General features: G+C 63.6%; 50 protein-coding genes and 1 pseudogene (2 of these 51 only partly in view). 26 read left to right on the plus strand and 25 right to left on the minus strand.

Going from position 1 to position 55,561, the window contains the following annotated elements; all coding sequences use genetic code 11:
• The 3 genes and pseudogenes from DJ563_RS21535 to coaBC all read right to left on the minus strand — a co-directional run.
• A pseudogene (locus tag DJ563_RS21535) lies at nt 1–274 on the minus strand (phosphomannomutase/phosphoglucomutase) (its annotated part extends 1,100 nt beyond the left edge of the window); the annotation flags it as partial.
• Between the two features lie 135 nt (nt 275–409).
• On the minus strand, nt 410–865 hold the full coding sequence (dut, locus tag DJ563_RS21540; protein ID WP_027592160.1) for a dUTP diphosphatase: 456 nt from the start codon (nt 863–865) through the stop codon (nt 410–412).
• Between the two features lie 5 nt (nt 866–870).
• Nucleotides 871–2,082: a bifunctional phosphopantothenoylcysteine decarboxylase/phosphopantothenate--cysteine ligase CoaBC gene (gene coaBC, locus DJ563_RS21545; protein ID WP_033702301.1), complete on the minus strand. Its 1,212-nt coding sequence runs from the start codon at nt 2,080–2,082 to the stop codon at nt 871–873.
• A 127-nt stretch (nt 2,083–2,209) separates the two neighbouring features.
• Between coaBC and radC the strand changes: the two genes are divergently transcribed.
• On the plus strand, nt 2,210–2,890 hold the full coding sequence (radC, locus tag DJ563_RS21550; protein ID WP_033702300.1) for a RadC family protein: 681 nt from the start codon (nt 2,210–2,212) through the stop codon (nt 2,888–2,890).
• A 115-nt stretch (nt 2,891–3,005) separates the two neighbouring features.
• Here radC and DJ563_RS21555 read toward each other — a convergent pair whose 3' ends face one another.
• The gene (locus DJ563_RS21555) at nt 3,006–4,595 is read right to left on the minus strand and encodes an ABC transporter substrate-binding protein (protein WP_434518309.1); all 1,590 of its coding nucleotides are present in this window, start codon (nt 4,593–4,595) and stop codon (nt 3,006–3,008) included.
• 360 nt (nt 4,596–4,955) lie between these two features.
• Between DJ563_RS21555 and rpmB the strand changes: the two genes are divergently transcribed.
• Both rpmB and rpmG read left to right on the plus strand, forming a co-directional pair.
• Nucleotides 4,956–5,192: a 50S ribosomal protein L28 gene (rpmB, locus tag DJ563_RS21560; protein ID WP_003253504.1), complete on the plus strand. Its 237-nt coding sequence runs from the start codon at nt 4,956–4,958 to the stop codon at nt 5,190–5,192.
• Nucleotides 5,193–5,203: 11 nt separating this feature from the next.
• Nucleotides 5,204–5,359, plus strand: a complete 156-nt coding sequence (gene rpmG / locus DJ563_RS21565; protein ID WP_003253507.1) for a 50S ribosomal protein L33 — start codon at nt 5,204–5,206, stop codon at nt 5,357–5,359.
• A 73-nt stretch (nt 5,360–5,432) separates the two neighbouring features.
• On the opposite strand, the gene DJ563_RS21570 is transcribed toward rpmG, so the two are convergent.
• Nucleotides 5,433–5,792, minus strand: a complete 360-nt coding sequence (locus DJ563_RS21570; RefSeq protein WP_434518310.1) for a cupin domain-containing protein — start codon at nt 5,790–5,792, stop codon at nt 5,433–5,435.
• A gap of 196 nt (nt 5,793–5,988) precedes the next feature.
• Between DJ563_RS21570 and DJ563_RS21575 the strand changes: the two genes are divergently transcribed.
• Entirely contained in the window at nt 5,989–7,482 is a 1,494-nt protein-coding gene (locus DJ563_RS21575; RefSeq protein WP_033702292.1) for an aldehyde dehydrogenase, read from the plus strand.
• A gap of 142 nt (nt 7,483–7,624) precedes the next feature.
• Nucleotides 7,625–8,764 (plus strand): MFS transporter, encoded by a 1,140-nt coding sequence (locus DJ563_RS21580; protein WP_274100331.1) that lies wholly within the window; start codon nt 7,625–7,627, stop codon nt 8,762–8,764.
• Nucleotides 8,765–8,839: 75 nt separating this feature from the next.
• On the opposite strand, the gene DJ563_RS21585 is transcribed toward DJ563_RS21580, so the two are convergent.
• A complete protein-coding gene (locus tag DJ563_RS21585; RefSeq protein ID WP_274100332.1) occupies nt 8,840–10,393 on the minus strand; it encodes a phospholipase D family protein in 1,554 nt (517 codons plus the stop codon).
• A gap of 60 nt (nt 10,394–10,453) precedes the next feature.
• The gene (locus DJ563_RS21590) at nt 10,454–11,884 is read right to left on the minus strand and encodes a PLP-dependent aminotransferase family protein (protein ID WP_162525053.1); all 1,431 of its coding nucleotides are present in this window, start codon (nt 11,882–11,884) and stop codon (nt 10,454–10,456) included.
• 178 nt (nt 11,885–12,062) lie between these two features.
• Here DJ563_RS21590 and DJ563_RS21595 point away from each other — a divergent pair, with 178 nt between their 5' ends.
• Nucleotides 12,063–12,293: a DUF1127 domain-containing protein gene (locus DJ563_RS21595; protein WP_434518311.1), complete on the plus strand. Its 231-nt coding sequence runs from the start codon at nt 12,063–12,065 to the stop codon at nt 12,291–12,293.
• A gap of 92 nt (nt 12,294–12,385) precedes the next feature.
• On the opposite strand, the gene DJ563_RS21600 is transcribed toward DJ563_RS21595, so the two are convergent.
• Complete coding sequence (locus DJ563_RS21600; protein WP_274099362.1) at nt 12,386–13,678, minus strand: NAD(P)/FAD-dependent oxidoreductase; 1,293 nt, start codon at nt 13,676–13,678, stop codon at nt 12,386–12,388.
• A gap of 162 nt (nt 13,679–13,840) precedes the next feature.
• On the opposite strand from DJ563_RS21600, the gene DJ563_RS21605 reads away from it, so the two are divergent.
• Nucleotides 13,841–14,194 (plus strand): YkgJ family cysteine cluster protein, encoded by a 354-nt coding sequence (locus tag DJ563_RS21605; protein ID WP_434518312.1) that lies wholly within the window; start codon nt 13,841–13,843, stop codon nt 14,192–14,194.
• A 2-nt stretch (nt 14,195–14,196) separates the two neighbouring features.
• Here DJ563_RS21605 and dadR read toward each other — a convergent pair whose 3' ends face one another.
• Complete coding sequence (gene dadR, locus DJ563_RS21610) at nt 14,197–14,685, minus strand: transcriptional regulator DadR (protein WP_003258963.1); 489 nt, start codon at nt 14,683–14,685, stop codon at nt 14,197–14,199.
• A 155-nt stretch (nt 14,686–14,840) separates the two neighbouring features.
• Here dadR and dadA point away from each other — a divergent pair, with 155 nt between their 5' ends.
• From dadA to DJ563_RS21635, 5 genes are all read left to right on the plus strand, one after another.
• A complete protein-coding gene (gene dadA, locus DJ563_RS21615) occupies nt 14,841–16,142 on the plus strand; it encodes a D-amino acid dehydrogenase (RefSeq protein WP_033702277.1) in 1,302 nt (433 codons plus the stop codon).
• A gap of 88 nt (nt 16,143–16,230) precedes the next feature.
• A complete protein-coding gene (gene alr / locus DJ563_RS21620; RefSeq protein WP_186663730.1) occupies nt 16,231–17,304 on the plus strand; it encodes an alanine racemase in 1,074 nt (357 codons plus the stop codon).
• Between the two features lie 124 nt (nt 17,305–17,428).
• Nucleotides 17,429–17,977, plus strand: coding sequence for a cupin domain-containing protein (locus DJ563_RS21625; RefSeq protein WP_033702273.1), 549 nt, complete (start codon nt 17,429–17,431; stop codon nt 17,975–17,977).
• A gap of 154 nt (nt 17,978–18,131) precedes the next feature.
• Nucleotides 18,132–18,536, plus strand: coding sequence for a c-type cytochrome (locus tag DJ563_RS21630; RefSeq protein ID WP_047582592.1), 405 nt, complete (start codon nt 18,132–18,134; stop codon nt 18,534–18,536).
• A gap of 127 nt (nt 18,537–18,663) precedes the next feature.
• Complete coding sequence (locus DJ563_RS21635; protein WP_434518313.1) at nt 18,664–20,523, plus strand: acetyl-CoA hydrolase/transferase C-terminal domain-containing protein; 1,860 nt, start codon at nt 18,664–18,666, stop codon at nt 20,521–20,523.
• A 94-nt stretch (nt 20,524–20,617) separates the two neighbouring features.
• Here DJ563_RS21635 and DJ563_RS21640 read toward each other — a convergent pair whose 3' ends face one another.
• Nucleotides 20,618–21,190 carry a xanthine phosphoribosyltransferase gene (locus tag DJ563_RS21640; RefSeq protein WP_033702269.1) on the minus strand — a complete coding sequence of 191 codons (573 nt, stop codon included), beginning with the start codon at nt 21,188–21,190 and terminating at the stop codon, nt 20,618–20,620.
• A 65-nt stretch (nt 21,191–21,255) separates the two neighbouring features.
• Complete coding sequence (gene rep / locus DJ563_RS21645; RefSeq protein ID WP_434518314.1) at nt 21,256–23,265, minus strand: DNA helicase Rep; 2,010 nt, start codon at nt 23,263–23,265, stop codon at nt 21,256–21,258.
• Nucleotides 23,266–23,550: 285 nt separating this feature from the next.
• Here rep and DJ563_RS21650 point away from each other — a divergent pair, with 285 nt between their 5' ends.
• Nucleotides 23,551–25,215: a putative bifunctional diguanylate cyclase/phosphodiesterase gene (locus DJ563_RS21650; RefSeq protein WP_274099358.1), complete on the plus strand. Its 1,665-nt coding sequence runs from the start codon at nt 23,551–23,553 to the stop codon at nt 25,213–25,215.
• A 34-nt stretch (nt 25,216–25,249) separates the two neighbouring features.
• Here the strand turns inward: DJ563_RS21650 and DJ563_RS21655 are convergent, their stop codons facing one another.
• The gene (locus DJ563_RS21655; protein ID WP_274099357.1) at nt 25,250–26,638 is read right to left on the minus strand and encodes a NorM family multidrug efflux MATE transporter; all 1,389 of its coding nucleotides are present in this window, start codon (nt 26,636–26,638) and stop codon (nt 25,250–25,252) included.
• A 157-nt stretch (nt 26,639–26,795) separates the two neighbouring features.
• Between DJ563_RS21655 and DJ563_RS21660 the strand changes: the two genes are divergently transcribed.
• On the plus strand, nt 26,796–27,749 hold the full coding sequence (locus DJ563_RS21660; RefSeq protein ID WP_434518315.1) for a LysR substrate-binding domain-containing protein: 954 nt from the start codon (nt 26,796–26,798) through the stop codon (nt 27,747–27,749).
• Nucleotides 27,750–27,752: 3 nt separating this feature from the next.
• Here the strand turns inward: DJ563_RS21660 and hglS are convergent, their stop codons facing one another.
• Both hglS and DJ563_RS21670 read right to left on the minus strand, forming a co-directional pair.
• Nucleotides 27,753–29,147, minus strand: coding sequence for a 2-oxoadipate dioxygenase/decarboxylase HglS (gene hglS / locus DJ563_RS21665; RefSeq protein WP_434518316.1), 1,395 nt, complete (start codon nt 29,145–29,147; stop codon nt 27,753–27,755).
• A gap of 130 nt (nt 29,148–29,277) precedes the next feature.
• Nucleotides 29,278–30,168, minus strand: coding sequence for a LysR family transcriptional regulator (locus DJ563_RS21670; RefSeq protein ID WP_274099354.1), 891 nt, complete (start codon nt 30,166–30,168; stop codon nt 29,278–29,280).
• Nucleotides 30,169–30,303: 135 nt separating this feature from the next.
• On the opposite strand from DJ563_RS21670, the gene amaB reads away from it, so the two are divergent.
• A complete protein-coding gene (amaB, locus tag DJ563_RS21675) occupies nt 30,304–31,794 on the plus strand; it encodes an L-piperidine-6-carboxylate dehydrogenase (protein ID WP_274099353.1) in 1,491 nt (496 codons plus the stop codon).
• Nucleotides 31,795–31,964: 170 nt separating this feature from the next.
• Complete coding sequence (gene amaA / locus DJ563_RS21680; protein WP_274099352.1) at nt 31,965–33,251, plus strand: L-pipecolate oxidase; 1,287 nt, start codon at nt 31,965–31,967, stop codon at nt 33,249–33,251.
• Nucleotides 33,252–33,408: 157 nt separating this feature from the next.
• Here the strand turns inward: amaA and DJ563_RS21685 are convergent, their stop codons facing one another.
• The gene (locus tag DJ563_RS21685; RefSeq protein ID WP_274099699.1) at nt 33,409–34,836 is read right to left on the minus strand and encodes a mechanosensitive ion channel family protein; all 1,428 of its coding nucleotides are present in this window, start codon (nt 34,834–34,836) and stop codon (nt 33,409–33,411) included.
• A gap of 266 nt (nt 34,837–35,102) precedes the next feature.
• Nucleotides 35,103–35,663, minus strand: a complete 561-nt coding sequence (locus DJ563_RS21690; protein ID WP_047582057.1) for a PBECR2 nuclease fold domain-containing protein — start codon at nt 35,661–35,663, stop codon at nt 35,103–35,105.
• A 352-nt stretch (nt 35,664–36,015) separates the two neighbouring features.
• Between DJ563_RS21690 and ycaC the strand changes: the two genes are divergently transcribed.
• The 4 genes from ycaC to DJ563_RS21710 all read left to right on the plus strand — a co-directional run bounded on the left by ycaC (nt 36,016) and on the right by DJ563_RS21710 (nt 40,338).
• Nucleotides 36,016–36,645 carry an isochorismate family cysteine hydrolase YcaC gene (ycaC, locus tag DJ563_RS21695; protein ID WP_033702251.1) on the plus strand — a complete coding sequence of 210 codons (630 nt, stop codon included), beginning with the start codon at nt 36,016–36,018 and terminating at the stop codon, nt 36,643–36,645.
• Nucleotides 36,646–36,763: 118 nt separating this feature from the next.
• Entirely contained in the window at nt 36,764–37,330 is a 567-nt protein-coding gene (locus DJ563_RS21700) for an antibiotic biosynthesis monooxygenase (protein WP_274099697.1), read from the plus strand.
• A 46-nt stretch (nt 37,331–37,376) separates the two neighbouring features.
• Nucleotides 37,377–38,195: an alpha/beta fold hydrolase gene (locus tag DJ563_RS21705; RefSeq protein ID WP_047582060.1), complete on the plus strand. Its 819-nt coding sequence runs from the start codon at nt 37,377–37,379 to the stop codon at nt 38,193–38,195.
• 301 nt (nt 38,196–38,496) lie between these two features.
• Nucleotides 38,497–40,338, plus strand: coding sequence for an amidohydrolase (locus DJ563_RS21710; protein WP_274099700.1), 1,842 nt, complete (start codon nt 38,497–38,499; stop codon nt 40,336–40,338).
• A gap of 107 nt (nt 40,339–40,445) precedes the next feature.
• Here DJ563_RS21710 and DJ563_RS21715 read toward each other — a convergent pair whose 3' ends face one another.
• Nucleotides 40,446–41,357: a LysR substrate-binding domain-containing protein gene (locus DJ563_RS21715; RefSeq protein WP_033702243.1), complete on the minus strand. Its 912-nt coding sequence runs from the start codon at nt 41,355–41,357 to the stop codon at nt 40,446–40,448.
• Nucleotides 41,358–41,624: 267 nt separating this feature from the next.
• On the opposite strand from DJ563_RS21715, the gene DJ563_RS21720 reads away from it, so the two are divergent.
• On the plus strand, nt 41,625–41,903 hold the full coding sequence (locus tag DJ563_RS21720) for a type II toxin-antitoxin system RelE/ParE family toxin (RefSeq protein ID WP_186657549.1): 279 nt from the start codon (nt 41,625–41,627) through the stop codon (nt 41,901–41,903).
• 13 nt (nt 41,904–41,916) lie between these two features.
• Entirely contained in the window at nt 41,917–42,201 is a 285-nt protein-coding gene (locus DJ563_RS21725; protein WP_186657551.1) for a HigA family addiction module antitoxin, read from the plus strand.
• Nucleotides 42,202–42,204: 3 nt separating this feature from the next.
• On the opposite strand, the gene DJ563_RS21730 is transcribed toward DJ563_RS21725, so the two are convergent.
• Together DJ563_RS21730 and DJ563_RS21735 are read right to left on the minus strand one after the other, a co-directional pair.
• Nucleotides 42,205–43,992, minus strand: a complete 1,788-nt coding sequence (locus DJ563_RS21730) for a monovalent cation:proton antiporter-2 (CPA2) family protein (RefSeq protein ID WP_434518317.1) — start codon at nt 43,990–43,992, stop codon at nt 42,205–42,207.
• A 158-nt stretch (nt 43,993–44,150) separates the two neighbouring features.
• Nucleotides 44,151–45,638, minus strand: coding sequence for a YifB family Mg chelatase-like AAA ATPase (locus DJ563_RS21735; protein ID WP_274099695.1), 1,488 nt, complete (start codon nt 45,636–45,638; stop codon nt 44,151–44,153).
• Nucleotides 45,639–45,893: 255 nt separating this feature from the next.
• On the opposite strand from DJ563_RS21735, the gene DJ563_RS21740 reads away from it, so the two are divergent.
• The gene (locus DJ563_RS21740; RefSeq protein WP_434518318.1) at nt 45,894–47,921 is read left to right on the plus strand and encodes a DUF4034 domain-containing protein; all 2,028 of its coding nucleotides are present in this window, start codon (nt 45,894–45,896) and stop codon (nt 47,919–47,921) included.
• A 3-nt stretch (nt 47,922–47,924) separates the two neighbouring features.
• On the opposite strand, the gene DJ563_RS21745 is transcribed toward DJ563_RS21740, so the two are convergent.
• Nucleotides 47,925–48,185, minus strand: a complete 261-nt coding sequence (locus DJ563_RS21745) for an accessory factor UbiK family protein (RefSeq protein ID WP_274099693.1) — start codon at nt 48,183–48,185, stop codon at nt 47,925–47,927.
• 384 nt (nt 48,186–48,569) lie between these two features.
• On the opposite strand from DJ563_RS21745, the gene glnK reads away from it, so the two are divergent.
• The 3 genes from glnK to sutA all read left to right on the plus strand — a co-directional run bounded on the left by glnK (nt 48,570) and on the right by sutA (nt 51,046).
• On the plus strand, nt 48,570–48,908 hold the full coding sequence (gene glnK / locus DJ563_RS21750) for a P-II family nitrogen regulator (protein WP_002555808.1): 339 nt from the start codon (nt 48,570–48,572) through the stop codon (nt 48,906–48,908).
• Nucleotides 48,909–48,955: 47 nt separating this feature from the next.
• On the plus strand, nt 48,956–50,287 hold the full coding sequence (locus DJ563_RS21755; protein WP_033702228.1) for an ammonium transporter: 1,332 nt from the start codon (nt 48,956–48,958) through the stop codon (nt 50,285–50,287).
• A gap of 432 nt (nt 50,288–50,719) precedes the next feature.
• Nucleotides 50,720–51,046 (plus strand): transcriptional regulator SutA, encoded by a 327-nt coding sequence (gene sutA, locus DJ563_RS21760; RefSeq protein ID WP_033702226.1) that lies wholly within the window; start codon nt 50,720–50,722, stop codon nt 51,044–51,046.
• A 248-nt stretch (nt 51,047–51,294) separates the two neighbouring features.
• Here sutA and DJ563_RS21765 read toward each other — a convergent pair whose 3' ends face one another.
• The 5 genes in view from DJ563_RS21765 to lysA are tightly spaced (at most 13 nt apart) and all read right to left on the minus strand, a layout consistent with a single transcriptional unit that may run on beyond the window.
• Complete coding sequence (locus tag DJ563_RS21765) at nt 51,295–51,990, minus strand: HAD family hydrolase (RefSeq protein ID WP_274097812.1); 696 nt, start codon at nt 51,988–51,990, stop codon at nt 51,295–51,297.
• Nucleotides 51,987–52,886 carry a tyrosine recombinase XerC gene (gene xerC / locus DJ563_RS21770; protein ID WP_033702222.1) on the minus strand — a complete coding sequence of 300 codons (900 nt, stop codon included), beginning with the start codon at nt 52,884–52,886 and terminating at the stop codon, nt 51,987–51,989. The genes DJ563_RS21765 and xerC overlap by 4 nt, the downstream gene beginning before the upstream one ends.
• On the minus strand, nt 52,886–53,596 hold the full coding sequence (locus DJ563_RS21775) for a DUF484 family protein (RefSeq protein ID WP_033702220.1): 711 nt from the start codon (nt 53,594–53,596) through the stop codon (nt 52,886–52,888). Before DJ563_RS21775 ends, xerC begins: the two co-directional genes overlap by 1 nt.
• Nucleotides 53,597–53,609: 13 nt before the next feature.
• Complete coding sequence (dapF, locus tag DJ563_RS21780) at nt 53,610–54,440, minus strand: diaminopimelate epimerase (protein WP_434518319.1); 831 nt, start codon at nt 54,438–54,440, stop codon at nt 53,610–53,612.
• Between the two features lie 4 nt (nt 54,441–54,444).
• Nucleotides 54,445–55,561, minus strand: partial view of a diaminopimelate decarboxylase gene (gene lysA / locus DJ563_RS21785; RefSeq protein ID WP_033702216.1) — the 3' portion only. The gene runs 131 nt beyond the window's last position; 1,117 of the gene's 1,248 nt are visible here — the last part of the coding sequence; the start codon falls outside the window, past its right edge; it ends in the stop codon at nt 54,445–54,447.

Genomic DNA, 55,561 nt, shown 5'->3' on the forward strand with positions numbered 1-55,561 from the left:
CCAGCACGTTGGCGGCGTAATACAGCGCCGGGGTCGGCACCAGGCCGACGTCGCTGACCTGGCAACCGGCGTCGGCCAGGCCTTTGATCAACTGCTCGACCAGCATTGGGCCAGACAGGCGGCCATCGCGGCCGACAGCGATCTGTGGCTCGCCCTGGGCGAGGGTCTGGGCGCCGATGGCGCGGCCGATCCAGTAGGCGGTTTCGGCGTGGAGGGTCTTGCCGACCACGCCGCGAATGTCATAAGCGCGGAAAATGCTGTCCGGCAGTGCGGGGACCAGCTGGGCCATTTCGTTCATCTCTGGAAGCTCCATTAGTCAAAGGCTGTCTGGGCAGGCGCAAACTGAACGCTTGGACGGTGGTTTCGCCAGAGAGTTCGCCATCCTTGGCCTGAACGGTCAGCTGTCGGCTCAGTGGCTGCCGGAGTGGCCGAAACCGCCAGTGCCACGCTGGCTTTCGTCAAAGGCCTCGACGATGTCGAAATGCGCCTGCACCACCGGCACCAGCACCAATTGGGCGATGCGCTCGCCAATGGCGATGGTGAATGGGGTGTTGCCGCGGTTCCAGCACGACACCATCAGCTCGCCCTGGTAGTCCGAGTCGATCAGGCCGACCAGGTTGCCCAGCACGATGCCGTGCTTATGGCCCAGGCCCGAGCGCGGCAGGATCATGGCCGCCAGGCCTGGGTCGCCGATGTAGATCGACAGGCCGGTGGGGATCAGCAGGGTCTGGCCCGGCTCGAGGACGGTGTCCTCCTTGAGCAGGGCGCGCAGGTCCAGCCCGGCGGAACCCGGGGTGGCGTACTGCGGCAGGGGGAATTCGGTGCCCAGGCGTGGGTCGAGGATCTTGGCTTGAAGAGCGTGCATGTAACTTATTGAACCTGGTTGAGCCGTTCGGCGATGAAGGCGACCAGTTGCCGGGCGATCTTGCCCTTGCTGGTCTGCGCAAAGAGGGTCTGGTGCTGCTGGCGATCGATCACGGTCAAGGCGTTTTCTTCGCTGTTGAAGCCGATGCTGGGGTTGGCCACATCATTGGCGACGATCAGGTCGAGGTTCTTGTCCTTGAGCTTGCGTGTGGCGTAATCGAGCAGGTGTTCGGTCTCGGCGGCGAAGCCGACACTGAACGGGCGGTCGCTACGGCCAGCAATGGTTGCAAGGATATCGGGATTGCGCACCATCTGCAGCAGCATGCCGTCGCCGGTCGTAGGATCTTTCTTGAGTTTTTGCGCGGCAACGACCTCTGGCCGGTAGTCCGCGACGGCTGCCGAGGCAATGAACAGGTCGCAGGGCATGGCCGCTTCACAGGCCGCGAGCATGTCGCGCGCGCTGACCACGTCGATCCGGTTGACCCGGTCGGGCGTGGGCAGGTGCACCGGGCCGGTGACGAGGGTCACCCGAGCACCGGCCTCGGCGGCCGCTTCGGCCAGGGCAAAGCCCATCTTCCCGGAGCTATGATTGGTGATGTAGCGCACCGGGTCGATGTTTTCCTGGGTCGGGCCGGCGGTGATCAGCACGTGTTTACCGGTCAGCGTCTGGCGCTTGAAGCTTTCGGCGGCGCACCAGGCCAGGTCGGTGGCTTCCAGCATGCGGCCAAGGCCTACGTCGCCACATGCCTGGCTGCCGGAAGCCGGGCCGAATACCTGGATGCCGCGGCTTTTGAGCAGGTCGAGGTTGGCCTGGGTGGCCGGGTCGCGCCACATGGCCTGGTTCATGGCCGGAGCCACGGCAACGGTGGCGTCGGTGGCCAGTATCAGGGTGGTCAGCAGGTCGTCGGCCATGCCCTGGGCCATACGCGCCATCAGGTCGGCAGTGGCAGGGGCAATGAGCACCAGGTCGGCCCACTTGGCCAGCTCGATATGGCCCATGGCCGCTTCGGCGGCGGGGTCGAGCAGGTCCATGTGCACCGGGTGGCCGGACAGCGCCTGCAGGGTCAGCGGGGTGATGAACTCTGCACCGCCACGGGTCATGACGACGCGCACCTGCGCGCCGTGCTCCAGGAGTCGGCGGATCAGCTCGGCGCTTTTGTAGGCGGCAATGCCGCCACCGACGCCGAGAACGATGCGCTTGTGATACAGCCGCTGCATAGGCTTTTGCCTTATTCCAGTGAAAGCGGGCGGCGACAAGAACTGCCTGCGGCAGAACGTCGCATGTACGAGGCGAACTAGATTAACACAGGGCCCAAACGTGCCGCAGCAGGACCAAGGAGCAGGGATGAGTATCAGGGAATGGCCGGCTGAAGAACGGCCGAGGGAGAAGCTGCTGTCGCGTGGCGTAGCGGTGTTGTCGGATGCCGAGCTGGTGGCTGTGCTGCTGGGTTCGGGGGTTGCTGGGCGCAATGTGATGGACCTGGCGCGAGGGTTGCTGGTGCGCTTTGGCGGCCTGAGGCAGTTGCTCGATGCCGATCGCCAAGCCGTTTTGCGCGAGCCTGGCCTCGGCCCCGTGAAGTACGCCCAGTTGCAGGCCTTGCTGGAGATTGGCCGGCGTTACCTGGATGAGGGTATCGAGCGCACACCTGCGCTGGAAAGCCCGGTGGCGGTGCGGCGTTACCTCAAGGCCATGCTGCGGCATGAGGCCAGTGAGGTGTTTGGGTGCTTGTTTCTGGATACCAAACACCGGCCGCTGGCGTTCGAAATCCTGTTCAGGGGTACGATCGACCGGGCCAGTATCTACCCGCGGGAAGTGGTGCGCCGGGCGTTGCTGCACAACGCGGCGGCGTTGATCTTGTGCCACAACCATCCGTCGGGCAACAGCGAGCCAAGCCAGGATGATGTGCACATGACACTAGCGCTCAAGCGAGCGCTAGGGCTGATCGATGTGCGAGTGCTCGACCACGTCATCGTGGGTGACGGCGAGCCGTTGTCGATGGTGGAGCAGGGGTGGATCGTTGCCTAGGTGCTGCGGTGCTTGTGCCGGCCTCTTCGCGGGTATGTCACTGCCCTTGAGAACAGTGAAGTACCTGTGGGAGCGGGCTTGACCCGCGAAGAGGCCGGCACGGGCAGCTACACCCTCAGCGGGTCACCGAAACCTTGCTGAAATCCAACCGCCCGAACGGGCTCACCTGGTACCCCTCGACCCCCTGGCGCAGCAAGGTGGCCGCTGTGGGGTGCGCCAGCGGCACCCACAGTGCCTGCTGCTGGATCAGTGTCTGCGCCTGCTGGTACAGCCGGCTGCGCACGCTCTGGTCGTTGGTGGTGCGGCCAGCATTGATCAACTGGTCAAGGCGGCTGTCGCAGAACCGCGCGAAGTTGGTCCCTGATTTCACTGCAGCACAGGAAAACTGCGGGCTCAGGAAGTTATCCGGGTCACCGTTGTCCCCCGCCCAGCCCATGAACAGCAAATCATGCTCGCCGGCCTTGGCGCGGCGGATCAGCTCGCCCCATTCGATCACCCGGATCTCGGCCTTGATGCCGATCTTGCCCAGGTCGGCTTGCAGCATCTGCGCGCCAAGGCTGGGGTTGGGGTTGAGCAGGCTGCCCGACGGGCGGGTCCAGATCGTGGTGCTGAAACCCTCTGGCAGGCCTGCCTTGGTCAGCAGGGCCTTGGCCTTTTTCAGGTCCATGGGGTAGCCAGGCAAGTCCTTGGCGTAGCTCCAGGTGTTGGGCGGGTAGGGGCCGTTGGCGGCCGTCGCGGTGCCTTCGAACACGGCCTTGAGGTAGGCCTGCTTGTCGAAGGCCAGGTTGATGGCCTGGCGCACCTCTGGCTTGTCCAGCGGCGGGTGTGCGCTGTTGATGGCGACGAAGGCGGTCATGAAGGCCGGCGTGCTGGCGACCTGGAGGCTGCCATCCTTGCTGGCTTCAGCGATATCCAGGGGCTTGGGCGACAAGGCGACCTGGCATTCGTTGCGCTTGAGCTTCTGCAGGCGCACGTTGGCATCGGTGGTGATGGCGAAGATCAGCGGGTCGACTGAAGGCTTGCCAGCGAAGTAGTCGGGGTTGGCGCGGTAGCGCACCACGGCGTCTTTCTGGAAGCGCTGGAAGACGAACGGCCCGGTGCCGATCGGCTGGCTGTTGAGCTTTTCCGGGGTGCCTGCCTTGAGCAGCTTGTCGGCATATTCGGCAGAATAGATCGAGGCAAAGCCCATGCTCAGGGTGGCCAGGAACGTGGCATCCGGGTGGGCCAGGGTGAAGCGCACGGTCTGCGGTTCAGGGGCGTCGATCGACTTGATCAGGCTGCCCAGTTGCAGCGATTGTGCGTGCGGGTAACCGCCCGGGGCGGTCTTGTGCCAGGCGTGCGCCGGGTAGAGCATACGCTGGAAGCTGAACAGCACATCGTCGGCGTTCAGCGCGCGGGACGGCTTGAAGTAGGCAGTGGTGTGAAACTTCACGTCATCGCGCAGCTTGAAATCGTAGATCAGGCCGTCGGCCGACACCGTCCAGCTCGCCGCCAGGCTGGGTACCACCTTGCCCTGGGTCGCATCGAACTCCACCAGGCGGTTCATCAGCACGTCGGCCGAGGCGTTGGTGGTGGTCAGCGAGTTGTACTGGACCACGTCGAAACCTTCGGGGCTGGCTTCGCTGCAAACACTCAGCGCGGCTGCCTGGGTGACGCCTGCGGTAAACAGTGAGGTGAACAAGAGGGAAAGGGCGGCGGCACGCATCGTGACTCCTTGGCTGTCAGTGGCCCATCTGCCAGTGCAGTCTGGAAACGTCCTACCCTAGTGCGCCCGCCTGCAAATGACCACACCCTTTTTTACAAATTCGGCGACGAGTGGTCGACGCCTGCCGGGGCCTGCCGCTATGCTGCCCCGGCGCACTCGGCGTCGTGTCAATATTCATCATATGTTGTTGCAGTCGAGTCTTTCTGGTATAAAGCAGCGCTCTTTTCTAGGGGCTCGGCCTGTCGCATCAGCGGATCCGGTCGATAAGACCTCCAGAATCACGGCGCCTGGCGCCAAAGACTGAGAGATTAAGCGGCCAACCCATGCCGGGTTGGGCATGTGGTTTTAGAGGGCTGAGTCATGTCGAGAGTCTGTCAAGTTACTGGTAAGGGTCCAGTAACCGGGAACAACATTTCCCACGCAAACAACAAAACCCGTCGTCGTTTCCTGCCGAACCTGCAGCACCACCGTTTCTGGGTTGAGTCCGAGAAGCGTTTCGTGCGTCTGCGCGTTTCCGCCAAGGGCATGCGTATCATCGACAAGCGCGGCATCGACGCCGTTCTGGTTGACATCCGTAAAGCTGGCGCCAAGGTTTAAGGGAGAACATCATGCGTGAATTGATCCGTCTGGTTTCGAGTGCCGGTACCGGCCACTTCTACACCACCGACAAGAACAAGCGCACCACCCCGGACAAAATCGAGATCAAGAAATATGATCCGGTTGTTCGTAAGCACGTGGTGTACAAGGAAGCCAAGATCAAGTAATTGATCGGCGACCTGAAAAAAACCCGCATCCGAAAGGACGCGGGTTTTTTTATGGCTACGCTAAAGGCGCCGCTTATTTCTGCTCGAACATCACATAGATCTTGCGGCAAGGCTCCAGCACCTCCCAGGTGCCCTTGAAGCCTGCCGGGATGACGAACCGATCACCGGCACGCAGGGTCTTGGCGCCGCCGTCCTGGTCACGCAGCACCGAAACACCCAGCACGATCTCGCAGTACTCGTGTTCGGTGTAGCTGACCGTCCACTGGCCGACTTCACCTTCCCAGACGCCCGCGGCGAACTGGCCGCACGGGCTGGCGTAGTGGTTGTAGACGGCCTGGTCCGGCTCGCCCTTGAGGATTTTCTCTGCCGCGGGACGGTAGCGTTCGGCCTCGGTAAGAACCTGGGCGAAGTCGATGATGCTGGCGATGCTCATGGTGCGGCTCCTGTTGTTGTTTAATAAAATGAACATCAGTAGGCGTTTAGGCCTTTCGTGTCAAATATATTGATAGTTTACACAGCCTGGTTTAGGGTATCGCTTGCCCGTGTGCGCTCGTCGCCCGGCCAGAATTCTGACAACGCCAGTGAGTCCTCAGTGCGGCGTTGCACCTAAACAAGAGGAGGAGTTTCGTATGACCACCCTGACTCGTGCGGACTGGGAACAACGTGCCCAGCAACTGAAGATCGAAGGCCGTGCCTTCATCAACGGCGAATACACCGACGCCGCATCCGGTGAAACCTTCGAGTGCCTGAGCCCGGTCGACGGACGCTTCCTGGCCAAGGTCGCCAGCTGCGACCTGGCCGACGCCAACCGTGCTGTCGAGAACGCCCGCGCCACCTTCGATTCCGGTGTCTGGTCGCGCCTGGCGCCGGCCAAGCGCAAGGCCAAGCTGATCCGCTTCGCCGACCTGCTGCGCAAGAACGTCGAAGAGCTGGCGCTGCTCGAAACCCTGGACATGGGCAAGCCGATCGGCGATTCCTCGAGCATCGACGTCCCAGGTGCGGCACAAGCCCTGCACTGGAATGCCGAAGCCATCGACAAGGTTTACGACGAAGTCGCGCCGACGCCGCATGACCAGCTCGGCCTGGTAACCCGTGAGCCGGTGGGTGTGGTCGGCGCCATCGTGCCGTGGAACTTCCCGCTGCTGATGGCATGCTGGAAGCTCGGCCCAGCCCTGGCCACCGGTAACTCGGTAGTCCTGAAGCCGTCCGAGAAATCGCCACTGACCGCCATCCGCATCGCCCAGCTGGCCATCGAAGCCGGCATCCCGGCCGGTGTGCTGAACGTGCTGCCAGGCTACGGCCACACAGTGGGCAAGGCCCTGGCCCTGCACATGGACGTCGACACCCTGGTGTTCACCGGTTCGACCAAGATCGCCAAGCAACTGATGATCTACGCTGGCGAATCGAACATGAAACGCATCTGGCTGGAAGCCGGTGGCAAGAGCCCGAATATCGTCTTCGCCGACGCGCCAGACCTGCAAGCTGCCGCCGAAGCCGCCGCCAGCGCCATCGCGTTCAACCAAGGCGAAGTCTGCACCGCGGGCTCGCGCCTGCTGGTCGAGCGTTCGATCAAGGACACCTTCCTGCCTATGGTGGTCGAGGCCCTCAAAGGCTGGAAGCCAGGCAACCCACTGGACCCGCAGACCACCGTCGGTGCGCTGGTCGACACCCAGCAGATGAACACCGTGCTGTCGTACATCGACGCCGGCCACAAGGACGGCGCCAAACTGCTGGCTGGTGGCAAGCGCATCCTCGAAGAGACCGGCGGCACCTACGTCGAGCCGACCATCTTCGACGGCGTGACCAACGCCATGAAGATCGCCCAGGAAGAGATCTTTGGCCCAGTATTGTCGGTGATTACCTTCGACACTGCCGAAGAAGCCATCGCCATCGCCAACGACACGCCGTATGGCCTGGCCGCCGGCATCTGGACCTCGGACATCTCCAAGGCCCACAAGACCGCCCGTGCCGTGCGCGCTGGCAGTGTCTGGGTCAACCAGTACGACGGCGGCGACATGACCGCACCGTTCGGCGGCTTCAAGCAGTCGGGCAACGGCCGTGACAAGTCGCTGCATGCGCTGGAGAAGTACACCGAGCTGAAGGCGACCTGGATCAAGCTGTAAATCGCTGGGGCCGCGCTGCGGCCCATTCGCGGGGCAAGCCCGCTCCCACAGGCTCACCACTGATTTCAGAATCTCGGTGGTGAGATTTTGGGGGCGGGCTTGTTCCGCGAGTGGGCCCAAGAAAATCCAACAGGAAGAACACATGCGCTGGGGCACCTACTTCGCCGTACTGGCATCCGTACTCAGTGTCGGCTTGGCGCTCGGCGTGAGCATGCCGCTGGTGTCCCTGCGCCTGGAAGGGTGGGGCTACGGCAGTTTTGCCATCGGCGTCATGGCCGCCATGCCTGCCTTGGGCGTATTGCTGGGCGCCAGCCTGGCCAGCCGCCTGGCCGGTTGGGTCGGCGTGCCCTCGGCGATGCGCCTGTGCCTGTGGGGCGGTGCGCTGTCGATCGGCCTGCTGGCGCTGCTGCCCAGCTACCCGCTCTGGCTGGCTCTGCGCCTGCTGATCGGCATGTCCCTGACCGTGGTGTTCATCCTTGGCGAAAGCTGGATCAACCAGCTGGTGGTCGAGCAATGGCGGGGCCGGCTGGTGGCGCTGTATGGCAGCAGCTATGCCTTGAGCCAGCTGGCCGGGCCATTGGTGCTGGGCTTTCTCGGCTCGGACGACGACTTCGGTTTCTGGGCCGCGACCGGCTTGCTGTTGCTGGCACCGCTGGTGCTGTTGGGGCGCGGCGGGGCGCCGACCACCGAAGCGTACAGCGTCACCTTCCGCGACCTGTTCGCCTTCTGCCGGCGCCTGCCGGTGATCGCCTGGGCGATTGCCCTGTTCGCTTCGTTCGAGGCGATGATCCTGACCTTGCTGCCGGTCTACTGCCTGCAGCAAGGGTTCACTACCGAGATTGCCCTGTTCATGGTGAGCACCGTGGTGGTGGGCGATGCGGTGCTGCAATTGCCCATCGGCGCATTGGCCGACCGCATGTCGCGGCGCACCCTGTTCAGCGGTTGTGCGGTGACCTTGCTGTGCTCAAGCCTGGCGATTCCGCTGTTGCTGCACACGCCGGTGATCTGGCCGCTGTGGGTGCTGTTCGGGGCCAGTGCCGGTGGCCTGTTCACCTTGTCGCTGGTGTTGATCGGCGAGCGCTATCGGGATGATGCGCTGGTGCGGGCCAATGCCCACGTGGCGCAGTTGTGGGGCATTGGTTGCCTGCTTGGGCCGCTGTTGGCGGGGGCCGGCAGCCAGTGGATCAGCGGGCATGCGTTGCCGTTGCTGATGGCTGTGGGGGCGGCGGGGTTGGTGGTGTTGATTCGGCGGCGGGGGGCTTTCGAGCCGGCTTCGGCTTGAGCATGTATGGGGCCGCTTTGCGGCCCTTTCCGCCCGGTCCGGCGCCCCGGCAAGGCCGCGCCTACAGGGCTGCGATCACAGCATTTTTTCAAGGCCGACGGCCTTGCTGACCCAGGCGTTGAACCGTCGCCACATCCCGCCAGGCTCCGACGTCAGTATCCGCTGCCTGCCGTCTTCTTCAGTCACCCACACCAGTTTGTCGTCCCGCAACTGCGGCTGATAGCTCAGCGCCGGGGCCATACCCTGCACTGCCAGCGCGCGCGTGTATTCGGCCAGTTCCGGGCTGTCCACCAGCACCCCGACTTCGGTATTCCACAGCACTGATCGCGGGTCGAAGTTGAACGAGCCGATGAAGGTCTTGCGCCGGTCGAACACGATCGCCTTGCTGTGCAGGCTCGAATCCGAACCGCCATGGAAGCTCAAGCGCCCGGCACTCGGGTCACCCGGTTGGCGGCGTAACTCATACAGCTTCACACCATGTTCGAGCAGCGCTCGGCGATACGGCGCATAGCCGCCGTGCACTGCGGGTACGTCGGTCGCTTCCAGCGAGTTGGTCAGCAGTTTGACCGAGATGCCGGCATCGGCGTTGTGGGTCAGGTACAGCAAGCCCGATTCACCGGGCACGAAATACGCCGACACCAGGATCAGCTCGTGGCGAACATTGTTCAGGTCGGGGGCCAGTTGCTTGGTCAGCAACAGTTGCGGGTCTGGCTCGTCATTGGCCAGGACCTTGCTCGGCGCATCCCAGAGGGCCTGGCTGTGCGCCCAGATCAACTCGTTGCGCCACACATCCAGGCGCGGCTGCGACTGGTAGGCCATCAAGCGGTCATACAAGGCCTTGCGTCGCGTACGCGCCTCGGCCAGGGAAACCTCCAGGCGATGGCGGCTGGCGTGCAGGTCGTGGGCATCGGGCTGGCGCCAGAGGAAATCGCCGATGGGGCGGCTCAGGGCGCTGTTCCAGTACTGGTCGAAACTGTGGCCCAGCTGTTCGGCCACCGGGCCCACGCCCAGCAGGTCGATGTCGGTGAAGTTGAGGTTGGGTTCGGCATCGAAGTATTCGTCGCCCAGGTTGCGCCCGCCGACGATGGCCATGCTGTTGTCCACCAGGAACAGCTTGTTGTGCATGCGCCGGTGCTGGCGCGACAGGTTGAACAAGCGGCCCACCGCGCGCGTCACCCCGGTGCTGCGCCCCAGGTGCAGCGGGTTGAAGACGCGAATCTGGATGTTCGGGTGGGCGTCGAGGGTACCCATGATGGTGTCCAGGCCGTCGCTGGTGGTGTCGTCGAGCAGAATGCGCACGCGCACGCCGCGGTCGGCGGCACGCAACAGTTCATGGACCAGCGCACGGGTGCTGAGGCCGTCATGAACGATGTAGTACTGCAGGTCGATGCTGGCCTGGGCGTTGCGGATCAGCTCGGCGCGCGCGCGAAACGCCTCGTTGCTGTTGGGTAGCAAACGAAAGCCCGAACGGCCCTCGTAGGGCGCTGCCTGGCGCAGCACCGAGCGACCGAAGGCTGAGTCTTTGGCCGGCAGCGCCTGGCTGACTTCGCGGGGGATGTCGACGCTTGCGCAGCCTGCGAGGCCGCACAATAGCGTCAGCAGAAGCGGCAGAGCTCGCTGCAATCTCAAGGTAAGCGTGTCCTGTACAGCAAAGGCCTAAGGGGTTGGACCATGGTGGGCGGCGCAAAGTTACGCGCAGGCGTCGTCCTGATCCAGTAGACGAAGGGCGGTTTCACCCACTTTGCGCACGGCGGCCTCGATTGACGGCGTAGGCAGGGCCGCGAAGTTCATGCGCAAGCAGTGACGGAACTTGCCCGAGGCAGAGAAAATGCTGCCCACGGCGATCTGTACACCTTGCTCCAGTAAAGCGCGGTTCAGCCGCAGCGTGTCGAAATGTTCAGGCAGTTCGACCCACAGCATGAAGCCACCCTGGGGCCGGCTGACACGCGTGCCCGGCGGGAAGTAACGGGTCACCCAGTCGCTCATCAGGTCGCGGCTGCGTTGGTACTGGCTGCGCATGCGCCGCACGTGAGGCTGGTAATGGCCGGCTTTGATGAAGTCGGCGATGGCCAGTTGGGGCTGGCTGGCGGTGCTGCCGGTGCTGATGTACTTCATGTGCAGCACCCGCTCCAGGTAACGCCCCGGCGCTACCCAGCCGATGCGCAGGCCGGGTGCCAAGGTCTTGGAGAACGAACTGCACAGCAATACACGGCCGTCGTCGTCGAACGACTTGAGGGTGCGCGGGCGCGGGTAGGTGTAGGCCAGGTCGCCGTACACATCGTCTTCGAGAATGGCCACGTCATAGCGCTGGGCCAGGCTGAGCAAGGCCTTCTTGCGCGCCTCGGGCATGATGTAACCCAATGGGTTGTTGCAGCTCGGGGTGATCTGGATGAGCTTGATCGGCCACTGCTCCAGGGCCAGTTCCAGTGCTTCGAGGCTGATGCCGGTGACCGGGTCGGTGGGGATCTCCAGCGCCTTCATGCCCAGGCCCTTGAGGGTTTGCATGGCGCCATGGAAGCTGGGCGAGTCGACCGCGACGATGTCGCCTGGCTCGCACACGGCGCGAATGCTGCAGGACAGCGCCTCATGGCAGCCGGTGGTCACCACCAGGTCCGCCGGGCTCAGGCGGCAGCCGGAGTCCAGCGTCAGGCGGGCGATCTGCTCGCGCAGGGCCAGGTTGCCATGGATGTTGTCGTAATAGAGGCCGGGCATGTCCTGGCGCCGGCTCAGCTGGGCGAGGCTGCGCAGCAGCGGCTTGAGGGTCGGGCTGTTGATGTCGGGCATGCCGCGCCCCAGTTGCATCACGTCCTGGCGTGGGGTGCTGCGGACCAGTTCCAGCACCTGCTCCCACTGGGAGATGTCCACGGGGCGCTGGGCTGGGCGGCTGACGGCGGGCAGGGCAGGGAGGTGGCGGCCTTCGCTGACGAAATAGCCGGATTTGGGCCGCGGCGAGACCATGCCGCTGTCTTCGAGCATGCGGTAGGCCTGTTGCACGGTGCTCAGGCTGACCCCGTGCTCCACGCTCAGGGCACGCACCGAGGGCAGGCGCTGACCAGGGCGATACAAGCCCTGTTCGATACGGGCGCCGAGCAACTCGGCGAGGTTGAGGTAAAGCGTCACGGCATACTCCAGCGCCGCTGAGCTGCAGCGACCAGTACAGTTGCGCTGAAAATACAGCATTCACCCGTCGATTCGCCAATTCTGTATGGGAATAATAAGCCGCTATTGGATCTGTATTGTCATCAGTGCCGGCGCGCATGCTTGCTTCACGGTATCAACTGATCGGGAGAACGCAGCGATGGGTGGCATGAGCGATGTGCGCTTGCAACTGATGGCCAAGGAGCTGGAAACCGGGCAGTACGCCAAGGTCTTCAACGCGCCGGCAGGCCTGGGCCGTTGGGGGCTGATGCTGCACCGCTGGCACACCCGCAGGGCCTTGTTGCAACTGACCGATGATGAATTGCGCGATGTCGGGCTGAGCTGGGAGCAGGCCCGAGAAGAGGGGCGTAAGCCATTTTGGAGGGATTGATTGAGGGCTACGAGGTGCATGGCTTGAGGGTGATGGCGGCGCTCGATTTGCGCGCCACTATCACCCTCAAGGCATGCTCCGCCTCACATCACCTAAACCAATTCCTTGAGCCGGTGCCAGAGCATCCCCAATGCCAGCAGTGGCGAGCGCAGGTGCTTGCCGCCGGGGAAGGTGATGTGCGGCACCTTGGCGAACAGGTCGAAGCGCCCGCTCTGCTGGCCGCTGATGGCCTCGCCAAGCAGGCGCCCGGCCAGGTGGGTGGCGTTGAGCCCATGGCCGGAATAGGCCTGGGCGTAGTAGACGTTCGGCTGGCTGGCCAAACGCCCGATCTGTGGTAGGCGGTTGGCCCCGATGCCAATCATGCCGCCCCATTGGAATTCGATGCGCACATCGGCCAACTGCGGGAATACTTTGAGCATCTTTGGCCGCATGTAGGCGGCAATGTCTTGCGGGTCGCGGCCGGAATAGTGGCAGGCACCGCCGAACAGCAGCCGCTGGTCGGCAGACAGCCGGTAGTAATCCAGCGCCACGCGCTGGTCGCACACGGCCATGTTCTGCGGCAGCAGCGCGCGGGCACGCGCGTCGCCCAGGGGCTCGGTGGCGATGATGTAGCTGCCGGCGGGCAGCACCTTGCCGCCCAGCTCGCGGTTGAGGCCGTTGTGGTAGGCGTTGCAGCACAGTACCAACGTCTTCGCACGGACCCTGCCTTGAGCGGTGTGTACCTTGACTTCGGGGCCGTACTCGATGCGCGTGACCTCTGACTGCTCGAACAGCCGCACGCCAAGGCGGCTGGCCACGGCCGCTTCGCCGAGGGCCAGGTTGAGCGGGTGCAGGTGGCCCGAGCCCATGTCGATCAGGCCGCCCACATAGCGGTCGGAGCCGACCACGCTGTGGATATCGTCTTTCGCCACCAGACGCAGTTCGTGGCGATACCCCAGGCTGCGCAATGCTTCGGCTTCTTCGGCAAAGCCTTGCAGCTCGCCAGGTTTGTTGGCCAGGTCGCAATAGCCCCAGGTCAGGTCGCAGGCGATGTTGTGGCGCTCGACCCGCTCGCGGACGATCTCCACGGCCTCCAGGCCCATCAGCTTCATGCTGCGCACGCCTTCCTCGCCGATCACCGGGAGGAACTGCTCCAGGCCATGGCCGACACCGCGGATCAATTGCCCGCCGTTGCGCCCGCTGGCGCCCCAGCCGAGCTTGCAGGCTTCCAGCAGAATCACCGAGAGGCCACGTTCAGCCAGTTCGATGGCGGTGTTAATGCCTGAATAGCCACCGCCAATGATGCACACGTCGGCGCTGTGCTCGCCTTGCAGGAAGGCATGATCGGCGTGTGGCGCGCTGCTGGCGGCGTAATAGGAAGCGGCGTGCTGCGCGCTATGGATCATGGGGCAGGTCCTGGGCTTTTGGGCAGAAGGAGGGAGGATAAGCCGGGGTCGGAAGGTGGGCAACAAGGCGAGAGCCGCGTCCGCGTTCGCGGTTAAAGCTGCACCCACAGGGCCGGTGCAATGGGCCTATAATTCACCCCACCTTCTTGCCCTGTACCCGCCATGTCCTGCAACCGCCACAAGATCCACTTCCTGCGTGAACTCATCCCTTCTTTCGAGTGCGAGCCCGGCTGCCACGACTGCTGCGGCCCGGTCACCACCTCGGCCGAAGAAATGGCCCGCCTGCCGCGCAAGACCGGGGCCGAGCAAGCCGCTGCGCTGCAGCACCTGGACTGCGTGCACTTGGGCGCCAACGGCTGCACAGTGTATGAAGAGCGCCCGATGATCTGCCGCCTGTTCGGCACCACCCCACGCATGGCCTGCCCGCGCGGCCGTGGCCCGGAGCAGATGATCGAGCCCGAGGCCGAGCAGCTCGTTCATCAGTTCATTGCCACCACCCGCCAGGTGCTGGTCTAGCGTCAGTCCGGAATCGGCAGGCAGAGGCTCTCCTTCACCTCTTCCATCACGATGTAGCTCTTCGACTCGCGCACGTGCGGCAGCTTCAGCAGGATGTCGCCCAGCAGCTTGCGGTACGACGCCATCTCCGAAATACGCGCCTTTACCAGGTAGTCGAAATCGCCCGAAACCAGGTGGCACTCCAGCACATGGGGCAGCTTGAGCACCGCACGCCGAAACTCCTCGAAGGTGTCGCCAGACTTGTAGTCCAGGCTGATTTCGACGAACACCAGCAAGCTGCCCTTCAGGTGCTGCGGATTGAGCCGGGCGTTGTAGCCCATGATGATGCCCTCGCGTTCCAGGCGGCGGACGCGCTCGGTGCACGGGGTGGTGGAAAGCCCAACTTTCTCGCCCAGTTCGGTGAAGGAAATACGCCCGTCATTCTGCAGGATCCGCAGTATGTTGCGGTCGATCTTGTCCAGTTCACGCTTGCTCTGGTGCTGGGTTCTCATAGGGGATGCCCCTCCGTGAAAGGCAATATTGCCGAGAATTCTCGCCAAATATAGGCTTTTATATAGTGAATTGCACTGGTCTGTAATTTTTATACTGCGCGCATCCATGCCATTTCAACAAAAGACAGCGGTGCGCCGCGTGCGAGGGATCAACAATGCGAGTTCTGGTACTTGGTAGCGGTGTGATCGGAACCGCCAGTGCCTATTATCTGGCCCGGCAAGGTTACGAAGTGACGGTGGTCGACCGCCAGCCGGCGGTGGCCATGGAAACCAGCTTCGCCAACGCAGGCCAGATCTCGCCCGGCTATGCCTCGCCCTGGGCCGCCCCGGGTGTACCGCTCAAGGCCATCAAGTGGTTGCTCGAACGCCACGCGCCCCTGGCCATCAAGCTGACCGGCGACGTTGACCAGTACCTGTGGATGGCACAGATGCTGCGCAACTGCACCGCCAGCCGTTATGCGGTGAACAAGGAGCGCATGGTGCGTCTGTCCGAGTACAGCCGTGATTGCCTCGACGAGCTGCGCGCCGAAACCGGCATCGCTTATGAAGCCCGCACCCTGGGCACCACCCAGTTGTTCCGCACCCAGGCGCAGGTCGATGCCGCCGCCAAGGACATCGCCGTGCTCGAGCAGTCCGGTGTGCCTTATGAACTGCTCGACCGCGATGGCATCGCCCGCGTCGAACCGGCCCTGGCCGGGGTAAAAGACATCCTGGCCGGTGCCCTGCGCCTGCCCAACGACCAGACCGGCGACTGCCAGCTGTTCACCACCAAGCTTGCCGACATGGCGCTGAAGCTGGGTGTGGAGTTCCGCTTCGGCCAGGACATCCAGCGCCTGGACTTCGCCGGCGACCGCATCAATGGCGTGTGGATCGACGGCAAGCTGGAAACTGCCGACCGCTACGTGCTGGCCCTGGGCAGCTACTCGCCGCAGATGCTCAAGCCGCTGGGCATCAAGGCGCCGGTCTACCCGCTCAAGGGTTACTCGCTGACGGTGCCGATCACAAACGCCGACATGGCGCCGACCTCGACCATTCTCGATGAAACCTACAAGGTCGCCATCACCCGTTTCGACAACCGCATCCGCGTCGGCGGCATGGCTGAGATCGCCGGTTTTGACCTGTCGCTGAACCCGCGTCGACGCGAAACGCTGGAGATGATCGTCAACGACCTTTATCCTCGCGGCGGTGACCTGAGCCAAGCCAGTTTCTGGACCGGCCTGCGCCCGGCGACCCCGGACGGTACGCCGATCGTGGGTGCCACTGCGTTCCGTAACCTGTTCCTGAACACCGGTCACGGGACCTTGGGCTGGACCATGGCGTGCGGCTCTGGTCGCCTGTTGGCAGACCTGATTGCGCGCAAGAAGCCGCAGATCAGTGCCGAAGGCCTGGATATTTCCCGGTATGGCAACAGCCGGGAAGCCACCAAGCAAGGCCAGACCGCGCCCGTGCATCAATGATTTGAAGGCCTGCGCTGGCCTCTTCGCGGGGTTACCCGCGAAGAGGCAAACACCGTTATTAAACTGAACCACCATAAGGCATGCCGCCATGCGTCCCGCCCGCGCCCTGATCGACCTCCAGGCCCTGCGCCACAACTACCGCCTTGCCCGTGAACTGACCGGCGCCAAAGCCCTTGCCGTGATCAAGGCCGATGCCTACGGCCACGGCGCGGTGCGTTGCGCCCTGGCACTGGAGGCCGAAGCCGATGGCTTTGCCGTGGCCTGCATCGAAGAAGCGCTGGAGCTGCGCGCAGCTGGCATCAAGGCCCCAGTGCTGTTGCTCGAAGGCTTCTTCGAGGCCAGCGAACTCGCCCTGATCGCCGAGCACGACCTGTGGTGCGTGGTGCATTCGCTGTGGCAGCTCGAAGCAATCGAAAAGACCCAGGTGCACAAGCCGCTGACCGTCTGGCTGAAGCTCGACAGCGGCATGCACCGTGTCGGCCTGCACCCCAAGGATTATCACGAGGCGTATCAGCGCCTGCTGGCTACTGGCAGCGTCCTGCGCATCGTATTGATGAGCCACTTCGCCCGTGCCGACGAACTGGACGCGGACGCCACCGCCGAGCAGATCGCGGTGTTCGAGGCCGCGCGCCAGGGGCTGGCCGCCGAGTGCAGCTTGCGCAACTCGCCTGGGGTACTGGCGTGGCCACAGGCAGGCGGCGACTGGGTGCGCCCGGGCCTCATGCTGTATGGCGCCACACCTTTCGAAGTGGCCCAGGCCGAGGCTGAACGCCTGCAACCGGTAATGACCCTGCAATCGCGGGTCATCAGCGTGCGCGAGCTGCCGGCCGGCGAGCCGGTGGGCTATGGAGCCAAGTTCATCGGCACGCGGCCGACCCGTGTCGGCGTGGTCGCCATGGGCTATGCCGATGGCTACCCACGCCAGGCGCCCAATGGCACCCCGGTGATGGTCGCGGGCAAGCGCAGCCAGCTGATTGGCCGGGTGTCGATGGACATGCTGTGCATCGACCTGACCGATGTGCCCGAGGCTACCGTGGGCAGCCCGGTGGAGCTGTGGGGCAAGCAGGTGCTGGCCAGCGAGGTGGCTGCCCATGCCGGCACCATTCCGTACCAGATTTTCTGCAACCTCAAGCGGGTGCCGAGGGACTACTGTGGTGAGTAAGTGCGACGAATAAGACGCTGAAGCGGACAGGTTGCAGGGTGGTGTGTTGTAAATACTGAACGGCATTGCCATGATATCGTTCACATTCACCCCCCCTCTCTACCCGTTTCAGGAGGCTCCAGCTTTGGACGTCGGCGAACGACTGCAAGCCATCCGCAAGCTCAAGGGCCTGTCACAACGTGAGCTCGCCAAGCGCGCGGGTGTCACCAACAGCACCATCTCGATGATCGAGAAAAACAGCGTCAGCCCTTCGATCAGTTCGCTGCGCAAGGTGCTGAGTGGCATTCCGATGTCCATGGTCGAGTTCTTTTCGGTCGAACTGGCCGCCGAGAGCCCTACGCAGGTCGTCTACAAGGCCCATGAGCTGATCGATATCTCGGACGGTGCTGTGACCATGAAGCTGGTGGGCAAGTCGCACCCCAACCGCGCCATTGCGTTTCTCACCGAGGTCTACCCACCGGGTGCCGACACCGGCGCCGAGATGCTTACCCACGACGGTGAAGAGACCGGCATCCTGCTTGAAGGCCGGCTTGAGCTGGTGGTCGGCAACGAGATTTTCATCCTCGAAGAGGGCGACAGCTACTACTTCGAAAGCACCCGCCCGCACCGCTTTCGCAACCCTTTCAAGGAACCTGCCCGGTTGATCAGCGCCGCGACGCCTTCAAACTTTTGATCCAGCGCAGTGCATTGTTTCGGCAATACCCCTTTCCTGTGTGGGGTCGTTTCACGGCCTCTGGGTTCCCGCTATACTTTTCAACGCTCGCCGATCCGTGGCCGCGAGCGTGATTAGCCACCATGAGGGTGTACGCGTGAACCAAATCAAGAAGATGCTGGCCGTACCAGCAGCCGTATTCGCCCTCTGGGCAATGAGCGCAACCGCTGCAACCAATGACGACATCGCCAAGCGCCTAGAACCGGTGGGCCAGGTGTGCGTCCAGGGCCAGGAGTGCAAGGGCATGGAGGTGGCCACTGCGGCGGCTGGCGGCGCTGCCAAGACGCCGGACGACATCATCGCCAAGCATTGCAATGCCTGCCATGGCACCGGCTTGCTGGGCGCGCCGAAAATCGGCGATACCGCCGCGTGGAAGGAACGTGCCGACCACCAGGGCGGCCTGGATGGCATCCTGGCCAAGGCCATTACCGGTATCAATGCCATGCCGCCGAAAGGCACCTGTGCCGATTGCTCGGATGATGACCTGATGGGTGCGATCAAGAAGATGTCGGGGTTGTAAGTAGCCGCTCAATTGCATGAAGCCCGCCTTTGATGGCGGGCTTTGTATATGTGCAGCCAGTGCCGGCAACCAACCCGCTGAACGCCGTGTCCAACCCCTGACCCCATGGAAGACTCAGGAGGCCAAGATGCACCTCTGCTCCATCGATCAGGCAGTCGACCAGGCGCTGTCGCGCCTGCCGGCCCACATTCACATGGGCCTGCCGCTGGGCCTTGGCAAACCCAACGCCTTCGTCAATGCGCTGTACGCCCGAGTGCGCGAACTGCCCGAGCGCCAGTTGACGATCTACACGGCCTTGTCCCTTGGCCGTCCACCCTTGGGCGACGGCCTGCAGCGGCGCTTCCTCGAACCCTTCATCGAGCGTGTGTTCGCCGATTACGAAGACCTCACCTACCTCGCCGACCTGCGCAACGACCAACTGCCGCCGAACATCCGCGTCGAGCAGTTCTTCATGCAGCCCGGCAGCCTGCTGCACAGCGAGAGCGCCCAGCAGGACTACGTCAGCAGCAACTACAGCCACGCCGCCCGTGACATCAACGCCAAGGGCCTTAACCTGATTGCCCAGATGGTGGCCGCCACCCCAGAAAAGCCCGTGCACCTGAGCTTGGCCTGTAACCCCGACATCACCCTCGACCTGCTGCCGATGATCGCCAAGCGCCGCGCGGCCGGTGAAACCATACTCATGCTTGGCCAGGTGCATGCCGAGCTGCCCTACATGCCGGGTGACTCGGAGCTGAGCATCGACGCATTCGACCTGCTGATCGATGAGGTGGAGCAACGCCGGCTGTTCTCCACGCCGAACATGCCGGTCACCACCCAGGACCATTGCATCGGCCTGCACGCCAGCACCCTGGTGCGTGATGGCGGCACGTTGCAGATAGGCATCGGCGCCATGGGCGATGCCGTGGCCGCTGCGCTGTTGGCGCGCCAGGGCGACAATGCGGGCTATCGGGCATTGATGGATGAACTGGATGTTGGCCCATGGCAAACCCTGATCCAGCGCGAAGGGGGGCTGGATGCCTTCGCCCAAGGCCTCTACGGATGCAGCGAAATGTTCGTCAACGGCCTGCTGGCGCTGGCGGAGGCGGGCGTGGTGCGGCGCCCGGCAGACGAGCAGGGCGTATTGGTGCATGGCGGGTTTTTCCTCGGCCCACGGGCGTTCTACCAACGCTTGCGGGACATGCCGCTGGAGCAGCGCGCACGGTTTGCCATGACGCGTATCAGTTTCATCAATGAGCTGTATGGCCAGGAAGAACTGAAGCGCCGCCAGCGCCGGGATGCGCGGTTCATCAATACGGTATTCACCATGACCCTGCTGGGCGCGGGGGTGGCCGATCAGCTGGAGGATGGCCGTGTGCTCAGCGGCGTGGGCGGGCAGTACAACTTCGTCGCCCAAGGCCACGCGCTGGAGGGCGGGCGATCGATACTGCTGTTACGTAGCTGGCGCGAGGCGGCGGGCGAGGTCAGCTCGAACCTGCTGTGGGCCTACGGCCACTGCACCATCCCCAGGCACCTGCGCGATATCGTGGTGACCGAGTACGGCATCGCCGACCTGCGCGGGCAGACCGACAGTGAAGTGATTGCGCGGTTGTTGGCGGTCAGTGATTCGAGGTTCCAGGGCGAGCTGATCGAACAGGCCAAGAAGGCCGGCAAGTTGGCCAGGGATTTCCAGCTGGAAGCACGCTTTACCGACAACACGCCAGAGCGCCTTGAGGCCATCCGGGCGCGCCATGCAGGGCTGTTTCCGGAGTATCCGCTGGGCACCGATTTCACGGCCGAAGAGCGTGACTTGCTGCGGGCGTTGAACTGGCTGAAGAGCAAGTTCAGGTTGAGCGAGGTACTGGGGCTGGGCAAGGCAGCGCTGGATGCGCCGGGGCCGGAGGGGTATGCGGCGCAGTTGGCGCGCATGGGGTTGGGGGAACCCCAAGGGCTGAAGGAAGAAATCTATCAGCGGTTATTGCTGGCGGGTTTGGCGGCGACCCGATAATTGTCGGGGCCGCAGAGCGGCCCTTTCGCGACGCAAGGCCGCTCCTGCAGGCTCGCGCGATCTGCTTCACCTATAGGAGCGGCCCCAACGGCGATCACTCGATGAAGCTGACCACACCACCTGCCAGCGACTTCACCCGCGCCAGCGATTCAACGCGGTAGCCCTGGCTGTCCAGCTCGGCACGGCCGCCCTGGAACGACTTCTCGATGACGATACCCAGCCCGGCCACCGTGGCGCCAGCTTGCTTGATGATCGAGATCAGTGCCTGCGACGCCTTGCCGTTGGCCAGGAAGTCATCGATCACCAGCACGCGGTCGCTGCTGTTGAGATGACGCGGCGAGATGGCCACGGTGTTCTCGGTCTGCTTGGTGAAGGAGTACACCGAGGCAGTCAGCAGGTTCTCGGTCAGGGTCAGCGACTGGTGCTTGCGCGCAAAGATCACCGGCACGCCCAGCTTCAGGCCCGTCATCACTGCCGGGGCAATGCCCGAGGCTTCGATGGTGACGATCTTGGTCACGCCGGCGTCGGCGAACAGGCGGGCGAACTCGTCACCGATCAACTGCATCAGCGCAGGGTCGATCTGGTGGTTGAGAAACGCGTCGACTTTGAGAACCTGATCGGAAAGCACGATGCCTTCTTCGCGAATCTTCTGATGCAGTGCTTCCACTGTGGTTTTCCTCGATGTAGCAAAGGTGGCCGCAACAGCGGCAACGGTTAAAGAGTAAGGGTTGATCAGCGTTTGAGCATCGCCCGAATATCGGCCAGTGCGTTGTTGCCACGCGCAGCTTTGACTTCGACTGGCGCATCGTCCAGGCCTTCCCAGGCCAGGTCGTCCGGCGGCAGTTCGTCGAGGAACCGGCTCGGTGTGCAGTCGATGATTTCGCCGTACTGCTTGCGCTTGGCCGCAAAGGTGAAGGCCAGGGTCTGGCGCGCGCGGGTGATGCCCACGTAGGCCAGGCGGCGTTCTTCTTCGATGGTGTCGGCTTCGATGCTGGAGCGGTGCGGGAGGATCTCTTCTTCCATGCCCATGATGAACACGTAAGGGAATTCCAGGCCCTTGGAGGCATGCAGGGTCATCATCTGCACGCCTTCGGCGTTTTCTTCCTCTTCCTGCTGGCGCTCGAGCATGTCGCGCAGCACCAGCTTGCCGATGGCGTCCTCGATGGTCATGTCACCCTCTTCATCCTTTTCGAGGGTGTTTTTCAGCGCTTCGACCAGGAACCAGACGTTGCTGATACGGAACTCCGCCGCCTTGTCGCTGGCGGTTTGCTGGCGGATCCAGTTCTCGTAGTCGATGTCGCGGATCATTTCGTGCAGCGCGGCGATCGGGTCGTCCAGCGCCACCTTGTGGCGCACCCCGTCCAGCCAGTGCTTGAAGCGCTGCAGGCGCTCGGTGTAACGGGCGTCCAGGTGCTCGCCCAGGCCCAGCTCCTCGCTGGCGGCGTACATCGAGATACCGCGTTCGGTCGAATAGTTACCGAGCTTTTCCAGGGTCGTGGAGCCGATTTCCCGGCGCGGCACGTTGATGACCCGCAGGTAGGCGTTGTCGTCGTCGGGGTTCACCAGCAAGCGCAGGTAGGCCATGAGGTCCTTGACCTCCTGGCGGCCGAAGAAACTATTGCCGCCAGACAGGCGATACGGCACCTGGTGGTGCTGCAGCTTGAGTTCGATCAGCTTGGCCTGGTAGTTGCCGCGGTAGAGGATGGCGAAGTCGCTGTACGGGCGGTTGGTGCGCAGGTGCAGGGTGAGGATTTCCATGGCCACACGTTCGGCCTCGGCTTCCTCGTTCTTGCAACGGATCACGCGGATCTCGTCGCCCACGCCCATCTCGCTCCACAGCTGCTTTTCGAACGCGTGCGGGTTGTTGGCGATCAGCACGTTGGCGCAGCGCAGGATGCGGCTGGTGGAGCGGTAGTTCTGCTCCAGCATGACGATTTTAAGGGAGGGGTAGTCCTCCTTGAGCAGCATCAGGTTCTCGGGCCGCGCGCCGCGCCAGGCGTAGATCGACTGGTCGTCGTCGCCGACCACGGTGAACTGGTTGCGCATGCCGATCAGCATTTTCACCAGCAGGTACTGGCTGGCGTTGGTGTCCTGGTATTCGTCGACCAGCAGGTAGCGCACGCGGTTCTGCCAGCGCTCCAGCACCTCGGGGTGTTCCTGGAAGAGCTTGACCGGCTGCAGGATCAGGTCGTCGAAGTCCACCGCATTGAACGCCTTGAGCGTGCGCTGGTAGTGGGTATAGACGATGGCGGCGGTCTGCTCGCGCGGGTTGCGAGCCTTTTCCAGGGCCTCGGGGGGGAGGATCAGGTCGTTCTTCCAGGCACCGATCATGTTCTTGATCTCGTCGATGCCGTCGTCGCCGGAATACTCTTTCTGCATGATGTCCGACAGCAGCGCCTTGATGTCGGACTCGTCAAAGATCGAAAAACCAGGCTTGTAGCCCAGGCGCTCATGCTCCTTGCGGATGATGTTCAAGCCCAGGTTGTGGAAGGTGCACACGGTCAGGCCGCGGCCTTCCCCCGGCCGCAGCAGGGTGGCGACCCGCTCTTTCATCTCGCGCGCGGCCTTGTTGGTGAAGGTCATCGCCACGATGTACTGGGCACGGATGCCGCAGTTCTGGATGAGGTGGGCAATCTTGCGCGTGATCACGCTGGTCTTGCCGGAACCTGCACCGGCGAGCACCAAAAGAGGGCCGCCAACGTAGTCTCGGGCTTCCTGTTGCCGGGGATTGAGTCGGGACATGCTAGAAACCGGGGGTCGCCAGAAAATAGCCGCGCATTCTAACAGGCATGGGCCGGTTATGGCGCGACCGTCTGACGTCTGAGTCAGACTTTTGTCTGCGCATAAGCATTAGTCAGGCTCATGCTATTCATTGAAAAAATCGTATTTGCCGGTTGGCCTGGTTTCGCGCAGGATGCACGACGAAATGCGTCGGGGTGTACATGGCTAAAAATGGAAATCATTTTCATTAATGCAGTAGCATACCTGGCCTCTGCCGCTGCCCCGTCCAAGCCCTAAGGAGCCCGCTTGTCCACGCCTGTCGAACCTCTGCGTTTGCTGCTGTTGGCTGATGAGCCGGAATGGGCCGTGCTGTTGCGTGAGTGCGTGCAGGCCCTTGGCGGCAGCGCAGTGTTGTTGACCGCACCTGACTGGGAGTCGGTCGACAGCCTGTTCAGCCATGACCGCCAGGCCGTGATCCTGGCCACACCGGCCTTGCAGCCTGCCCCTGGGCGCTGTGAACTGCCCACCATCGTGCTGCTCGATCACGAGCCGGAGGTAGCGCCCGGCGGGGTCAGCGACTGGCTGGTGCGCGACCATCTCAATGCTGATGCCTTGCGCCGCTCGCTGCGCCATGTGCGCGAGCGCGGCGTGCTGGTGGCCACCTTGCAACGCCTGGCCGAGCAGGACCCACTGACCGGCATCGCCAACCGCCAGGGGTTTCAGGCCTTGCTGACGGCGCGCCTGGCAGAAGGTGATGGCCGTGGCCTGGCCCTCGGCCACCTTGACCTGGACAACTTCCGCCACGTCAACGACGCCCTCGGCCACCAGAGCGGAGACCGCCTTATCCTGCAGGTGGTGGTGCGGCTCAAGCAGCAGCTGGAGGCCGGTGACCTGGTGGCGCGCCTGGGCAGCGACGAATTTGCCCTGCTGATCGATACCCGCCGTGACCCGAATCGGGCCGAGTGGATGGCCGAACGCATCATCGAGGCCTTGGCCGAGCCCTACTGGATCGACGGCGAAAGCCTGCTGCTCGGCTGCAGCCTGGGCCTGGCGCATGCTCGCGCGCAGAGCGGTGCCGACCCCCTGATGTGGCATGCGCACATCGCCATGCGCCAGGCCAAGGGCAGCCAAGGCTGTACCTTTCATGTCTTCAATGAACGCATCAACCGCAACGCCCGCAGCCTTGCCGACCTGGAAAGCGAGCTGCGCCGGGCCCTGCGCCGGGACGAGCTGGAGCTGCACTACCAGCCACGGCTGAACCTGGCCGATGGGCGTATCGTCGGCCTGGAGGCGTTGGTGCGCTGGCGCCATGCCGAACGCGGCCTGTTGCCGCCCAGCGAGTTCGTGCCGCTGGCCGAGCAGAGCGGGCTGATCGTGCCGCTGGGCTACTGGGTGATATCGCGCGCGCTGCGTGACATGCAGGCGCTGTGCGAGCATGGCCTGGCGCCGCTGCACATGGCGGTGAACCTGAGCTTTCGCCAGTTTCAGGACAGCCAGCTACTGACGACCCTGAGCCGGTTGATCATCGAACACGGGGTCGATGCCCGCTGGCTGGAGTTCGAGCTGACCGAGACGGCGGTCATGCGCCGCAACGAGCTGGTACGCCAGACCATGGATGCCCTGGGGCGCCTGGGCGTGCGGTTTTCCCTGGATGATTTCGGCACGGGGTTCTCGTCGTTCGTGCACCTGAACAGCCTGCCGATCGCGTTGCTCAAGGTCGATCGCAGTTTTGTTGCCGAAATGGAAATGCGCGAAGAGAACCGCAAGCTGGTGCACGCAATGATCAACCTGGCGCACAACCTCAACCTTGAAGTGGTGGCCGAGGGGGTCGAGAGCGAGGCACAGATGGCCTTGCTGCGTGAGTTCGGCTGTGACCAGGTGCAGGGGTTTCTGGTCAGCAAGCCGCTGCCGGTAGGGGAGTTGATGGCGTTTTTGCAGGAAAGTGGCAAGCCGCACCTGGTCAGCGTGTGAAATAGCCGGGGAGGGCAAAGCGCCCCCCGGGTATTCAGACCGTCACCGCTGCCTTGCTGCCAGCCCCAGCCTTGCGCAGCAACCGCTTCATCCGCCATTCAAAGCCAAAGGTCAGCGCCACTGCCGCGCAGGCCAGCCCCAGCGCCAGCCCCCACCAGATCCCGACCGCGCCGCCACCCAGGTTGAAGGCGAACAGCCAGGCGCTGGGTGCGCCCACCAGCCAGTAGCAGCACAGCCCGATCAGGAAGGTGGTCTTGGCATCCTTCAAACCACGGATCGAGCCCATGGCGATGGTCTGCATGCCATCGAACAGTTCAAACCACGCCGCCACCATCACCAGTTGCACGGCCAAGTGGTAGATGGCCGCGAACGCCGGGTCGTTGCGGTCGATGAACAACCCCACCAAGGCATCCGGCAACAGCCAGAACAGCGCGGCGAAGGCGAACATGATCATCCCCCCGAAACCGATGCCCACCCGGCCTGCGCTGCGGGCGGCGAGCAGGTTGCCGCCGCCGTAGTACAAGCCCACGCGCATGGTCACGGCATAGGACAGCCCGGTGGGCACCATGAACGCCGTCGAAACGATCTGCAGCGCGATCTGATGCGCCGCCAGTTCCGTGCTGCCGAGCACGCCCATGCACAGCGCGGCAAAGGCGAACAGGCCGACCTCGACCATGTACGTGCCGCCAATCGGCAGGCCCAACCGCCACAACTCGCGCAGGGCCGGCAGCGAAGGGCGCGACAGGCCCTTGCGCAGCGGGTAGGCGGCATAGGCCGAATGCCAGCGGATGTACAGCGCCAGGGCAATGGCCATGCCCATCGACACCACCGCAGTGACCAGGCCGATGCCCATCAGGCCCAGCTTGGGCAGGCCGAACATGCCTTCGATCATTGCGACGTTGAGCAGGTAGTTGAGCACCGTGCCAATCACGCTGATGACCATTACCGGCGTCGAGCGGCCGAGGGCGCTGGTGAACCCGCGCAAGGCCATGAAGGTCAGGTAGCTGGGCAGGGCCAGCGGCAGCAGGGTGAGAAACTCGGCTGCCGAGGCGACGTTGTCCGGCTGCTGGCCGAACATCAGCAATACCGGCTCCAGGTTCCACAGCGCCAGCGCCGCGACCAGCGCCAGGCCCCAGGCCAGCCACAAGCCGTTCTGGGCCAGGCGGGTGACGCCTTCGATGTCGTTGGCGCCCTTGCGGATGGCCACCAGCGTGCCGACAGCGGCGATCACGCCCAGGCAGAAAATCGACACGAACGAGTAGCTGGCAGCGCCCAGGCCACCGCCGGCCAGTGCTTGTGGGCTGATGCGGGCCATCATCAGGGTGTCGGTCAGCACCATCAGCATGTGCGCCAACTGCGAGGCGATCAGCGGCCCGGCCAGGCGCAGCAAAGCCTTGAGTTCGGTGGTGGGCGCTACATGCATGTGAGTAGTCCTTCTTCCTGATTTTTGTAAACAAGGGGCGAGTCTGAGGCTTTGGTCAACTTTGCACAAAAGGATAAAAGCGATCATTGGCATGAGTCTGACTCATGGGTATATGCTGCGGTCGATCGGTTTCACAGCCCCGTATGGCAGGTGCCTCATGTCTCGTCAGCTCCCTCCGTTGTATGCCTTGCGCGCATTCGAAGCCGCTGCCCGGCTGAGCTCCTTCACCCGCGCCGGCGAAGAGCTGTCCATTACCCAGAGTGCTGTCAGCCGTCATATACGCACCCTTGAGCAGCACTTCGCCTGCCGCCTGTTCGTGCGCAGCGGCCGCAGCCTGCAACTGACCGAAGCGGCAAGGGTGTTGCTGCCCGGCGTGCGCGAAGGCTTCGCTGCGCTGGAGCGGGCGTGCGATACCTTGCGCGGTGAAGATGACATCCTGCGCATGAAAGCGCCCTCTACCCTGACCATGCGCTGGTTGCTGGCGCGCCTGAGCCGCTTTCGTCACCTGCAGCCGGGCAACGAAGTGCAACTGACCAGTGCCTGGATGGAAGTCGACCATGTCGATTTCAACCAGGAGCCTTTCGATTGCGCGGTGTTGCTCAGCGATGGCGTGTTCCCGGCACATTGGGAGGTGCGCCGGTTGTTTCCCGAACTGCTGATCCCGGTGGGCGCACCGGACCTGCTCGACGAAGCACCGTGGGACGAGCATCGGCTGGCCTGTTTCGAGCTGTTGCACCCGACGGTGGACAAGCGCGACTGGCGAGAGTGGCTGCAGCGCATGGGGCTTGGCGACAAGGTCTCGCTCAAGGGCGGCCAAGTGTTCGACACCCTGGAGTTGGGCATGATCGCGGCGGCGCGTGGTTATGGCATATCCATGGGCGACTTGCTGATGGTGGCCGAGGATGTGGCGCAGAAGCGCCTGAGCCTGCCCTGGCCGACGGCGGTACCCAGCGGCATGGACTACTACCTGGTGTGGCCGCGTACCCGGCCGGGCGGCGAGCGGCTGCGGCGGTTGAGCGCGTTTCTGCACGACGAGGTGGCAGCCATGGACCTGCCGAAGGTGGAAATCCTGCCGGCGATTGGGCCGCAGCGCGACCCAATACGCCCCTGAGCCTTACATCGAGCCCAGGTTCAAGGCCTGCGCACAGGCCTGCAACGAGCGGCGCTCGCTTTGCGCATACAAGGCCAGTTCATCCTGCACCTTCAGCCCCAGTGCGGCCTCGAAGGCCTCACGGTTAGCGTTGCTGCCGTAGTCTGCCTGCGCATCATCGCCCAGGTTGGACTGGAAGATCCCTGCCGCGCTTACCGGCAGGAAGTCTTCATACACCAGCGCCTCGAAGTGCACATGCCCTGCCTCGATCAGCCCCTGCAGGGTGGTCGGGCGCTCGCGCTGATCGCGTGCGGCCAGGCCTTTTTCGGTGGCGAAGTAACGGAAGTACGCCAGGCCTTGCTCGCGCATCTGCGCCAGGTCATCCGGGAATTCCGCGAAGGTCTGGCTCAACAGCGCCTTGTAGCGCTCGGCATTGGCTTCGGCGGGGGCACCGCCCAAGGCCGCACGGGTGGCATCGAGCAACTTGTCGTAAAGCTGGCGGCCCTTCGGCGTCAGCGCCGCACCGCGCTGTTCGATCTCGCCGAAACGTGCGGTGTGGCTGCCCTCGCTGCCTTGCTGGTCGCAGAAGGCGACCTTTTCCTGCAGTGCCTTGAAGCTGGTCTGGCGCAGCAGGATCGGGTGACGACGGGTGGGCGGGCCTTCGACCACGGCTTTTGGCGGGATGCCCTTGGCCGGCATGCCGACCTGGATCGCGTCGATGTCCAGGGTGCGCGGGGTGAGGTGGTTGATGTGCGGGCCTTTGAAGGCCACCACATCGGCGATCAAACGGTGCTGGTCGTGCAGTTGCTGGTACTGCTCGGCGGTTACCGTGGCGTCGTGGTGCCAGCGGAAGGTGTGCAACGCTTCCTGCACGAAGGCTTCGGCGTCGGCAGCACTCAGGCCGCCGTCACGTTCGCACTGCTCGATCAGTTCAAGCACGCGCGGGGTGAAGATCTCGCGTTTGGCCAGGATGCCCTGCGCCAGCTCACGCAGCTGTGGGTTGTCGATCAGTTCCAGGCGCAGCAGCGAGGTGAACACGCGGAACGGGCTGACATGCAGCGATTGCTCGTGCACGGCGCGAAATGCCGTGGAATGCACCGGTACGCCCGCCGAGCTGAGGTCGTAGTAGCCGACGGGCTCCATGCCCATCACCGCGAACAGTTTGGCGATGGTGGCCAGCTCTTCGGCGGTGCCGACACGGATGGCACCGTGGCGCTCCTGGTCCAGGCGTTCGATTTCGCCGGTCCAGCGCAGCGCTTCGGCCACTTTGGGTTGCTGGGCCATGACCTGCTGGTTGATTTCGCTCACCAGCTCCAGCAACGTGCCATACAGCGGCACTTCCTGTTTGTACATGAGCGACATGGCGGCAGAGAACTGCGCGCGGATGCTGTCTGGGCTGACGAAATCGTGGGCGGGCATCGCTAGCTTCCTGGTTAGGTTCGGACGCTTACATGAAAGCTGGGAATGCACATGGCTCACAAGCGAAAAAAAGTGGGTGTGTCATTCCTTTTTTGATCGACCTAAGGGCCGCAAAGCGGCCCCGGCACGCTCAATGCTGCAACTGCTCGCGCACCCACTCCACCAACGCCCGCACCTTGGGCACTTCCGCCGCATGCTCGGCATACGCCAGGTAATGCGCCCCGGTACTGCGCATTGCATGATTCCACGGAATGACCAGGCTCCCTTCATTCAATTCCTTGGCCACCAGGTACCGCGGCACCAACGCCACCCCACACCCCGCCTGCGCGGCGCTCAAGGCCATGTAGAAGGTATCGAACCGCGGCCCGTGATAGCTGCTGACGCTGTGCAGCCCCAGCTCGAGAAACCACTCATGCCACGCTTCCGGCCGCGATGTGCTCTGCAGCAGCACCAGTTCGGCCAACTCTCCCGCATCGGCCAGCGCCCGCCCGGCCAACAGCTCTGGCGCGCACACCGGTACCACCTCTTCGCGGAACAGCTCTACGCAGGTCGCCCCCGGCCAGGTGCCCTGCCCATAGAAGAACACCACGTCCGCCGAGCCTTGCAGCAAGGCGAACGGCTCCATCTCGTTGCGGATGTCCAGGTGGATATTGTTGTGGCGTTTGCCAAACCCCTTGAGGTGGGGGATCAACCAGCGCACGCCAAAACTCGGTTGAGTGGCTACCTTCAATATCTCGGTCTGCTCGCCATAGGTCAGGATGTAGCGGCTGGAGATGTCGACCTGGGTGAGGATCTTGTTGACCTCGGCCAGGTACAGGCTGCCGGCTGGGGTCAGTTGCAGGCGGCGGCGAATGCGCAGGAACAGGTGGTGGCGCAGCATGTCTTCGAGCTGCGCCACCTGCTTGCTGACCGCGCTCTGGGTCAGGTGCAGCTCTTCGGCGGCACGGGTGAAGCTTAAATGACGCGCTGCGGCTTCAAAGCACTGCAGGGCGGTCATGGAGGGCACCAGGCGTTTGGACATAGCGGTCTCTGCGGCTCAAATCATTACCTGACGGAATGATATGCGGAATAAAGGTCGTTTGTTGCACTGGTGTGATCGGATTAATACTGATCCACATCATTTTTCCACCCCATCACCGATGTAGGAGATGCACCAATGGTTGCTGGATTGCTCGAGCGTCTTGGCGTTGCCGCCGAGGCTTACACCCAGGGCGACTACCCTGTTCACACGCCGATCGACGGCAGCCAGATTGCCTCGGTGAAGCTGCTCGGCAAGGCCGAGACCATCGCCCGCATCGATCAGGCCCACAGCGCCTTCGAAGCCTGGCGCAGCGTACCGGCCCCACGCCGTGGCGAGCTGGTCCGCCTGTTCGGCGAAGTGCTGCGTGAGCACAAGGCCGACCTCGGCGAGCTGGTTTCGATCGAAGCCGGCAAGATTACCCAGGAAGGCCTGGGCGAAGTGCAGGAAATGATCGACATCTGCGACTTCGCCGTCGGCCTGTCGCGTCAGCTGTACGGCCTGACCATCGCCTCCGAGCGCCCGGGCCACCACATGCGTGAAAGCTGGCACCCGCTGGGCGTGGTTGGCGTGATCAGCGCCTTCAACTTCCCGGTGGCCGTCTGGGCCTGGAACACCGCGCTGGCCCTGGTGGCCGGTAACTCGGTGGTGTGGAAGCCGTCGGAAAAGACCCCACTGACCGCTCTGGCCTGCCAGGCGCTGTTCGAAAAAGCCCTGAAAGCCTTTGGCGATGCACCGGCTGGCCTGGCGCAACTGGTCATCGGTGGCCGTGAAGCGGGCGAAGCCATGGTCGACGACCCGCGTGTGCCGCTGGTCAGCGCTACCGGCAGCACCCGCATGGGCCGTGAAGTCGGCCCACGTGTCGCTGCCCGCTTCGGCCGCAGCATCCTCGAACTGGGCGGCAACAACGCCATGATCCTGGCGCCGAGTGCGGACCTGGACCTGGCCGTGCGTGGCATCCTGTTCTCGGCCGTCGGTACTGCCGGCCAGCGCTGCACCACCTTGCGCCGCCTGATCGTGCACCGTTCGGTCAAGGACGAAGTGGTTGCCCGCGTCAAAGCCGCCTACGCCAAGGTGCGTATCGGTGACCCACGCAAGGACAACCTGGTGGGCCCGCTGATCGACAAGCTGTCGTTCGACGCCATGCAGGGCGCGCTGGCCAAGGCCCGCGACGAAGGCGGCCAGGTGTTTGGCGGCGAGCGTCAGCTGGCTGACCAGTACCCGAACGCCTACTACGTATCCCCGGCCATCGCCGAGATGCCGGCCCAGAGCGACGTGGTGCGCCACGAAACCTTCGCGCCGATCCTGTACGTGCTGGCCTACGACGACTTCGAAGAGGCCCTGCGCCTGAACAACGAAGTGCCACAAGGCCTGTCCTCGTGCATCTTCACCACCGACATCCGTGAAGCCGAGCGCTTCCAGAGTGCCTCGGGCAGCGACTGTGGCATCGCCAACGTCAACATCGGCACCAGCGGCGCCGAGATCGGCGGTGCGTTTGGTGGCGAGAAGGAAACCGGCGGTGGCCGTGAGTCCGGTTCGGATGCCTGGAAAGGCTACATGCGTCGCCAGACCAACACCGTCAACTACTCGCGCGAGCTACCGCTGGCACAGGGTATCGTGTTCGACTGATGCTGCATGGCCGGGGGCATTGCCCCCGGTTCGCGGGGCAAGCCCGCTCCCACAGAAATCTTGCACACAACGCGATCTCTGTGGGAGCGGGCTTGCCTGCGAATGGGCCGCAAAGCGGCGCCAAAACACGAGATGCACCCGCAATAAGAACAACACTGCTGGAGCCGGCCATGTCCGAACTGCGTCAACAATGCTTGTGGGAATTCGTCAGCAAACCCACCGTCGCCGCCCAGGCCCTGGCCGGTGAGCACAAGGCCGATGTCTGTGTCATCGGTGGCGGCATCACCGGCCTGTCCGCAGCCATCCACCTGCTGGAGCAGGGCAAGTCGGTGATCCTGCTGGAGGCTTGGCAGATCGGCCATGGAGGCTCCGGGCGTAACGTCGGCCTGGTCAACGCAGGCACCTGGATCCGCCCCGACGATGTCGAGGCGACCCTCGGCCAGAAGCAGGGCAGCCGCTTGAACAAGGTCCTCGGTGAGGCACCCGGCGAGGTCTTCGCCATGATCGAGCGCCTTGGCATCGACTGCCAGGCCCAGCACAAAGGCACGCTGCACATGGCGCACAACGCCACCGGCATCGCCGACCTCGAAGCCCGCCATGAACAGTGGAGCCGGCGAGGGGCTGATGTGGAGCTGCTGACCGGCGCCCAATGCCAGGAATACTGCGGTACCAACAAAATTTCCGCCGCGCTGCTCGACCGCCGCGCCGGCACCATCAACCCCATGGGTTACACCCAAGGCCTGGCCGCTGCGGTCTCGCGCCTGGGTGGCAAAGTGTTCCAGCAGTCGTCCGTCGAGGGCCTGGAACGCGAGGGTGATGGCTGGCGAGTGAAGACCGCGCGCGGCTCGGTGCGCGCCGACAAGGTGGTGATTTCCACCGGTGCCTACACCGAAGGCGACTGGAGCAACCTGCAGAAGCAGTTCTTCCGCGGTTACTACTACCAGGTGGCGTCCAAGCCGCTGCAGGGCGCCGCCGCCGACAAGGTACTGCCGCATGGCCAAGGCTCCTGGGACACCCGCACCGTGCTCAGCAGCATCCGCCGTGACGACCAGGGCCGTCTGCTGCTTGGCAGCCTGGGCCGGGTCGACAACAAGCCGGCCTGGTTCGTGCGCAGTTGGGCGGACCGGATCCAGAGCCATTACTACCCGGAGCTGGGCAAGGTCGAGTGGGAGATGCACTGGACTGGCTGCATCGACTTCACCCCCGACCACCTGATGCGCCTGTTCGAGCCGGCGCCTGGGTTGGTCGCGGTGACCGGTTACAACGGACGCGGCAACACCACCGGGACCGTGATCGGCCGGGCGTTTGCCGAGTTCCTGCTCAAGGGTGAGGCGGACAGCTTGCCGATTCCGTTCTCGCCGATGACCGGGGTGAGTGCGCCGTCGTTGCGCACGGCGTTCTATGAGTCCGGGTTCTCGCTGTACCACGCGGGGCAGTGCTTGAGAGTGGTGCTGTAAGGTACTGGTACGGTTCTGTAGGAGCGGCCTTGCGTCGCGAAAGGGTCGCGCAGCGGCCCCGGCGATTTTTGCTGCGCCACAGAACTTGGGGCCGCTGCGCAGCCCTTTCGCGACGCAAGGCCGCTCCTACAATCAGCGCCAATTCAGGGGGGTCAGGTCATTTGTGCAACCAGCTGAGGAAGCCGCCCTTCTTGATCAGGGTCGGCTTCTGCAGCAGTAGCGATTCCCGGCTCTGGCGCCGGAACCGCTGCAACTTGCTCAACGCCGTCTGCACCTCGCCGCGCTCCATCAGGCAGCTCTTCACCTGTTCCTTGTCGATGCGGTAAAGCACGCAGCTGGTCAGCGTGCGGAATTCAGCGAAGCCGTCGTCCTCGTCGAGGATGCCCTCGATTCCCAGTACCTCCCCAGGCCCCATGCGCCCAGCCTCCAGCAACTTGTCGCCGTCGCGGACTGACGCCGAAACCACGCCGCTGCCAATCACCAACAGATGCTCCGAGCGTTCGCCCACCCCCAGGATCACCTGGTCGGCCAGGTACTCTACCGCGGTCATGCGCTGGCTCAGCGCATCGCGTTCGTCATCGCTCAGCGAGCGGAACACCCGCACCTCGTCCAGTACTTCGCGCTGGCGGCTGCGTGGCGGCATGGCCAGGTCGACGTTCCACATCACGCCACTGGCCTCAAGGTGCCGGTGGGCCAGGTCGAACAGCTGATTGCGCGCTTCGGTCTTGCCGGCCATGTCGGCGATGAAACCACTGGCCTCGTATTCCACCGATTCCAGGGTCGAGGCCTTCACCGTGACTTTCGGCTTGGGCGAGGCCAGTATCGCGCGGGTGCCCTGCAAGGCCTTCTCCAGCGCATCGAACACCCGCTTCGGCCGCACCTTGGCCGGCACCACTACGCTGATCGATACACCGTGCACATCGGCCGGGCGGCTGTGGTTGAGCAGCTTGGCCTTGGCCGCGACCGAGTTGGGGATCACCGCCAGGCTGCCGGACCCGGTCAGCAGGCGGGTGGCGCGCCAGTCGATGTCCAGTACCTTGCCTTCGGTGCCATCGATGGAGATCGAATCGCCGATCTGATAGGGCCGTGTGGTGTTCAGCACGATGCCGCTGAACACATCGGCCAAGGTGCTTTGCAATGCCAGGCCGATAACGATGGCCATCACCCCGGAGGTGGCCAGCAGCCCCTTCACCGGCAGCTGCATCACGTAGCCTGCCGCCGCCACCACCGCCGCCAGGAATATCAGCGCCCCCAGCACATCCTGCAGCAACCGCCCGCCATGGCTGCCGCGCGCCACCAGCAGCAGGCCGAACACCACGGTCACCGTGCGCGCGCCGAACAGCCACCAGCCGATCGTCAGCACCGTGGCCATCAGGTTGCGCGACACATCCTCGGGCCATGGCGGTGGTTGCAACGGGCTCATGCCGGCGGCCAGCAGCACCGAGCTGAACAGCAGGAAGATCACCAGCCGCGCGCCGATACGCCAGGCCCGGCGCTGGAGGGGGATCAGTTGCCAGAGCACGAGGTCGAGCAGAATCAGGGCGCAGCCGAGCAGCAACGGGGAAGACTGGATAAAGGCCAGCATGGTGGTCTCGGGATGAGGGGAGGGCTGTGGGTAGTAATAGAGCAGGTTGGTTCGCCAGGCAATGTTGTCCGGCTGCGCTCACCCTTGTCGCCTGTTGACTTGTCCAAGGACTGTGGTAGCGTTTTACCTGAGCGCGAAACCAGTTGCCATTCAGCGGCAGTAACTGGCGTAGGAACCCCGTCGATGGCTGAATCATCAGCGCAGGGTGAGACCTCCACACCCCGGCTTGAGGGTGTGTATATGAATATCAAGCACCTCTTTCAGGGCTACTGGTTACAGTGGCCCTTTTCTTTGTTCGGCAGAAACGCATAGCGTTTGAAGAGCAGCTCGCCATGGCGATGCTTGTTCAACGCTTTCGCGTCGCACTGCATAAAATTCCACAGCATTTTTCCGCTCTCGAGCGTCACGATCACCAGCATCTGTCGCTTGGTCTCATAGACCCCGATAAATGCCAATCTATGTGTGTCGTTGGTATAGGCGACACTCCACACTTCAAACGGCCCGGTCAAGGTATCCAAGGCTACTTGGACATAACGTTCCCGGGCATCCTGCCTTTTTTCGACGATGTGACAGATACAGCTGCGCCGAACCTGAACACCTCCCAAGGGCGTCTTGAGAACCACAAAGGCGATAGGTGAGTCGCTCAAGCCGAAGTGCTGAGCGACCAGTTCGATAGCATCGTCATGGGAGTCCGCTGCAGCAATCTCCTCGATAGCTTGAGCACGCATCTCACGGTGAAGTGACCTGAGATCGGGTAGCCCCATATCCAGCCAAGTGCGCTGACACCCTTTCTCAGTGATTTTTGCGGGTGGGGTAGTGACGGTCAAGGAGGTACCTGGTGACAAGCGGAGGGCTGAAGCGATAGGGCTCGACAAGCCTAGGGAGCGGGTAGAGCGCGAACAATCAGAAGGGAATCGACACAGTTCGTAGGGGATTTCCCGATGCGACGCGGTTTCGCAGGTAATGACTGACATCGCAGTAGGACATTGCTGGCATTTCAGAATGCTGAGGCCGCTACGCAAACAAGCCAGCAAAACCATTGCCAACTTATCGTTCACAAAATAGAACGCTAAAGCCAAAAACAGCTATCTACCGCTCCAAAGGTGATGGTTTTAATCTTCTCCCATCAACGCGAAACACCCCAATCACTGAAGATCAAAACCCTTAGGAGCAACGACCATGACCCCATTCAAATACAACCGCCTGAACAAAGACGACGCTGCCGTACTGCTGGTCGACCACCAGGCTGGCCTGCTGTCCCTGGTGCGTGACATCGAGCCGGACGCCTTCAAGAACAACGTGCTGGCCCTGGCCGACCTGGCCAAGTTCTTCAACCTGCCAACCATCCTCACCACCAGCTTCGAGCAAGGCCCCAACGGCCCGCTGGTACCCGAGCTGAAAGCGCTGTTCCCGGACGCGCCCTACATCGCCCGCCCAGGCCAGATCAACGCCTGGGACAACGAAGACTTCGTCAAGGCCGTGAAGGCCACCGGCAAGAAGCAACTGATCATCGCCGGTGTCGTGACTGAGGTGTGCGTAGCCTTCCCGGCCCTGGCAGCCCTGGAAGAAGAATTCGAGGTGTTCGTGGTGACCGATGCGTCCGGCACCTTCAACGCCATGACCCGCGACGCCGCCCATGACCGCATGAGCCGTGCCGGTGCGCAACTGATGACCTGGTTCGGCGTGGCCTGTGAGCTGCACCGCGACTGGCGCAACGATGTCGAAGGCCTGGCGGCGCTGTGCTCCAACCACATCCCGGACTACCGCAACCTGATGAGCAGCTACAACGCCTTCAACGCCGGCAAGTAACCCGCCACGCCCCCGGGCACCGCCAGTCGGTACCCGGCAAGGGCAGCACACCCATGCAATCATCCGCCCGTTCGCCGTTGCACAGTGGATGCGGGCCAGCTCATCCCAAGGAACGCCGATGAACACCGCACTCCAAGACAACCGCAACGTGGTTACTCTGGTCATCCAGCACAAGGTTCGCGCCGAAGCATTGGCAGGCTACGAAGCGTGGCTCAAGCACACGGTCAGCGCCGCGCGCCGCCAACCCGGCCACCTTGATGTCAACGTGATCCGCCCGGAAGACGGTGGCCGCCACTTCACCACCGTGGTGCGCTTCAGCGACGCCAGCCTGCTGCAGGCCTGGGTCAATTCCACCGAGCGCCAGACGCTGGTCAGCCAGGTGCTGCCGTTGCTGGAGGAGGGTGACAACACCCAGGTCCACGACGACCCGGAATTCTGGTTCACCCCGCCGAGCACCACCGCGAAGCAACCGCCGCGCTGGAAGCAGGCACTGCTGACCTACCTGGTGATCTGCCCGATGACCATGATCATCCCGCAACTGCTGGCGCCGTTTTTCGCCCGCGTCCCGCAGCTGGGCGGCCCGATCACCGGCAACCTGATCGTCAACCTGTTCGTCATCCTGCCCGTGGTGTTCTACATCATGCCGTGGGTAACCCGCCGCTGCGCCAACTGGCTGCGTGGCTGAGCCAGCTCCCCCCCTCACCCCAAAAGACCTTCAAGGAGATACCGACATGAGCACACTCGTAACCCGCGACGGCACTTCGCTTTATTTCAAGGACTGGGGCAGCGGCAAGCCCGTGCTGTTCAGCCACGGTTGGCCGCTGGATGCCGACATGTGGGACGCGCAGATGGAGTTCCTGGCCAGCCGCGGCTACCGCGCCATCGCGTTCGACCGCCGTGGTTTCGGCCGGTCGAGCCAACCGTGGAACGGTTACGACTACGACACCTTTGCCGATGACATCGCCCAGTTGATCGAGCACCTCGACTTGCGTGAAGTGACCCTGGTGGGCTTCTCCATGGGCGGCGGCGATGTCAGCCGCTATATCGCCCGCCATGGCAACGAACGGGTTGCCGGGCTTGTGCTGCTGGGCGCGGTAACGCCGGTGTTCGGCAAGCGTGATGACAACCCTGAGGGGGTCGATGCATCGGTGTTCGCAGGTATTCAGGCAGGGCTGCGTGCGGACCGGGCGCAGTTCATCGCTGATTTCGCCACGCCGTTCTATGGTTTGAACCAAGGCCAGCAAGTGTCCCAGGGTGTGCTGACGCAAACCCTGAACATCGCGCTGCTGGCCTCGATCAAGGGCACGCTGGATTGCGTGAGCGCATTTTCCGAGACCGACTTCCGCCCCGACATGGCCAAGATCGAGGTGCCTACCTTGGTTATCCACGGTGACGCGGACCAGATCGTGCCGTTCGAGACCACCGGCAAGAAGGCTGCCGAGTTGATCCGCGGTGCCGAGTTGAAGGTGTATGAAGGCGCGCCGCATGGCTTTGCCGTGACGCATACGCAGCAGCTGAACGAAGACCTGCTGGCGTTCTTGAACCGGTGAAAATCCAGCGGCCGCCTCGCGCCGAGGCCGGCCGCTGCACAAAAGCTGATCAAGGCTAACCTTCACCCACCCACCGCACATCCATCCAAGCCTTGGCCAGGCACGAACCGGCATGCTCCGCAGTTGCGCTTGCCGCCGCCGCACCCAGACGGAGAAGACCATGTCCCAGGACCCCAACGACAAGAGCCGTCGCCAGTTCCTCGCCACCAGCACCGTGCTCGGTGCTGCTGGCGCGCTCTGGTCCGCATTGCCCTTCGCCGGCTCTGCCGGTTCCGCCCATGCATTCACCCAAGGAGGCTCCATGACCGCCGACCTCATCCTGTTCAACGGCAAACTGCACACCGTTGACCGTGAGAAGCCCACCGCCACCGCCGTTGCCATCAAGGACGGCCGCTTCATTGCCGTCGGCAGTGACGCCGAAGCCATGGCCCACAAAAGCGCCGCCACGCAGATCATCGACCTCAAGCAGCGTACTGTCATCCCGGGCCTGAACGACTCCCACCTGCACTTGATCCGTGGTGGCCTGAACTACAACCTGGAGCTGCGTTGGGAAGGTGTACCGTCGGTAGCCGATGCCCTGCGCATGCTCAAAGACCAGGCCGCCCGTACCCCAACCCCGCAGTGGGTGCGTGTGGTCGGTGGCTGGAACGAATTCCAGTTCGCTGAAAAGCGCATGCCGACCCTGGAAGAAATCAACCAGGCCGCGCCCGATACCCCGGTGTTCCTGCTGCACCTGTACGACCGCGCACTGCTCAACCGCGCTGCGCTCAAGGCCGTGGGCTACACCAAGGACACGCCGAACCCGCCAGGTGGCGAGATCCAGCGCAACAAATTCGGCGAGCCGACCGGCATGCTCATCGCCCGCCCTAACGCGATGATCCTCTACGCTACCCTGGCCAAGGGGCCGAAGCTGCCGCTGGAATACCAGGTCAACTCGACCCGCCAGTTCATGCGTGAGCTCAACCGTCTGGGCCTGACCAGCGCCATCGACGCCGGGGGTGGCTACCAGAACTTCCCCGACGACTATTCGGTGATCCAGGAGCTGGCTGACAAAGGCCAGTTGACCGTGCGCATCGCCTACAACCTGTTCACCCAGAAGCCCAAGGAAGAACTCGATGACTTCAAGAAGTGGACGTCGAGCGTGAAGCTGCACAGCGGCACGGACTTCCTGCGCCATAACGGCGCGGGCGAGATGCTGGTGTTCTCCGCCGCCGACTTCGAGGACTTCCTTGAGCCGCGGCCGGACTTGCCGCAAACCATGGAAGAAGAGCTGGAGCCGGTGGTGCGCCACCTGGTCGAGCAGCGCTGGCCGTTCCGCCTGCATGCCACCTACAACGAATCGATCACGCGCATGCTCGATGTGTTCGAAAAGGTTAACCGGGACATTCCGTTCAACGGCCTGCCGTGGTTCTTCGACCATGCCGAAACCATCACCCCGGAAAACATCGAGCGCGTGCGCGCCCTGGGCGGGGGCATCGCCATCCAGGACCGTATGGCCTTCCAGGGTGAATACTTCGTCGACCGCTACGGTGCCAAGGCAGCCGAAAAGACACCGCCGATCCAGCGCATGCTCGACATGGGCGTGCCGGTCGGGGCCGGTACCGACGCAACCCGCGTCTCCAGCTACAACCCGTGGACTTCGCTGTATTGGTTGGTCAGCGGCAAGACCGTTGGCGGCATGGCGCTGTACCCGGAAGGCCTGAGCCGCGACACCGCGCTGCAGTTGTTCACTCAGGGCAGCGCCTGGTTCTCCAGCGAGCAGGGCAAGAAAGGCCAGATCAAGGTGGGCCAGCTGGCCGACCTGGCGGCGTTGTCGCTGGACTTCTTCAGTGTCGATGAAGAGGCGATCAAGGGCATCGAGTCGGTGCTGACCCTCGTCGATGGCAAGGTCGTGTACGGCGCCGGCGAGTTCGACAGGCTCGGCCCGCCGCAGGTGCCAGTACTGCCGGAATGGTCGCCGGTGGCCAAGGTGCCGGGGCACTGGCGGGTGGGTACGCCATCGCTGGCCGCAGCGGTGCACCAGTGCAGCGGCCCGTGTGGGGTGCATGCGCACAGCCATGAAAAGGCGCGGCATTCCAGCGTGCCGGTGAACGACTTCCAAGGGTTCTGGGGGGCGCTGGGTTGTTCGTGCTTCGCGTTCTGAGTTGATGTGAAGAAGGGGCCTGCAGAGGCCCCTTTTTTGTGTGTCGATCTTCAGCACTGCGCTGTAACTGTGAGCGCGGATTCACTCGCTATGAAACCAGTACAGATTCAGGCCATGTCGCTGATGGCGAACTCCTCGGCCAGGTGATCGATCAGCGACCGCACCGACGGCAGCAAGCCGCGCCGCGACGGGAAGATCGCATGCACGATGCCGCAGCGCGGGTGCCAGCCCGGCAACAGCTCCACCAGCCGGCCCTCGGCCAGGTCCTCGCGCACGGCTACCCGGGGCAGGTGCGCAATGCCCACACCGGCCACCACGAAATGGCGCAAGGCAAACAGGTCGTCGGTGACCATGCGCGGTGTGTGCGGGATCACGATGCTGTGGCTTTGGTCCTCCCCTTGGAACAGCTCCCACTGGTACTCACGTTGGGCGCTGCCCCAGTGCACGCTGGGCAGCTGGCCGAGCATCTGCGGGTCGAAGCCCTTGGGCAGTTGCTCCCGGTATTGCGGCTGGCCGACCAGGCACTGGGTACTGTTGCTCAGCACCTTCATCACCATGTCGGTGTTTTCCAGCGGCGGAAAGCGCACGCGCAGCGCTACGTCGAAGCCTTCATGCAGCAGGTCGACGCGGCGGTTGGTGCTTTCGATAAACAGTTCTACCTGGGGGTACTTGAGCATGTAGCGCGTCAGCATCGGCCCGACCCAGGAGTTGAGCAGGGTGGTCGGGCAACTGATGCGCACCAGCCCGCGAGGCTCGCTGCGGTTGCGTTCGATGATCTCCGCCGCCCCCTCGGCCTCCACGCGCATGGCCAGGCAACGGTTGTAGTAGGCCTGGCCGATTTCGGTCAGCGAGCAATGCCGGCTGGTGCGGTGCAGCAGGCGTACGCCAAGACGCTCTTCAAGGTCTGCGATACGCCGGCTGAGCTTGGACTTGGGCATGTCCAGCGCGCGACCTGCCGGGGCGAAACCGCCGTGCTCCACTACCTGGGTGAAGTAGTAGAGGGAGTTGAGGTCTTCCAATGATCGTTCTCCGGGTGGAACGGTAAGGGCAGTTTCGCAGTTTAACGCAGCAAAGGTGATGAGTTTGAAGGGTATCTTGCCATGCAGCCCGAGCTCTGGCTGAAAGACTTTGGGAAACTTCCCACATAGATCGCGGACGGCAACACCGCGCTAAATCAAATCTCTGAGAACAGACTGATCAATCCGGAAATGCTTCAGGAGAGCTTGGATGCGCCTTTCTATATCCAACTTGAAATGTGTAAGGCGTGACCTTACACTCAAGATTCAATGATCAAGAGTTTCAGGCACAAGGGCCTGAGGCTGCTTTATCAGCGACGAGACACATCAGGAGTACGCGCCGATCATGTTGCTCGTTTACGACGGCTACTTGCCTCGCTCGAGGTGGCGCAAACGCCTTCCAACCTGGATCGTCCTGGATACCGCCTGCATTTGCTGCGGGGCAAGCTGGATGGCTTCTGGGCGGTGAACGTTTCGGGCAACTGGCGACTGGTGTTCCGCTTCGTTGGTACCGATGTAGAGCTTGTCGATTATCTGGACTACCACTAGGAGAGAGAACGCCATGCCTATGTACGATCCACCCCATCCCGGTGAGTCTTTGCGAGAAGACGTTTTGCCTGCAATTGGCATGAGTGTCTCGGGACTGGCGCGTCACCTCGGTTATTCGCGGGGGCAGCTGTCCACCGTGCTCAATGGGCGTGCCGCTATATCCGCTGATCTGGCGTACCGTCTTGAACTGGCGGGCCTCGGCGATGCTCGGCAGTATCTTGCCGAGCAGGCCGCCTACGATCTGTGGCAGGCCGCGCACCGTGAGCACCCGCAGATTGCGCGGCTGGTATTTGCTTGAAACTCAATCCGCATCCGAATCAAACAACCGCTCCAGTTCCACCCGCGCTTCCTGGGCTGTCTGCATCACCTTGGCCCGGTCATCGCGTACCTGCCCTTGGGCTACCAGCACTTCTTCGTCGTGTTGGGTAAACCGGGCGATGCGATCCGCCGCTTGCTCATCACTCAACCCTAACCCCACCAGCGCACGGCGGGTCATCTCCAGGCTCGAATAGAACGTCTCGCGAATCGGCTCGGCGCCTACATCGATCAGCTTGTGCACATGCTGGCGGTTACGCGCGCGGGCCAGCACTTTCAGGTGCGGGTACAGGCGCTTGACCCGCTCCGCCGTGCGGGTGGTGACTTCCGGGTCGTCGGTGGTGATGACGAAGTACTCGGCCTCGCCCACCTTGGCCGCATGCAACACCTCGGCGCGCAAGGGGTCGCCGTAGAATACTGGAGCCTGCTCGAACATGCGGGTCATCTCGATGGCGTCCACCGAGGTTTCCAAGGCGATGAAGGGGATCTTCTGCGCGCGCAGGATGCGCGAGACGATCTGCCCCATGCGGCCCATGCCGACGATGACCACCCGCGGGGCGTCGGTCTGGATCTGCTTGTACTGCTCCGGCACTTCACGCTGCGGCTGCGGACGCTTGAGGGCGCGTGCGCAGCCGAGCATCAGCAGGGGGGTGAGGGCCATCGACAGGGTGATGGTCATCATCAGCAGGTCGTAAGTCTGGGTGTCGAACAAGCCCTGGTCCTTGCCCAGCTTGAACACCACGAAGGCGAACTCGCCACCCGCCGCCAGCACCATCCCCAGGCGCAGGGCGCTGGCGCTGTTGAGGCCGCCGGCCAGTCGGCCGACCACGATCAGCAAGGTCAGTTTGACCGCGATCAGCAACAGGGTCAGGCCCAACAGCACCAGCGGCATTTCCAGCAGCAGGCTCAGGTTGGCGCCCATGCCGACACTGATGAAGAACAGCCCCAGCAGCAGCCCCTTGAACGGTTCGATCTGCGACTCCAGCTCGTGGCGGTACTCCGAGTCGGCCAGCAACAGGCCGGCGAGGAAGGCGCCCAGGGCCATGGAAATGCCGGCCTCTTCCATAAGCCAGGCGGTACCGATCACCACCAGCAGCGCGGTGGCGGTGGAAACCTCCGGCAGGCCGGTACGGGCGACGATGCGAAACACCGGCCGCAGCAGGTAACGGCCGCCGACGATGACCACGGCGATGCTGGCGAATACCTTCAGTGCATGTTCGAGGCTGTCACCGTGGCTGGTATCCGGGCCGCTGGCGGCCAGCAGCGGGACCAGGGCGATCAGCGGGATGGCCGCGATGTCCTGGAACAGCAGAATGGCGAACGCGAGGCGACCGTGCGGCGCGTTCAGCTGCTTGCTTTCGGCCAGGCTCTGCAGGCCGAGGGCGGTGGATGACAGCGCCAGGCCCAGGCCCAGCACCAGGGCCGCCGGCAACGACTGGGCAAAGCCGAACAGGGCGATGGCGCCGATCACAGCACCGGTCAGCAACACCTGCGCAGCCCCCACGCCGAACACTGACTTGCGCATCAGCCACAAGCGTTTGGGTGACAGCTCCAGGCCGATGATGAACAGCAGCAGAACAACGCCCAGTTCAGAAATATGCGCGACGCTCTCGGTATCGCGGATCAGCCCAAGCGCCTGCGGGCCGATGGCTACGCCGGCCAGCAGGTAGCCGATCACCGCGCCCAGTTGCAGGCGCTTGGCCAAGGGGACGGCAAGGACGGCGGCGAAGAGGAAGATCACCGCGGTTTGCAGAAGGCTGCCTTCGTGTGGCATTGGCTCGAACTCCATGAGCTGCCGGGGCAGCGTTAGAACAGTGTGGCGGACAATTCTGGAGGTGGAGGTGGTGTTAGACAATCTGCTGACGGCAGGAAAGATTGTCCCGAAAAAAGTGACAGTCAGTGGTGGCCTTCTTGCGGGCAAGCCTGCCCCTGTCAGCTACCAGGCCGATACTGCAACGCCTCGCCCAGATGCCCCCTGGCAATCGACGCCACACCCTCCAGGTCCGCTAGCGTGCGCGCCACTTTCAGCAGCCGATGGGCAGCGCGCAACGACAAGTTCAATCGTTCGCAGGCAGTCTCCAGCCAAGCCTGGTCCGCCGCCTCCAACAGACAATGGTGGCGCAAGCCGTTGAGGTCTAGAAACGCATTGGCGCACCCTTGCCGACGTTGCTGCAGGTCGCGCGCCTCGGCCACCCGCTCGGCGACTGTGGCGCTGGTGTCACCGCTGGGTTGGTTGTTCAGCGTGGTGGTTTCGCGCGCCACGGTCAGGTGCAGGTCAATGCGGTCCAGCAGCGGCCCCGAAAGCTTGTTGCGATAACGCTGGACCTGGTCGGTGCTGCAGCGGCAGCGGCCGCTCGGGTCGCCGAGGTAGCCGCAAGGGCAGGGGTTCATCGCCGCAACCAGCTGAAAACGTGCCGGGAAGCGCACTTTGTCCCGCGCCCTGGCAATCACGATCTCGCCGGACTCGAGCGGTTCGCGCAGTACCTCCAGCACGCGCCGCTCGAATTCCGGCAACTCATCGAGAAACAGCACACCATGATGAGCCAGGGTGATTTCGCCCGGCTGTGGCCGGCTGCTGCCGCCCACCAGTGCAGGGCCTGAGGCCGAGTGGTGCGGGTGGCGGAAAGGGCGCTGTGGCCAGCTGTTCAGCGGCGCATGGCCGCTGACCGACTGAATGGCCGCCACCTCCAGCGCTTCGCGCTCGTCCAGCGGCGGCAACAGCCCTGGCAAGCGGCTGGCGAGCAAGGTCTTGCCAGTGCCGGGCGGGCCGGTGAACAACAGGTTGTGCGCCCCGGCTGCGGCCAGCAGCAAGGCACGCTTGGCGGCCACCTGGCCCTGTACCTCGCTGAGGTCGGGGTAGGGCCGGCTGTTCAGTACCAGGCCATTGGCGGCATAGGGCGCTAACGGTACCTGGCCGTTCAGGTGGGCGACCAGTTCCAGCAGGTGCCCGATGGCATACACCACCAGCCCACCTGCAAGGCTGGCTTCTTCGGCATTTTCCCGTGGTACCACCAACGCCCGGCCCGCGTCCCTTGCCGCCAGCGCCGCCGGCAACACGCCCTGCACAGGGCGCAGTTGCCCGGACAGCGCCAGTTCGCCCAGGCACTCGATGTCGCAAAGGGTAGCTACCGGGACCTGGCCACTGGCGGCAAGAATGCCCAGGGCAATGGCCAGGTCATAGCGCCCGCCATCCTTGGGCAGGTCGGCGGGCGCCAGGTTCTGGGTGATGCGCCTTGCCGGGTAGTCCAGGCCTGAGTTGACGATGGCACTGCGTACCCGGTCTTTGCTTTCCTTGACCGTGGTTTCGGGCAGGCCGACCAGGGTGAGGTGGGGGAGCCCGTTGGCCAGGTGGGTTTCGACGCTGACCGCCGGTGCCTGCACGCCTACCTGGGCGCGGCTGTGGACGAGGGCAAGTGACATGGACGCTCCGTTGTCGCTGAAAAGGGCCGCTTCCTGCGGCTTGGGCAAGGTTAGCGGGCGAAGTGGCAATCAGCGCAAGAAGTGTGCGTCCTGGTTTTTCAGGTCAGGGTTTTCTCCTGGTTTTTCATACAATCTGACAAAAATGGATCCAATAACTTTGCGCAGATTCAGGGTATGGCTTAGTGTTGAAAGGCTACTGCGCTTGCCATGGGATGGCAGCGCCGCTTCCCACAAATGGACTTGAGGTATTGCTCCGTGCAAACGCTCACTCGCACTCGCCAGGCAATCCGAGAACTGGTGCAGGCCAGTGCATTCGTTGAACTCAACCGCTACTTCGACATCCTCGAAGCGCGTTGGCGACAGTCGCCACCCGGCGAGTTTCCTGCCTACCTGGAGGCCGTCGAAGGCCACATGCTGGTCGATTGGGACTGCCAGGGCGACAAGGCCCTGACGCAGGTTCTCAAGGCCTGGATCGACGCCTGCCCCAAGGCCTACCACCCTCAAGTGGTGATGGGCTTGCATTGCTTCAGCCGCGCCTGCGATATCCACGACAGTGCCAATGCCGAGCCCCTCAGTGCCGAGCAGCAGTTGGCGGCCGAGCAGGTTTGCGAGCTCGGCGCCGCGCACCTGTTGCGTGCCATGGGGCGCTCGGCGCAGCCGGTGGCGGCGGCCATCGGCATGCTGCGGCTCAGCGCGCAGTTCGCCGAGCCGGGCTGGTTGCGCGAACTGTTCGACGGCCAGCCGGCACGCTTCAGCCCGAGCGCTCACGCGGATGTGGAAGTGCAGGAGGCTGCGGCGCCGCTGCTGGTGAAATACGGCCTGCTACCCCTGGCCCAAGTGCCACAGACCTTGCCGGCGTGCCTGGGCAAACGTGCCGTGCATGGGCGAGAAGCCGCGCAGCACTATTGGCTGCAGCATGCGCTGGGTGCTTTCCCCGGCTGTTTTGAAGCGATTCAGGCGCATGCCGTCTACCTGCTGCCCCGTTGGGGCGGCAGTTACGCGGCAATCGACGGATTGGCCGGTGGCATGCTGTGTGAAGGATGGCCAGAGGAGCAGCGCAATGCGCTGCGCTGGCTGGCTATCGAGGACCAGCTCGAACTGCCGCATGCCGGCCAGGTGCAGTCGATCGCTGCCTGGCAGCAGGTGTTCAAGGCGTGGTCGCTGCGTGCGCTCAGGCCCAGGGAGCGCGCGACTTTGCTGGCATGGCGTGGCGCCTTGCGTGGTTGTGCCCTGCAGGACTACGCGGGCGCGCTGCGCGACTTTGCCGGTTGTGTGAACCTTTACCCTGATCTGGGCTTTGTCCCGGGTATCGGCCAGCCCTTTCGTAGTTTTGTCTGCCTCATGCTGTTCCACGGCATGGACGATGACCAGCAGGCGTTTCGTAGCGCGATCGAGCGGCTGTGCGAGAGCGGCTCGCACCCGGCTGCCTGTGCGCTGCGGGCGGTGGGGCATGCGTTTGGGCGCTGGGGGTTTGCATGTTCGCCTGAGCAGGCACGTATTTGGTCGCAGCGTGCGGTGAAGCGTCAACTTGGCCGCCAAGGGCCGGGTTTCGATGTGCTTGAAGTGCCACGCCTGCTGTGGTCTGCCAACCAGCAAGAGGCCGCTTATTTCCTTTATGAACGCTGTGCCGATCTGAGCCTGCCAGAGGCTGCGCTGAGCCTTCATCACCTGCATCGCGGTGCACTGGCCAACACTCCTGGGCACTACCTGGACGCGGATGCTGCCGAATACTGGCTGCTGCGCGCAGTGCAGGCCGGATGCAAGGTGGCCAAATACACCTTGGCATGCCGGCGTATGCAAAGTGCCGAAGCCTTGAGTGAACGAAGTGCCATGCTGGCAGTGAGGCGGCTACTGAACGATGCATTGGGCAGTGCGCAGACCGCTGCCGGTGCGCGCCTGCAACTGGGTATTCTGCTGCGGCAGTTTGGCGAGCCGCAGGAGCAGGCCGAGGCCGTCGACTACTTGCTCGGTCTGGTCGAGCACCCGGACGACTGGATTGCCGCGCGCGCCAGTGCAGAGCTGGGGCTGGCCTGGATGCAGGGGCACGGCACACGCAAGCAAAGCCGCTTCGCGGCCATCGAGTGGATCAACCGCGCAGTGGCGTTGCAGCCGGCGGATAACGATATCGAGCATATCCAGGCCGAGATACTCAACTCGCACAACCGGGTGAAAACGCTGTTCACCCTGTGCGGTGCTGCTTTGTTTCGGGGGACACTGCATGCCAGCGAGTTGCCGCCGAAATCAAGCAACCCGGGCGAGGGCCGATTGCAGGCATCGGCCTGACCCTTATTGCTGGGCTGGCGCCATCCGTGCTTCCAGCTCGGCGACCTGTTTCTCCAGGGCTTCCAGGCGAGCGCGGGTGCGGGCGAGGACGACCATCTGGCTGTCGAATTCTTCGCGGCTGACCAGGTCAAGCTTGCTGAAGGCGCCCTGCATCAGCACCTTGAACTGGCTTTCGAGTTCGGCGCGAGGCTGGGCGGTATCGCTGCTGAAAAGGCGCGAGGCCTGGTCGCTCAGGGCGTCGAGGAGGGCTTTGGGCGCGAGCATGTTCGGCTGTCCACTGAATCTGAAAAATGACCCGCAGTGTAGCACGCAGCAAAACACTGTTCTGAGGGCAGGAGCGGGTGAACCCTGCACATTTTTCGAGCAAGACGCCAACGGGTAGCGCACCGAAATCGTGCATCTTTTTGATGCTGGCGACTGGCCAACCCCGACGCTTTCAAGCAACTCACTGTTTTCTGGTGGTTTAGTGGAACTGGCAAGGTTTCTGCAAAGACCTGTACGAGCCATGCACTGATGCAGTTCCTTGTGACCAGGCAGTGCGCACGCGGAGCCGGATGCCGACGACGCGTTACAAAGCTAACCGCTGCGCTTAGACTTGAGACGGGTTTGTTTTCCTGGGGCAAGTCCACCAAATCGGGAGAGAGTTTCATGAAGCTAGTCACAGCCATCATCAAGCCGTTCAAGCTGGACGACGTGCGCGAGTCGCTGTCGGAAATCGGCGTGCAGGGCATCACCGTCACTGAAGTCAAAGGCTTCGGTCGGCAGAAGGGCCACACCGAGTTGTATCGCGGTGCTGAATACGTGGTCGACTTCCTGCCCAAGGTGAAGATCGACGTCGCCATCGACGACAAGGACCTTGATCGGGTGATCGAAGCCATCACCAAGGCTGCCAACACCGGCAAGATCGGTGACGGCAAGATCTTTGTGGTGAATCTGGAGCAGGCGATCCGCATCCGTACCGGCGAAACCGATACCGACGCGATCTAAGTAACAAAAAAAGCCTCACCAAACCCAACGCCCCAGGAGAAAACAACATGACTCTGCGTAAGATCGCAGGGCTAGGAGCCCTATTGTCCCTCGTAATGCCCGGGCTTGCCCTGGCAGAGGAAGCTGCCCCAGCGCTGAACTCCGGCGACACGGCCTGGATGTTGACCGCAACGGCGCTGGTGCTGTTCATGACCATCCCGGGCCTGGCCCTGTTCTATGGCGGTATGGTGCGTTCCAAGAACGTGCTCTCGGTGATGATGCAGTGCTTCGCGATCACCGGTCTGATGAGCATTCTCTGGGTCGTCTACGGCTACAGCATGGCCTTCGATACCACGGGTATGGAAAAGGGCGTGCTCAACTTCAATTCCTTCGTCGGTGGCTTCTCCAAGGCGTTTCTCAGCGGTGTCACCCCCGACAGCCTGACGTCGGCCACCGCGCTGTTCCCTGAGGCGGTGTTCATCACCTTCCAGATGACCTTCGCCATCATTACCCCGGCGCTGATCGTCGGTGCCTTCGCCGAGCGCATGAAGTTCTCCGCAATGCTGGTGTTCATGGGCATCTGGTTCACCCTGGTGTATGCGCCGATCGCGCACATGGTCTGGAGCGGTGATGGCGCGCTGATGTGGGACTGGGGCGTGCTGGACTTCGCGGGCGGCACCGTGGTGCACATCAACGCCGGTATCGCGGGCCTGGTGTGCTGCCTGGTACTGGGCAAGCGCAAGGGCTACCCGACCACGCCGATGGCCCCGCACAACCTGGGCTACACCCTGATGGGCGCGGCAATGCTGTGGATCGGTTGGTTCGGCTTCAACGCCGGTTCCGCCGCCGCTGCCAACGGCACTGCCGGCATGGCCATGCTGGTAACCCAGATCGCCACCGCTGCTGCGGCGCTGGGCTGGATGTTCGCCGAGTGGATCGGCCACGGCAAACCGAGCGCCCTGGGCATCGCCTCGGGTGTGGTCGCCGGGCTGGTCGCCATCACCCCGGCTGCCGGTACCGTGGGCCCGATGGGCGCCCTGGTGATTGGCCTGGCGTCTGGCGTGATCTGCTACTTCTGCGCCACCACCCTCAAGCGCAAGCTGGGCTATGACGACTCGCTGGACGCCTTCGGCGTGCACGGCATCGGCGGTATCGTTGGCGCCATCCTGACCGGTGTGTTCGCAGCACCAGCCTTGGGCGGTTTCGGCGCTGTGACCGATATCGGCATGCAGGTCTGGATCCAGGCCAAGGGCGTGATTTTCACCGTGGTCTACACCGCCATCGTTACCTACGTGATTCTCAAGGTACTGGACGTGGTGATGGGGCTGCGGGTCAACGAAGAAGAAGAGTCGGTCGGCCTCGACCTGGCTCAGCACAACGAACGCGGCTACAACCTGTAACTGCGACGCTGGAAAATCTTGCCCGGTTCGCCGGGCATTTTTTCGCCTGATTTTTGCCTTTTCCCGCACAGCAAACGGTTTATCCGTCACGTTCGCGACGCAGGCGGAAAACTTACAAGATGATGGGCGTTTATGGCGCTTTGCTTTTTCTACGGGCGCGCTAGAATGCGCGCCGAAGGGTGTTGGACAAGCAGTCCGCAGGCGCCCCCAGCCTTTGCTAGGCTTGCCATTAGCGCGTGGCCAGCAGATGGCTCAAGGATTTCGTCAGGCCCTGCCAGGAGCAGGGCCTGCAGGGTACAAACCCTCCCATCAGGAGGTGCATGCCCAAGGCAGTGGCCAACCCACGGCCAGTTGAATTTTCACTGGTGGCTGCCGGTCTACGGCTGCACTGGTCTATAACTAACCTGCTTTTCGCAAGTCATGAGGTAGAACATGAGCGACGATGATCTGGAAAACGACGACCTCGAAGTAGGCGATGATGATGAGGCTGATGAGGGTCTGGAAGCTGCGGCTGATGACGTAGCGGAAGACTCCGGCGAAGACGATAGCCCCGCGCCCACTGCCAAAGGCAAGTCCAAGGCCGCTGTCTCGGTAGACGAGATGCCGAGCTTGGAAGCCAAGCAGAAGGAGCGTGATGCCCTGGCCAAGGCGATGGAAGAATTCCTTTCGCGCGGTGGCAAGGTGCAGGAAGTGGAGGCCAACGTGGTCGCCGATCCGCCCAAGAAGCCGGACAACAAATACGGCAGCCGCCCTATCTGAGTGGTTGCATGCAAAAAAGCCCGCCGTCGCTGCGGGCTTTTTTGTGCGCCATGAATGCGGTCTTGTAGGAGCGGCCTTGCCGGGGCGCCGGACCGGTCGGACCGGTCGGAACGGGTCGCGCAGCGGCCCCAGGTTCTGTGGCGCAGCAAAAATCGCCGGGGCCGCTACGCAGCCCTTTCCGACCGGTCCGGCGCCCCGGCAAGGCCGCTCCTACACAGGTCAGTGCGGCGTTGAGAAGGTATCGGCTGTCAGCGCCAGCGTGCTATCACTTCAGGCAATTGCGAGAGGCGCTGAATCTCTGCATCCGGAGCCCGCTCACCGGCCCAGGGCTTGCCTTGGGGGTTGAACCACACGGCACGCAACCCAGCACGCTGGGCGCCGGCGATATCATCGCCTGGGTGGTCACCCACATGCACTGCCGCGCCAGCGTCGACCTCGCCGCGTTTCAGTGCCTCGAGGAACGGCGCCGGGTCCGGCTTGCCGATCCCCAGGTCCTCGGCGCACAGGGCGAAGCGGAAGTAGTCCGCCAGGCCCAGGCGGCTCACATCGGCATTGCCGTTGGTGACCACGCCCAGGGTGTATTGATGGCGCAGGATTTCCAGCACAGGCTGCACCTCAGGGAAAATTTCCACCTGGTGCCGGGCATGCAGGAACACTTCAAAGCCTTCGTTGGCGAGCGCCTGGGCGTGCTTTTCGCTGTAACCGACCTCTTCCAGGGCATGGCACAGCACCCGCCTACGCAAGGCGCTGATACGGTGCTTGAGGCCCGGTTCGGCCTGCACCAGGCGCTCACGGATGGTGAACAGGTGCTCGACCGGTACGCCGCCCAGGATCGGTGCGTTGGCTTCGAGCCAGTCGCGCAGGACGACTTCAGCGCTGGCAATGACCGGCGCGGTGTCCCACAAGGTGTCATCGAGGTCGAAGGTGATCAGCTTGATGCTCATGAGTCTGTGCCTTTGCTGCGTTTGGCCCGAGGGTGGGCGCTGTCGTACACCGCGGCCAGGTGCTGGAAGTCCAGGTGGGTGTAGATCTGCGTGGTGCTGATGTCGGCATGGCCGAGCATCTCTTGCACCGCACGCAGGTCCTGGGACGATTCCAGCACATGGCTGGCGAAGGAATGGCGAAGCATGTGCGGATGCAGGTGCTGGCCCAGCTCGCGCTCGCCGGCCGCCTTCACGCGCATCTGGATGGCCCGCGGGCTCAAGCGATTGCCCTGGCGGGTAATGAACACGGCGCTGTCGCGCGGGCCGCCGATGCCGCGCAGGCGCAACCAGGCCTGCAGCGCCTCGCGTGCCTTGCGCCCGACCGGCAGCACGCGTGCCTTGCCACCCTTGCCAAGCACCTGCACCAGCCCGGCGGCAAGGTCGAGGTATTCGAGGTCCAGGCCGGTCAGCTCGGACAGGCGCAGGCCTGACGAATAGAACAGTTCGAGGATGGCCTGGTCGCGCCGGGCAATGAAGTCGTCGTCGACACCGCCGTCGAGCAGTTGCAGGGCACGGTCGGTATCCAGCGTCTTGGGCAGGCGCCGTTCGCCCTTGGGCGCAGACAGGCCGTTGGCCGGGTCGTGCTGGCACAGCCCTTCACGGTTCAGGTAACGGTACAGCCCGCGTACCGCTGAAAGCAGGCGCGCCAGGCTGCGCGAGGACTGCCCCTGATGGTGCTGACGGGCGATCAGTTGGCGCAGTTGCTGGATTTGCAACGCTTGCCAGCCGGCAATGCCGTGTTCGTTACAGTAGGCGACGACCTTGTCGAGGTCGCGGCGATAGGCCAGCAGGGTGTGTTCGGACACCTGGCGCTCATTGCGCAGGTGCGCGCAATAAGCTTCCAGCTGGCGGTCCATCAGCGCACCTGGCGCAAGGTCTGGGTCACGCGCGGGACGACGCGGCCGAGCACTTCGGCAATGTAGCCGAGGAACAGCGTGCCGACGCTGCTCTTGTAGTGCTGCGGGTCGCGGCTGCCGATTGCCAGTACACCGTGCAGCCCTTGATATTCGAGGGCTGCAACGGCGCTGGAACCGACCTCGCGACGCTCTTCTTCACCAAACAGGAAGGCCAGTTCGTGTTCGCGCAGGTTGCCGCTGACGGTCTTGCCGCCCCCCAGCAGGCCACCGATGGCCTGGTGTGCCTCGGCATTGCTGACCCAGCGGCCGACCGGGGCGACGTTATCGCCGAACAGGATCAGGCTGACGAAGGGCACCTGAAACTCCTGGCGCAGGCTGTCTTCGACCGCCATCACCACTTCTTCCAGGCTGCCGGCATCGAGCAGGTCGAGGATCAGCCGGCGGGTCTTGTCGAACAGCCGGTCGTTGTCACGCGCCACGTCCATCAGTTGCGACAGGCGATGGCGCATCTCGATGTTGCGATCGCGCAGCAGCTTGAGCTGACGCTCCACCAGCGACACGCTGTCGCCGCGCTGGTGGGGAATGCGCTGCTCGACCAGCAACTCGTCGTGTTCGGCGAAGAAGGTCGGGTGGGCACGCAGGTACGCGACCACCGCCTCGGCATCGAGGTCACTGGACTGCTGGGGTACAACCTTGGGCTGATCGGTCATGGCGGTTACTCACTTAGAGACGAACCTGTCCTTCGTAGACGCGTACGGCCGGGCCGGTCATCAACACGGGCTTGCCGGGGCCGGCCCATTCGATGTGCAGGCGGCCACCCGGCAGGTCGAGGCTTACCGGTGAGTCCATCCAGCCCTGGCTGATAGCCGCCACGGCCGCGGCGCAGGCGCCGGTGCCGCAGGCCTGGGTCTCGCCCGCGCCGCGTTCCCAGACCCGCAGGTTGGCACGGTGACGGTCGATGACCTGGATGAAACCAGCGTTGACCCGCTGCGGGAAGCGCGGATGGTTTTCGATCTTCGGGCCCAGTGCGTGCACGGGCGCGGAATGCACGTCATCGACACGCAGCACGGCATGTGGGTTGCCCATGGACACTGCGGCAATCGAGTAGACCTCGCCGTCGACTTCCAGTGGGTAACTCAATGCCTGCTCGTCGGCGACGAAGGGGATTTCGGCCGGCACCAGGCGCGGAGGGCCCATGTCGACACTCACTTGGCCGTCGTTTTGCACGTCCAGCTCGATGATGCCGCTTTTGGTTTCCACGCGGATGCTTTTTTTCGCGGTCAGGCGTTTGTCCAGCACGAAGCGGGCGAAGCAGCGCGCGCCGTTGCCGCACTGCTCGACCTCGGAGCCGTCGGCGTTGAAGATCCGGTAGCGGAAGTCCACTTCCGGATTGTTCGGCGCCTCGACGATCAGCAGCTGGTCGAAACCGATGCCGGTATGGCGGTCGCCCCATTGCTTGGCATGCTTGGGCTGGATATGTGCGTGCTGGCTGACCAGGTCGAGGACCATGAAGTCATTGCCCAGCCCATGCATCTTGGTGAAACGCAGCAGCATGGGCTCACTCCGGCAGCAGGCTTTCGCCAGCATACAGTTCGGCGATGGTCTCGCGGCGGCGCACTTCGAATGCCTGGTCACCGTCGACCAGGATTTCGGCGCAGCGGCCACGGGTGTTGTAGTTCGAGCTCATGACAAAACCATAGGCGCCGGCAGACTGCACGGCCAGCAGATCGCCTTCGGCCAGGTTCAGCTCGCGGTCCTTGGCGATGAAGTCGCCGGTTTCGCAGATCGGCCCGACCAGGTCATAGGCACGGCCCTGGCCTTCGCGTGGGGTGACCGCGCTGACGCCCATCCAGGCCTGGTACAGGGCCGGGCGGATCAGGTCGTTCATCGCCGCATCGATGATGGCGAAGTCCTTGTGTTCGGTGTGCTTGAGGTACTCGACGCGGGTCAGCAGGACACCGGCGTTGGCCACGATGTAGCGGCCTGGCTCGAACACCAGGGCCAGGTCGCGGTCGCCGACGCGCTCGCGGATGGCCTTGATGTAGTCGGCCACCAAGGGCGGCTCTTCATCGCGGTAGCGCACGCCCACGCCGCCACCCAGGTCCAGGTGGCGCAAGTGGATGCCGCAGTCGGCGAGGCGGTCGACCAGGTCCAGCAGGCGGTCGAGGGCATCGAGGAACGGCTCGACGGTGGTCAGCTGCGAGCCGATGTGGCAGTCGACACCGACCACGTCCAGGTTCGGCAGCTGCGCGGCGCGCACGTAGATCGCTTCGGCGTCGGCGATGGCGATGCCGAACTTGTTTTCTTTGAGGCCGGTGGAGATGTACGGGTGGGTACCGGCATCGACGTCCGGGTTGACCCGCAGCGAGACCGGGGCGACTTTGCCCATCTCGGCGGCCACCACTTGCAGGCGCTCGAGCTCGTCGGTGGACTCGACGTTGAAGCAGTGCACGCCGACTTCCAGGGCGCGGCGCATGTCTTCGCGGGTTTTGCCGACACCCGAGAACACCACGCGATCCGCGCGCCCGCCAGCAGCCAGGACGCGCTCCAGTTCACCGCCGGAGACGATGTCGAAGCCTGCGCCCAGGCGCGCCAGGACGTTCAGCACACCCAGGTTGGAGTTGGCCTTGACGGCAAAGCAGACCAGGCTGGAAATACCGTCCAGCGCGTCGGCA

Source organism: Pseudomonas sp. NFX1 (genome assembly GCF_051123555.1).
Classification (GTDB): Bacteria; Pseudomonadota; Gammaproteobacteria; order Pseudomonadales; family Pseudomonadaceae; genus Aquipseudomonas; species Aquipseudomonas capeferrum.

Bases quoted from the DNA above. Each gene is read 5' to 3' on its own strand.
- dut (WP_027592160.1), bottom strand. From the start codon at position 865: ATGCACGCTCTTCAAGCCAAGATCCTCGACCCACGCCTGGGCACCGAA.
- coaBC (WP_033702301.1), bottom strand. From the start codon at position 2,082: ATGCAGCGGCTGTATCACAAGCGCATCGTTCTCGGCGTCGGTGGCGGC.
- radC (WP_033702300.1), top strand. From the start codon at position 2,210: ATGAGTATCAGGGAATGGCCGGCTGAAGAACGGCCGAGGGAGAAGCTG.
- DJ563_RS21555 (WP_434518309.1), bottom strand. From the start codon at position 4,595: ATGCGTGCCGCCGCCCTTTCCCTCTTGTTCACCTCACTGTTTACCGCA.
- rpmB (WP_003253504.1), top strand. From the start codon at position 4,956: ATGTCGAGAGTCTGTCAAGTTACTGGTAAGGGTCCAGTAACCGGGAAC.
- rpmG (WP_003253507.1), top strand. From the start codon at position 5,204: ATGCGTGAATTGATCCGTCTGGTTTCGAGTGCCGGTACCGGCCACTTC.
- DJ563_RS21570 (WP_434518310.1), bottom strand. From the start codon at position 5,792: ATGAGCATCGCCAGCATCATCGACTTCGCCCAGGTTCTTACCGAGGCC.
- DJ563_RS21575 (WP_033702292.1), top strand. From the start codon at position 5,989: ATGACCACCCTGACTCGTGCGGACTGGGAACAACGTGCCCAGCAACTG.
- DJ563_RS21580 (WP_274100331.1), top strand. From the start codon at position 7,625: ATGCGCTGGGGCACCTACTTCGCCGTACTGGCATCCGTACTCAGTGTC.
- DJ563_RS21595 (WP_434518311.1), top strand. From the start codon at position 12,063: ATGGGTGGCATGAGCGATGTGCGCTTGCAACTGATGGCCAAGGAGCTG.
- DJ563_RS21600 (WP_274099362.1), bottom strand. From the start codon at position 13,678: ATGATCCATAGCGCGCAGCACGCCGCTTCCTATTACGCCGCCAGCAGC.
- DJ563_RS21605 (WP_434518312.1), top strand. From the start codon at position 13,841: ATGTCCTGCAACCGCCACAAGATCCACTTCCTGCGTGAACTCATCCCT.
- dadR (WP_003258963.1), bottom strand. From the start codon at position 14,685: ATGAGAACCCAGCACCAGAGCAAGCGTGAACTGGACAAGATCGACCGC.
- dadA (WP_033702277.1), top strand. From the start codon at position 14,841: ATGCGAGTTCTGGTACTTGGTAGCGGTGTGATCGGAACCGCCAGTGCC.
- alr (WP_186663730.1), top strand. From the start codon at position 16,231: ATGCGTCCCGCCCGCGCCCTGATCGACCTCCAGGCCCTGCGCCACAAC.
- DJ563_RS21630 (WP_047582592.1), top strand. From the start codon at position 18,132: ATGCTGGCCGTACCAGCAGCCGTATTCGCCCTCTGGGCAATGAGCGCA.
- DJ563_RS21635 (WP_434518313.1), top strand. From the start codon at position 18,664: ATGCACCTCTGCTCCATCGATCAGGCAGTCGACCAGGCGCTGTCGCGC.
- rep (WP_434518314.1), bottom strand. From the start codon at position 23,265: ATGTCCCGACTCAATCCCCGGCAACAGGAAGCCCGAGACTACGTTGGC.
- DJ563_RS21655 (WP_274099357.1), bottom strand. From the start codon at position 26,638: ATGCATGTAGCGCCCACCACCGAACTCAAGGCTTTGCTGCGCCTGGCC.
- DJ563_RS21660 (WP_434518315.1), top strand. From the start codon at position 26,796: ATGTCTCGTCAGCTCCCTCCGTTGTATGCCTTGCGCGCATTCGAAGCC.
- hglS (WP_434518316.1), bottom strand. From the start codon at position 29,147: ATGCCCGCCCACGATTTCGTCAGCCCAGACAGCATCCGCGCGCAGTTC.
- DJ563_RS21670 (WP_274099354.1), bottom strand. From the start codon at position 30,168: ATGTCCAAACGCCTGGTGCCCTCCATGACCGCCCTGCAGTGCTTTGAA.
- amaB (WP_274099353.1), top strand. From the start codon at position 30,304: ATGGTTGCTGGATTGCTCGAGCGTCTTGGCGTTGCCGCCGAGGCTTAC.
- amaA (WP_274099352.1), top strand. From the start codon at position 31,965: ATGTCCGAACTGCGTCAACAATGCTTGTGGGAATTCGTCAGCAAACCC.
- DJ563_RS21685 (WP_274099699.1), bottom strand. From the start codon at position 34,836: ATGCTGGCCTTTATCCAGTCTTCCCCGTTGCTGCTCGGCTGCGCCCTG.
- ycaC (WP_033702251.1), top strand. From the start codon at position 36,016: ATGACCCCATTCAAATACAACCGCCTGAACAAAGACGACGCTGCCGTA.
- DJ563_RS21700 (WP_274099697.1), top strand. From the start codon at position 36,764: ATGAACACCGCACTCCAAGACAACCGCAACGTGGTTACTCTGGTCATC.
- DJ563_RS21705 (WP_047582060.1), top strand. From the start codon at position 37,377: ATGAGCACACTCGTAACCCGCGACGGCACTTCGCTTTATTTCAAGGAC.
- DJ563_RS21710 (WP_274099700.1), top strand. From the start codon at position 38,497: ATGACCGCCGACCTCATCCTGTTCAACGGCAAACTGCACACCGTTGAC.
- DJ563_RS21720 (WP_186657549.1), top strand. From the start codon at position 41,625: ATGATCAAGAGTTTCAGGCACAAGGGCCTGAGGCTGCTTTATCAGCGA.
- DJ563_RS21725 (WP_186657551.1), top strand. From the start codon at position 41,917: ATGCCTATGTACGATCCACCCCATCCCGGTGAGTCTTTGCGAGAAGAC.
- DJ563_RS21730 (WP_434518317.1), bottom strand. From the start codon at position 43,992: ATGCCACACGAAGGCAGCCTTCTGCAAACCGCGGTGATCTTCCTCTTC.
- DJ563_RS21735 (WP_274099695.1), bottom strand. From the start codon at position 45,638: ATGTCACTTGCCCTCGTCCACAGCCGCGCCCAGGTAGGCGTGCAGGCA.
- DJ563_RS21745 (WP_274099693.1), bottom strand. From the start codon at position 48,185: ATGCTCGCGCCCAAAGCCCTCCTCGACGCCCTGAGCGACCAGGCCTCG.
- glnK (WP_002555808.1), top strand. From the start codon at position 48,570: ATGAAGCTAGTCACAGCCATCATCAAGCCGTTCAAGCTGGACGACGTG.
- DJ563_RS21755 (WP_033702228.1), top strand. From the start codon at position 48,956: ATGACTCTGCGTAAGATCGCAGGGCTAGGAGCCCTATTGTCCCTCGTA.
- sutA (WP_033702226.1), top strand. From the start codon at position 50,720: ATGAGCGACGATGATCTGGAAAACGACGACCTCGAAGTAGGCGATGAT.
- DJ563_RS21765 (WP_274097812.1), bottom strand. From the start codon at position 51,990: ATGAGCATCAAGCTGATCACCTTCGACCTCGATGACACCTTGTGGGAC.
- xerC (WP_033702222.1), bottom strand. From the start codon at position 52,886: ATGGACCGCCAGCTGGAAGCTTATTGCGCGCACCTGCGCAATGAGCGC.
- DJ563_RS21775 (WP_033702220.1), bottom strand. From the start codon at position 53,596: ATGACCGATCAGCCCAAGGTTGTACCCCAGCAGTCCAGTGACCTCGAT.
- dapF (WP_434518319.1), bottom strand. From the start codon at position 54,440: ATGCTGCTGCGTTTCACCAAGATGCATGGGCTGGGCAATGACTTCATG.